The following is a 46,902-nucleotide window of genomic DNA, read 5'->3' as shown; positions in this document are numbered from 1 at the left end:
GCACTGCACGAAGGCGGACCCCGCCTACGGTGCGGGGGTGGCGAAGGCGCTGAAGGCGATCAGCCCGCTTGAAACGACGCCGGTCCGCTCGGAAGCCGCCGTTGCAAAGTAGATGACGCGTTCGATTCAGCGACGGGACTCTGCGGCTATCTCATCAACTGTACGAGCCCCGTCGTCTTCATCTTGATTGCACACGGGCTCCGCCAGTTGGCGGGGCCCGTTTTTTTTACCTGGCGGAAGACCACCATCGGGATAGTCCGACGCGGGAAAAAACTGAAATATCTGGACACTTTTCCTGCATGTCGACGCTCGTCGCGCCGACCCCGGCTGGGTAAAATCCGGTCATGAAGACCGACCTTCGCCTCCTTGCAGCACAAAAACTATTTGAACGCGGCAACGGGTTCGCCAATGCCGCTTCGAACCGGGAGGCACTTGCCTTCTATCGTGGGGCCGTCGCATTGAAGGCGGACGATGCAGACATTCACGTGGAGCTCGGCCGAGCGTTCGAAGCGATTTCACATCCAGAAGACGCGATCGGATGTTATCGAGAGGCACTCATACGAGATCCCGGCCGTCTGCAGGTCATCAACTACCTCGGCAACGCATTGCATGCGGTGGGCCGTTTCAGCGAAGCAAAGCTCGCCTACCAGAGCGCCATCGAGCTCGCTCCAACCACGGGGGCGTACTACCGCAATCTTGTCCAGTGCGGAGGGATGGCAGAAGGCGATCCGTATCTGCTCGCGATGAAATACCTCGTGCAGCAGACGGACGCACTCCGTCTCGACGATCTCGTTCATCTACATTTCGGACTGGGCATGGCGCTAACCGAACAGGGCGAGTACGAGCCGGGCTTCGATCATCTGCTCGAGGGCAACCGTCTGCAACGTGGTCGTGTCGACTACGACGAGGCGTGGACATTGAGCGGTTTCGAGCTGACCCGCCAAAACATCACGGCGGAGCTCCTTGAACACAAGCACGGCGCGGGCAACCCGTCCACCGCGCCGATCTTCATCGTCGGCATGCCACGCTCGGGTTCGACGTTGGTCGAGCAGATTCTGGCCAGCCATCCTGACGTCATCGCGGGAGGCGAGCTCAGGGACTTTCCCGGGGCGATGGCCCAGGTCCTGGGCAACGGGCAAACCATGGCGGAGTTCAAGCCGCAATCCATTGTCGCGGAAATCGCATCTGTGCCGGCATCGCAATGGCTCGCACTGGGTACCGAATATGTGCGCCGTGTCGACAGCGCGCTCTCCACCGGTGCGCCCTATCGACGGTCGATCGACAAGATGCTGATGAATTTCTCGTACATCGGCTTCATCCGACTTGCCCTGCCAAATGCGCGCATCATCCATACGCGCCGCGCACCTGTGGAAACCTGCCTGTCCTGCTTCAGCCGTTTTTTCATCAACGTACCCTTCAGCTACGATCTGCGCGAGCTCGGGCGTTACTATCGTGAATACGATACGCAGATGGCCCATTGGCGCAATGTGCTGCCCGAAGGCGCCCTGCTCGAGGTGCACTACGAGGACATCGTCGAGGATCTGGAGCAGCAGGCACGACGCATCGTCGCCTACAGCGGACTTGAATGGAATGACGCCTGTATGAACTTTCACAAGACCCGGCGAACGGTCCGCACGGCAAGCAGCATCCAGGTACGCCAGCCGGTCTACAAGACCTCGCTCGAGGCCTGGCGTCCGGCAGAGGAACATATGCAGCCCTTGCTCGATGGACTCGGGCCGGAACTGGCGGCCTATACGCATGCGCGCACCGCTCCGGGCACTTGAGGCATTCGCCCCATGTTCGGAAATGGAGACGACTAAGGGCTGAACCTCGAAAGAAACTGTCGTACCGGCTACCAGACAAACGGAATCAACCGATAGCGCACGCGCTGTGCATATTCGTCATAGCCTTCCAATCCACCCCGCAACGCCTTTTCCTCGATCGGGATGCGAATGCCGAGCACGACGGCCAGCACAAGCACCGTGACAAGACCCCACCACGAGCCGAGCAGCAGCGAGGTCCCGACGAAATAAAGCAGCGCACCCGCATACATCGGATGACGTACATGGCGATAAGGACCGGTGCTGATGACCGAATGCTGGCGCTCCTTCTGGATCCTGACGACCGGAGCCGCAAAGGTGTTTTCGGCAAAGATCCTGAAGGAAAGCCATATGGACAGGCATAGGATCAACTCGCCGATCCCCTGGATCCACGGATCAATGGAAGACCATCCGAACCGCGCCGCATCGAACGCCATGACGACGAGCGCACCGATGCTTGTCGCGATGATGGCCGCAACCACCCATTTGTCGGCAACAGGCTGATCCCTCTGGATGGGTGAGGCAAGCCGGTCCCGCATGAGCGCGGGATCGCGTCGCGCAAGCCAGTACCCGCCGACGAGGGAAATCACGATCATCTCGACAAGAAAAATCCAGGCCGCCGGCCAATCGAGCGTGCCCGCCGCGACGAAGAGAATGCCACCGATGAGGGCGTACCAGACGAGGGTTTGTGTGACTACCCGCACGATCACGATCTATCTCCTGAGCTTACGCCGGCACGGTATCGTTGATACCTTCGAGTAGCACGACCGCCCGGAGCTTGGGCTAGGGAACGAGCGTCCGCACCAGGCGGCAATCGGCCGCTGTCGTGCCAGCGCAGCGCGATATCTCTCGCAGAGCTTTACGCATGCGCTGCAAATCCCGAATCCGTCCTTCGATGTTCTCGAGATGCGCCAGCACCATTTGATCCGCATCTGCGCACGGTCGATCCGGATTATCGGCCAATTCGAGTAATCGTCGAATTTCGTCGACTGTGAAACCCAGCTCGCGACCGCGTCTCACGAATGTCAATCGCTCCGCGGCGGAGTGGTCGTAGCAACGATAACCGTTACTGCTCCGTGCAGGTGCAGCCAGCAGCTTGACACGTTCATAGTATCGAATGGTCTCGATATTGACGCCCGAGAGACTGCTCAGCGCACCAATCGAATAAGTCTTGCTCATGGCTTGACCCTGTAGCAGCTACAGGCTTCAGGATACTCTTTTCAAGCTTTCCCGACGGAGCAAGCATGGCCGGCAATTGCTGCGATCACTGTGACGATGAATCCAGCCCCCATGGCGGCCGCTATCGGACGATCCTTTGGATTGCGCTAGCAATCAACATTGGGATGTTTGCGGTCGAGATCATCTCCGGTTTACGAAGCGGCTCGGTATCGCTGTTGGCGGACTCACTCGATTTCCTTGGCGACGCCGCGAACTACGGCATCAGTCTCCTGGTCCTGGGAATGCGTTTGACCGTGCGAGCGAATGCCGCACGACTCAAGGCGTTTTCGATGGCTGCCTTTGGCCTCTGGGTGCTGGGCTTGGCGCTTTGGCATCTCGCGACCGGGGTGGTCCCCAGCGCCCCGACCATGGGAATCGTCGGTGCTTGTGCATTGGCCGCAAACTGCATTGTCGCCCTCCTGCTTTTCACCTACCGCGAAGGTGATAGCAATATGCGAAGCGTATGGCTATGCACGCGCAATGACGCACTAGGGAACCTTGCGGTTCTTTTGGCAGCGCTCGGCGTGTTCGGCACGGGTGCAGCTTGGCCCGACCTGGTTGTTGCGGTGACGATGGCGGTGCTGGCGTTGACGTCGGCTCGCCATGTGTGGCTGCGAGCAGGCGCGGAACTCGTCGGCATGCGACAGAATCCCGGGCAGCCCGCCAACTGGAACGCTGGCCGGGAAGACAGTTCAGCCGCGAGCTCAAGCTCGCGGCTGTGAAGCGGGCTGTGAAGCGGCTCACGAAGCATGGCCAGCTTCGTCGACTTCGGCATCGCGCGGCGGGACATCCAGGTGTGCAACGCGCTCAGGCTCGTCACGCAACCACGATCCGCGGCCTCCCCTCGCTCATCGTGCCAATGACCGCCGCGCGATCGAAGCCGCCGTCGCGCAGGCAATTCAGCACGGCGTCCACACTGCCTTCGGCACACGACACGAGCAGACCGCCCGACGTCTGCGGGTCGGTCAGCAACGCCTGCGCAATCGGCGGCAGGCCGGCGGCAAGCTCGACGTCCGCCCCGTACGACGCCCAGTTGCGCCCCGACGCACCCGTGACCATTCCGGCCTGGGCGAGTTCAAGCGCCGGCTGGAGCCATGGCAGCGCCGTGTAGTCCACGCGCGCCGTCAGCCCCGCGCCCCGGCACATCTCGAGCATATGTCCGAGCAGCCCGAAGCCCGTCACATCTGTCATCGCATGGACGCCGTCGAGCGTGGCGAGCGTCGTACCTGGCCGGTTCAGCCGCGTGGTCGCGGCGATCATCTCCGCATACCCGGCGTCATCGAGGCGCCCTTTTTTCAACGCCGCCGACAGGATCCCCACGCCGAGCGGCTTGCCGAGCACCAGTACGTCACCCGCTTTCGCCCCCGCATTGCGCGCAATACGCTGCGGATGCACGACACCAATCGCTGCAAGCCCATAGATCGGTTCGACCGAATCAATCGAATGACCGCCGGCAACGGGAACACCCGCCTGCGCACATACGTCTTCGCCGCCCTTGAGCACCTGCGCGATCGTCTCGTGTGGTAGCACGTTGATCGGCATTCCGACCAGCGCGAGCGCGAACAGCGGCTTGCCCCCCATCGCATAGATATCGGACAGAGCATTGGTCGCGGCGATGCGACCGAAGTCGTATGGATCATCGACGATCGGCATGAAGAAGTCCGTGGTCGCAACGATCGCCTGCTCGTCATTGAGTCGGTAGACCGCTGCATCGTCGGCGGTCTCCGAACCCACCAGCAGGTTTGGAAAAACCGGCGACTGCGCCGTGCGTTTGAGCAACTCCGCCAGCACGCCCGGCGCGATCTTGCAGCCGCAGCCGCCACCGTGGGCCAGCTCTGTCAGGCGCGGGACCGCGCCGGTTGCAGGTGAGGATACGTTCATCGAAAACCTCGTGAGAATTCAGAAATGAAGCGCGACGGCGGCGAGACCGGCGATCACGCCCACTGCAATCACCATCAGCACGAGCATCGCCTGGACGCGTAGGCCAAAGGCGCGCGCGGTCATGACGAGCGACGGCACGCTGATCGGCGGCAACGTCATCAGGAGCGCCGCAGCCGGGCCCGCGGCGACGCCGAAGGACAGCATGGCCTGCACGATCGGCACTTCGCCGGCGGTCGGGATCACAAACAGAGTACCGGCGACCGCAAACGCGAGGATCCATCCGATCGCGTTGTCGACTTCGGGTCCGACGTGCGGGAACAGGAATACGCGCGCCGCGCCGAGCAGCAACACGAGCACGATGTATTCCGGCACGAGCCGCAGCGTCATTTGCGCGAGCAGCTTCAGCCAGCGTGCGAATGAATTGCCTTGCTGCGACGATGCGATGAGCGCATCGAGCTGCTCGCGCGCGGCAGATTGCTCCGCAGGCGTCGCGCGCCGGTTGACCAGCCAGCCGCCGCCGAAGACGAGCAGGACGCCGAGGACGAGCCGCAGCGCCGTCCAGTGCCAGCCGAGCACGAAGCCCATAAAGACGAGCGTGGCCGGGTTGAGCACGGAGTTGCCGAGCCAGAACGCGACCGCCGCGCCCGGCGAGGCCTGCTGCCTGCGCAGACCGACCACGACCGGGGCCGCGCAGCATGTGCACATCATGCCGGGCAGTGCCATCAGGCCGCCGGCCGCGACGCTGCGCAGTCCGGCGCCGCCGAGCACGCGGGCGACCCAGTGTGCGGGCAACAGTGTCTGCACGGCCGAGCCGAGCAGCAGGCCGAGCACCATCGCCTGCCAGATCGCCTTGCCGTAGGCGCTCGCGTAGCCGAGCGCCGCATGCCACGAGGCGGCCGGTGGCATCTGCATCGTGCCGGTCAGGATCGAATGGCCGATTGAATGCGCGTCCGCGGCGACAAACGCGCGGTGATAGTACGGCGACCATTTGACGTAATAGAGGCCGGCGACGGCAATCAGCGCAAACAGCGCAATCGCGAACATGGAGTTGGGCCGGCGCTGTGCCTGGATTAGGGAGTCCATGAAGTCTTTGTTTTTAGAGAGTGGGATTGAAGGCTCCTTTGCGAGCTCTCTTGGGTGATCCGTTCAAGAGTAGCTTAGGATGCGTCGGTGGATTTGGTCAACGTTCGACCATGACTGCTTCTCAAGACAGTCATGCTGATGGCTCCGCGGCGCTACGGGTGTTGTTCGCGGGAGCCTCATCTGTTGTCGTCGCAGTGACAGTTGTCGGGGTTGCGGACGTGGGCATGGCTGTGGCGGCTACCGCCCCCGCGGCTACGCCCCCTGTCGTGCAGACTCGGACCATCAATTCGCGGGCTTGCTCAAGCGGAGTGGCCGCGCAGGGATCAAAGCTGAACTGCACCGCCTCACCGATCCGGCTGAACGAGCGCATGCTGCTACGCGCATAGGCCGGGTCGTAGTGTTGTTCGACGAGCTCGGCAAAGAGCTGCGCGCGCTCTCCGGCCTCGATGAGGCCATGCCAGTGTGCGACGGTTTGCCGGCTGTGGAGTCCAACCAGGCGCGTGAGCTGGTCCTTGAAGTACTGAGGCGTGTCGAACAGGTGAGCATAGTCCTGCAGCAAAAACCTCACGCGCGCATCCAGCGGGGCGACCACCTTCACGCAACGTCCCGCGTGAAACGCATCGAGCAGCGGCGCCGGCAGATTGATCTGGCCGATGCGGCGGCTTTCGGCCTCGATGAACACGGGCCGGTCAGCGTCGAGCTTTGACAATGCCGCAACGAGCGCGGTGTCGAAGGCTTTCTGGCTAGGCTGGGGCGCTTCGGGCAAGGCGCCGAGCAGCGAGCCACGATGCCGGGCCAGCGCTTCGAGATCCAGCACCTGGGCGCCGGTGCCAGCCAGCGCGTGAAGCAACCGCGTCTTGCCGGTACCGGTATGTCCGGTGAGCGCGATGTAAGTCAGGCGCGGTGGCAACGCTTCGAGTTGTTCGAGCACGCGATGCCGGTATCCCTTGTAGCCGCCGTCGAGCTGGCGTGCCTGCCAGCCGATCAGGTTGAACCAGGTCGTCGTCGCGCCCGAGCGTTTGCCGCCGCGCCAGCAATAAATCAACGGGCGCCAGTTGCGCGGACGGTCGGCGAAGAGCGTGTCCAGGTGGAATCCGATGTTGCGCGCGACCATGGCTGCGCCCACGCGGGTCGCTTCGAACGGCGAACTCTTGTAGAGCGTGCCGACGATCACGCGTTCCTCATTGCTCAGCACGGGCGCGTTGATGGCGCCGGGAATATGGTCTTCGGCGAATTCGAGGGGGGTGCGGACGTCGACTACTTCGTCGAAGGAGGCGAGTTCATCGAGGGAGGAAACTAGATTTTTCACAGGGCATGGACCGAATGACGCGCGGAACCGAATGGTGGATCCGCGTGCCGGCAGCGTGGGCGGAACAATTGGGGATTATCCCATGTTCGAACACTTGGGTTCGGGTGCCGGTCCGGCGCTGGAGATTCCTACCACGGGCAGGCGGGTGGCTGCCCAAAGGTCGAAGCATCGAACCTTCGCAGACCGCACAAAAAACAAAAGCCCTGAATAATCAGGGCTTCGTTTTGGGGTCTTTCCGGTCTTCTGCTACGTGAATCTGTTGGTGGAGGTAAGCGGGATCGAACCGCTGACCTCTTGCATGCCATGCAAGCGCTCTCCCAGCTGAGCTATACCCCCCGTGCAGAGAAACGAGATATTAAAGAACCCTCGCTTCCTTGTAAATACCCTTGGCAAAGAAAGTTGCTTAAATCTGTGCGAGCCGCGTCAGCACGACTTCGCGGCCAAACAATTGGAGCACCGCGTCGATCGACGGCGTATGGGTCGTGCCCGCCACCAGCAGCCGCACAGGCATCGCCAGTTGCGGCATCTTGAGCTTGTGCGTGCCCAAGGTCGCCTTGAACGCCGCACTGATCGCCTCGCGGGTCCAGTCGACCTCACGCAGGGCAGCCGCGAGATCGGCGACCACAGGCTTGATGGCGTCGGTCAGATGCTGCTCGCGCGAGGCCGCATCGGGTGCCGGCTCCACATAGAACATCGACGCACTCTCGGCAAGCTCCTTGAGGGTATGCGCGCGATCCTTGAACAGACCCACCACCTCCGCGAGCGCCGGGCCCTTCGTGAGGTCCGCTCCCAGCGCCGTGAGGAAAGGCTCGGCAAGCGAAGCGAGCCGGGCATTGTCCGCTTCCTTGATGTAATGGTTATTGAGCCATTTGAGCTTGTCAGGATCGTAGGCGGCAGGCGACGTGCCGAGATGCTCGAGATCAAACCACTCGACGAACTGCTCGCGCGAAAAGATCTCCGCATCGCCATGCGCCCAACCAAGCCGCGCCAGATAGTTGAGCACAGCCTCGGGCAAAAAGCCCTCATCCCGATACTGCATGACGCTCATCGCACCGTTGCGCTTCGACATCTTCTCGCCGGCCTCGTTGAGCACCGTCGGCAAGTGGGCATAGACCGGCTGCTCGAAACCCAGCGCACGCAGGATGTTGATCTGCCGCGGCGTGTTGTTGACGTGATCGTCGCCGCGAATCACATGCGTGATCTTCATGTCGAGGTCGTCGATGACCACGCAAAAATTGTAGGTCGGGGTGCCGTCGGGCCGCGCAATCACGAGGTCGTCGAGTTCCTCGTTCGAGATCTCGATGCGACCCTTGACGGCGTCGTCCCACGCGACGACACCGCTCAACGGATTGCGAAAGCGGATCACGGGCTGCACGCCCGCCGGCGGGGTCGGCAACACCTTGCCGGGCTCCGGCCGCCAGGTGCCGTCGTAACGGGGCTTCTCGCCGCGTGCACGCTGTGCTTCGCGCAAGGCATCGAGCTCCTCGGTCGACATGTAGCAGTGATAGGCGAGCCCCTTGTCCATCATGTCGCGCAATGCCTCGCGGTAGCGATCCATACGCTGCATTTGGTAGAACGGACCCTCGTCGATATCGAGGCCCAGCCATGCCATTCCCTCGAGGATCACATCGACGGCTTCCTGGCTCGAACGCTCGACGTCGGTGTCCTCGATGCGCAGGATGAAGGTGCCCCGACCGTGGCGCGCGAATGCCCACGGATAGAGGGCCGAGCGAATATTGCCAAGATGGATGAAGCCGGTCGGGCTGGGAGCAAAACGAGTGCGGACGGGTGTGGTCATGGGTTCGGCAGGCAGGCTGTGCGCCGGATGCGTTCGACGGACGAATGGCAAGGAAGAAACGCGAAATTATATCAGCGGCGCATGATCGAACCCGGCGACCGCGCCGCGGGCAGGCACGGCGCAGACAGCGTATTGATCGGTCGCGGGCCGTTGCCCGCACCGTGACCCGATTCCTCGCTCCGTGCACCGGACAACAACTGCCCCGGGGGGGGCGGCATGCGACAAAATGTCATAACGGTTACGTGGGCTCTCACCCTCTCCGTGCGGATTCGGCCTCTATAATTGCCCCGCACTGCAGCCGGAGAAGTTTTTTGATGCCGCTTTTCGACCTCGACGCCGTTTCCGCGTCTTCCCCTGATGCAAAACGCACGAACACGGCGCATGCCGTGGCACCAGGCCCTCATGCGGCGCATCAGTCAAGTGCTCGCATGAGCAAGTGGCTGCGCTCGAGCGTGCTCGCCCTGGGCCTCGCGCTCGGCGCCTGTGCGGGAAATCCCCCGCCGATCAAGGCCGTGGCCCCGGTTACGGACGGCACCGTTAACTCATTGAATTCACCAGGCTCGACCGGCGCGCCGAACGCGGCCGGCGGCGCCACCGCGGGCAACGCGCCTGTCCCCACGCCCACGCAGCCCGGAGCCCCCCTTAGCCAGATCCGCCCGCACAACGTGCGGATCGGACTCGCGCTCGGCGGCGGTGCGGCACGCGGCTTCGCGCATATCGGGGTGATCAAGGCACTCGAGGCACATGGGATCCATCCCGACCTCGTGGCGGGCACGAGTGCGGGCTCGGTCGTGGCTGCGCTCTACGCCTCGGGCATGAGCGGCCTGCAAATGAATCGCACGGCGCTCAAGCTCGATGAAGCCTCGATCAGCGACTGGGCGATGCCCTTCCGTTCGCGCGGTCTTATCAAAGGGGTTGCGCTCGAGAACTATCTGAACACGACGCTGCACGACCGCAAGATCGAACAGCTCAAGATTCCGCTCGGCATCGTCGCGACGGACTTGCGCACGGGCGAGCCGATCCTCTTCCAGCGAGGCAATACCGGGCAGGCGGTACGGGCTTCTTGCAGCATTCCGTCGTTGTTCGAGCCGGTGGTCATAGGCGACCATGAATATGTCGACGGGGGTCTGGTCAGTCCCGTGCCTGCGGCGTTCGCACACAAGATGGGAGCCGATTTCGTGATCGCGGTCGACATCTCGTCGCGCCCGGAAAGCGGTGTGACAGCGAGTTCGCTCGATATGCTGATGCAGACCTTCACGATCATGGGTCAGACGATCAAGGCCTACGAACTCGACAAGTACGCTGATGTCGTGATCCGGCCCAATCTGTCCAGGATGGGCGGTGCCGACTTCGCCGATCGCAACGCGGCGATTCTGGCAGGCGAGGAAGCCGTGCAGAACGCTTGGCCCGAGATTCAACGCAAGCTCGCCGCGGCCCGTCTTGCACCGCCAGCACTCACAAGCGCGCGCTGACGACTCCCTTGCCTGAAACGCAAAAAGCCCCTGCAGTTCACCGACCGGCAGGGGCTTTTTGTTGATGGCGGTAGCGGCGCTCGAAGCGTCTCGCCGTACGCCGAGTCCTGTCCTTATTCTGCGTCCGCGCTGCCCGCGAGACTGTTCACGCTGGCCTTCAAGTCCGCGGTGTTACCCTTGAACGAGGCTTCAACGCGGCGTGCACCGGTAAAGCGCTTTTCCCAGTAACCATCGTCCATCTCGTCGACGCGGATCTGGCTACCCGTCGACGGGGAATGCACAAACTTGTTGTCGCCGATATAGATCCCAACATGCGAGAACGTGCGGCGCATGGTGTTGAAAAATACGAGATCGCCCGGCTTGAGGTCCGCCAACTTGATCTTCTCACCCACCTGGCTCATTTCCTCGGCACGACGCGGCAAGGTCATGCCAAGTGTGTCCTGGAACACGTAGCGCACGAAACCGGAGCAGTCGAGGCCTGAATCAGGCGAGTTGCCACCCCACTGATAGCGTACGCCGATCATGTTCAATGCACCGACGACGACCGAACCAGCCTTCGAGGCTACGCCCGACAGGAATGACCTCGTGGTGTGCGAAGTGGCAGAAGTCGACGCGTCGGCACCCGGCGCGGCGGAATTCATGACGGCGCCGAAGGCATTGGCAGTGATCGCGCTGCCAGTCGAGCCTATCGTGCCGGCTTCGTCGGCGTTCGCCATGTTCGCACCAGCGATCATCGCTGTTGTGAAGGCAACGAACAGCGCGCGCTCACAAAACTTTATCGTTTTTCGGACATGCATCGGTCGGTAAGATTGACTCAGGCCAAAAGCCATGGGTCCCAGTTTGCGTAAAGTTGGGGGGATACTAGCTAGATAGTATTTCCGTGTCAAAACAAAAAGCAGTAAACACTCACCGCGGCGGTGCCTAAAGGCTCGGAAACCCTTTCCACATAAGGCTTTTCCGCCCCTCGAACGAGTGTTTGGAACGAAGGTTTCACGAAAGCTCGATAGCCGCTTTTCCTCGCCGCGCAAACGATCTCCCGACGACATTCGCGCCTCTTGCCGGATACTTTCTTTACCACAGAGCAAGCGGTGTGCCGTGAGCTTCGCGACTAAACGCGGGCCGTTCGGCAGACTCAGGCCCCACCAAAGGCTGCCGCCAGCAGCTTGCGCGTGTACGCATGCTGGGGTGCTGCGATCAAGGCTTCGGCATCGCCCTGCTCGACGATCACACCGTCCTGCATCACGGCGATCCGGTGAGCCATCGCGCGGATCACGTCAAGGTCGTGACTGATGAACACATAGCCCAGGTTGTACTTCTGCTGGAGCCTCACGAGCAGTTGCAGCACCTGCTGCTGAATCGACACGTCGAGCGCGCTGGTCGGCTCGTCGAGTACGAGAATCTGGGGTTCGAGCACCATCGCACGCGCGATCGCGATGCGCTGGCGCTGTCCTCCCGAAAACTCGTGTGGATAACGCTGTAACAGGGTCCGGTCGAGTCCCACGTCGCGCAGCGCGGAAATGACCCGCTCGCGCCGTGTCGGCGCCGACAGTCCGGGCTGGTGAAGGGCGAGCCCTTCGCCCACGATTTGCTCGATCGTCTGGCGCGGTGACAGGGAACCGTACGGATCCTGGAACACCACCTGCACGCGGCCCCTGAAGTCCTTCTGCCGGGCTCCACGAAGCAAGGTCAGCGACTCCCCGTGAAACACGACGGACCCGCCAGAGAGCGGCTGAAGCCCAAGCAGCGCCATCGCAAGGGTCGACTTGCCGCTGCCTGACTCGCCGACGATACCGACCGTCTCGCCCTGCCTCAGTTCGACGTTGACGCCTTTGACGGCGTCGAATCGATCGCGCCCAAACCACCCGGAAAGCCCCGGACGCGAAATCGAATACGCGACGGACAGATCCCGTGCCGCGAGCAACACCGGAGCGATCGGCAGCACCGGCAACAGCGCGCGCTCGGGTCGGCTCGCAATCAGACGCTGTGTATAAGGATGCCGCGGATTGCCGAACACCTCGTCGACAGGCCCAGCCTCGACGACCGCCCCGCGCTCCATCACGGCGACGCGATGTGCGAAACGTCGCACGAGATTCAGGTCGTGGGTGATCATCAGCACCGCCATGCCGCGCTGGCGCGCCTCCTCGCGCTGGAGCTCGAGCAGCAACTCGAGGATCTGGGCACGCACGGTCACATCGAGCGCGGTCGTCGGCTCGTCGGCGATCAGCAAGCGCGGCCGGCAGGCGAGCGCCATCGCGATCATGGCGCGCTGGCGCTGACCGCCCGAGAGCTGATGAGGGAAATGATCGATGCGCCGCTCCGGCTCGGCGATCCCGGTGCGATCGAGCAGCTTCAGCGCGCGCCGCCGCGCATCGGCGCGCGACACCTCGTCGTGCTGGATCACCGCCTCGGCGATCTGGTCGCCGATCGAGAAAAGCGGGTTCAGCGCGGTCATCGGCTCCTGAAAGATCATCGCGATATCGGCGCCGCGTACACCACGCATCGCACGCTCGCTTTTCTGGAGCAGGTCCTCACCCGCAAAGCGAATTGCCCCGCTCACCTGAGCGTCCGCGAGCAGGCGCAGGATCGCGAGCGCAGTCACGCTCTTGCCCGACCCCGACTCGCCCACGAGCGCGACGCGCTCGCCGGCCTTGACCTCGAGGTCGAGTCGATCGACCGCAACAGTCTCGCCGAAACGCACGGAAAGTTTTTCGATCGACAGCAAAGGGGCCCCTTCGCTGTGCGTGGTCGTCTGCCTCATTGTCCGCCTCCAGCCTTCGCCGTCTCGGCCACGCGCGTATCGAGCGCATCGCGCAAGGCATCGCCGATGAAGGTCAGCAGCAACAGGGTGATGACCAGCACCAGAAAGGTCGACAACGAGATCCACCAGGCATCGAGGTTCGCCTTGCCCTGCGCCAGCAGTTCACCGAGCGACGGCGTGGTCGACGGTACGCCGAGGCCCAGGAAGTCGAGGCTCGTCAGGGCCAGGATCGCGCCGCTCATCCGGAACGGCAGAAAGGTGATCACGGGCGTCATGCTGTTGGGCAGGATATGGCGCCACATGATCTGCGCATTCGAGAGACCGATCGCACGCGCGGCCTTCACGTAGTCCTGCGCGCGGTTCCGGTAGAACTCGGCGCGCACATAGTCGGCAAGCCCCATCCAGCCGAACAGCGACAGCAGCACGATGAGCAGCAGCAGGCTCGGCTCGAACACCGATGCAAAGATGATCAGCAGATAGAGTTCGGGCAACGCCCCCCAGATCTCGATCAGGCGCTGGGTCGTCAGGTCGAGCCGTCCCCCGAAATAGCCCTGGATCGCACCTGCGAGAATCCCCACGACCGTCCCAATGAACGTCAGGACCAGCGCAAACAGCACCGACAGCTGGAAGCCGTACAGCAGCCGCGCAAACACATCGCGCCCGCGATCGTCGGTGCCGAGCCAGTTCGCGCGCGATGGCGGGGCCGGATTCGGCACATCCGAGAAATAGCTGATCGTGTCGTACGAATAGGGATTCAGTGCGTACAAGGCATCGTTACCGTTACGCGTAATGCGGTCCTTGATAAAGGGATCGTCATAGTCGGCCGGGGTCGGAAAATCGCCGCCGAATGTCGTTTCCGCATAGGTATGGACGATCGGAAAATACCAGTGCCCTTCGTAGCGCACCACGAGCGGCTTGTCGTTCGACCAGAACACGGCCAGCAGGCTCAGGCCGAACAAGGCAACGAACACCCACAGGCTCCAGTAGCCGAGCCGATGCTGTCGAAACCGCCGCCAGACGCGCTGGCTCGGGGTAGGCGAGACGAGCGGCTGCGCTTCGTCGAGATCGATCGCGACGCTCATGTCAACGCTCCAGGCTGCCAAAACGGATCCGAGGATCGACCCATACGTAACAGAGGTCGGAGAGCAGTTTGGTCGCGAGCCCGATCAACGTAAACAGATAGAGCGTGCCGAGCACCACCGGATAGTCCCGTTTCATCACGGACTCATAGGACAGCAAGCCGAGCCCGTCGAGCGAGAACAGCGTCTCGATCAGCAGGCTGCCCGAAAAGAAGGCGCCGATGAACGCCGACGGAAACCCGACCACAAGCGGCAGCATCGCGTTGCGGAACACATGCTTGAACAGCACGCGGCGCTCGGGCAGCCCTTTCGCGCGCGCGGTCAGCACGTACTGGCGGCGGATCTGATCGAGGAAGGAATGCTTGGTCAGCATGGTGATCACCGCGAAGCTGCCCACGACCGAGGCCACGATCGGCAAGGTGATATGCCAGAGATAGTCGGCAATCTTGCCGCCCAGACTCAGTTGCGAAAAGTTGTCGGAGACCAGATGGCGCAGCGGGAACACATGCCAGAACGATCCCCCGCCGAACAGCACGAGCAGCGCGACCCCTAGCACGAAGCCCGGGATCGCGTAACCGATCAACACGACGATGCTCGTCGCGAGATCGAAGGTCGAGCCGTGCCAGAGCGCCTTGGCAATACCGAGCGGGATCGAGACCAAATACGTGATCAGGAAGGTCCATACGCCGATGCTGATCGACACGGGTAGCTTCGAGACGATCAACGACCAGACGCTCTGATGCCGGAAATAGCTCTGCCCCAGATCGAAGCGCGCAAAATCGCCGAGCATCATGAAATAGCGCGTCACAGGCGGCTTGTCGAAACCGTACTGGACGCGCAAGGCGGCGATCTGCTGGGGATCGATGCCCGCGTTGCCGCGGTAGGTCATGCCCGCGACGCTGCCCTGCTCGCTCGCCTTGCGCAGATCGTGGACCACCTGTTCGACCGGGCCGCCCGGCACGAACTGGATCACGACAAAGGTCACGGTCAACACACCGATCAAGGTCGGGACCATGAGCAACAGGCGCTTGAGGATATAGCTGAACATGCGAGACGGCGCTCCGTTTATTTGACCGACGCGGTCGATTGTCCGGCCGCGTCCCACCACGATGACACGATCCAGCTCTCGGCCTGGTAGTACAGCGGCGGCGAGGCGGGATGCCCGAGCGTGCGCCGGTAGGCAACGTTAAACTTCGACGAGTACCAGTGCGGCACGATATAGCAGCCACCGATCAGCACGCGGTCGAGCGCATGCGTGGCGGTTTCCAGGTCCTTGAGCGTATGCGCCGAGGCGACCGCGTCGGTGAGCACGTCGACGGCGTGCGACTTGAGGCCGAGCACGTTGTCCGAGCCCGGCGTATCGGCGGCTTTGCTACCCCACCGGCCGATCTCCTCGGTGCCCGGCACCTGGACCGCCGGCATCACGAGCGTCGTCATGTCGAAATTGAAGTTGTCGATGCGCTGCTGGTACAAGGCCGAGTCCGTCGAGCGGAACGTCAGCGTGATGCCGAGCTTCTGCAGATTGCGCTGGTAGACGGACGCGACCTGCTGCATCAGGGCCGAACCGGTATCGAGCAGCTCGAAGCGAAACGGCTCGCCGGCCGCGTTGCGCAGCGCGCCGTCACGATAGGTCCAGCCCGCCTGCGCAAGCAACTCGCGCGCCTGGCGCAGGTTGTCGCGCAGCGAATGCGGGGGCGTCGTGACCGACTGCAACTGGACGGGGCCGAAGATCGACGGATCGAGTTCCTTGCGTAGCGGCTTGAGCAGCTTGAGCTCCTCGGGCGACGGCGAGCCGGTGGCCTGGAAATCGGTGTTCATGAAATAACTTTGGAGCCGCTCGTAGTTCTTGTAGAACAGCATCCGGTTCGCCCATTCGAAGTCGAACGCCAGGTTCAGGGCGCGGCGCACGCGCAGGTCCAGGAACAGCGGCCGGCGCAGGTTCATATAAAACGCCTGGACGTTCGCGCCGTTGTGGTTGGGAAAAGCCTGTTTGATGATTTCGCCGTCGTCGAAACGCTCGCCCGTGTACGAACGGACCCAGTTGCGCGCACGGTTCTCGGACACCGCATCGAACTCGCCGGCCTTGAACGCCTCGAGCCGGGCAACGTCGTCGTTATAGAGCTTGAGCACGATCCGGTCGAAGTTGTACATGCCGCGCCGGGTCGGCAGGTCCTTGCCCCAGTAGTGGGGATCGCGCTTGTAGCTGATGTCGCGGCCCGGGCTGTACTGGTCGATCAGATAGGGGCCGGTCGTGATCGGCTGCTCGAACGCGAGCTGGTCGAACTCAACGCGCGAGCCGTCGGGCCGTTGCCCCCACTTCGGCGAGAAGATCGGCAGGCCGCCCGCGATATAGGGCAGGTCGCCGTTGCGGCGGCTGAACGTGAATCGCACGGTCGAGTCGTCGAGCACGTCGAGCTTGACGATGTCCTGGAAAGCAACCTTGAACGCGGGACTACCATGCTTGCCGGTCAGCGTGTCGTATGAATACTTGACATCGGTCGCCCTGAGCTTGTCGCCATTGGAGAAACGCGCGGCTGGATTGAGATGGAAGGTCACCGACAGCCCGTCGGGCGCGATTCGGATATCGTCGGCGAGCAGGCCGTAGGCGCTGTTGGGCTCGTCGCTGCTGTTGGTGATCAGCGTCTCGAACATGAGTTCGCCGATGCGCGGCGCGGCCACGCCGCGCAGACTCAAGGGGTTGAACTTGTCGAAGCTCGCGCCGTTGTTCGCAAGCATGAGCGTGCCGCCCTTGGGCGCGTCGGGGTTCACATAGTCGAAATGCGTGAAGCCGTCGGGATACTTGGGCGTGCCGTACTGCGCGATCGACGCGGCGGCACGGGCAATGGGCAGCCCGGCCATGGCGTAGAGCAGGCACGCGAGGGCCACGGAGGGAACGATGCGACGCAAGCCAGCAGCCATGGAGACCTGGGAGAGACCGGTTGGGACGGATTCGAACGGGTGATGTGCGAGAATTCTACCTTTACCGATACTCGCAAATACAAGCGAACTACCAAAACGGAGCACAAATGGGTTTTCTCGCTGGCAAAAGAATTCTGTTGACCGGTGTCCTGTCGAACCGCTCGATCGCATATGGGATTGCCCAGGTATGCAAGCGCGAAGGTGCCGAACTGGCCTTCACCTACGTCGGGGAGCGCTTCAAGGACCGCGTGACGGAATTTGCGACGGAGTTCGGCAGCGATATCGTCCTGCCGTGCGATGTGGCCGAGGATGCTCAGATCGAAGGGGTGATGACCTCCTTGCGCGAACGCTGGGATACGCTCGACGGGCTCGTCCATTCGATCGGTTTTGCACCGCGCGAGGCCATTGCCGGGGATTTTCTCGAGGGGCTGTCGCGTGAGTCCTTCCGGGTCGCGCACGATATCTCGGCCTACAGTTTCGCTGCGTTGGCCAAGGCTGCGTTGCCGATGCTCTCGGACAAAGCGGCGCTGCTGACGCTGACTTACCTGGGTGCCGAGCGTGCGCTGCCGAACTACAACACGATGGGTTTGGCCAAGGCATCACTCGAAGCGAGTGTGCGGTATCTGGCGACTTCGCTGGGACCGAAGGGCATCCGCGTGAACGCGGTATCGGCAGGTCCGATCAAGACGCTAGCTGCGAGCGGCATCAAGGGCTTCGGCAAGATCCTCGACTTCGTCGAGCACAATGCACCGCTGCGCCGGAACGTGACCATCGAGGATGTCGGCAATGTCAGCGCCTTTCTGTTGTCGGACCTTGCGGCGGGCGTGACAGGGGAAATTACCTATGTCGATGCGGGGTTCAATACGGTGGTGGGGGGGATGGACGAGTAAGCGGCAAGGTTTCGGCAGGGGCGCTCCGGCGCCTTGGTCGGCAATGGCAAGCTGCCCTCGGGCGGCTCGCCATTGCCGTAGTTACTCGGGTCTGTAACCCTGAGGATCGTTCCTGAAACCGTTCCAATACACCCACAGCCATCCACAGTCCGGACACTTGAGCACATGTGTCATCGCGCGATAAAGTTCGTCGACATCCACTTGCCCGTGATGTTTGTCAAAGGCTGTATCAGACATCATCAGCCACTCGTCTGAGCAGGGGATGTCTCCATAGCAGATCCTATGGCCGCATTCGCATTTGATGCTCGGCATCTTGTTTTCCTATGATTTTGATATCTTGAATGTTGGTCGCACCGGTGCCGCGTACTCGCTGAAGAAGGTTTCCGAGCTGCTCCCGGGTCACCGACGTTTCGCTCAGATCGAGCACAATTCCTTGTGCCTGCGAATTCTTGTCGGCAATCGCCCCAACGATCCGATGGACGCTGGCCGTTTGCGGCGTATAGACGTCGTAAGGCACACCATTGACGAGCAAATCAGAGGTCTTGCCCTCGATCCTCCTGCCCACCGGCGAGCGCAAAACCACTCGGTACCCCTGGGAAGCCAAATGTCGTGCCATCGATCTCTCGTGAGGGGAAAATTTCCCAGCGGTGATGGTAAGGTTGCCAGCGCTCGTGCTCGTGTCTGCATGCTGGATTGCCGGCGCGCCCACGGCTTGATTGACACGAGGCAGGCCAATGGCGGTTCGTCCGAGGGTCGATCCGAGATTCGCCGCCCCGTAAGCCATCGCGGCCCCGTTTGGACTCATCCCCAAGCCTCGCAGCATCTGTTCGCCGTACGTCGGCATCTGCTCGCCATGGATGAGCTGCTGGAACCCCGCCTTCGAATAGTCGAGGCTCGTGGTGGCCACCGTGGCGGCGAACCCGCAGACTACGATCGTGCTGCAACCCGCGCCGAGCGCGGCGGCGGCGCCAGCGGCTCCGGTCACCCCGTCCACGCCCCCACCGTCCGGTTCGATACCTGGTAACGGTCCATTGCGTCGCCAAACGAGTCGAGCCCGCTGTATCCTTCGAACGCGCCCGCTGCCCTGATCTCGTCCTGCTCGGAGGTGTATCGACTGCCCCGGCTCTCCGAATCGACCAGCGCCTGCCGGTTCGGATCGTGGTCGGGGACGCCGGCCGAGCAGTGAACGAGCGCACACGCGGCATCCATCAAGCGTTGCTGGTCCTCCGCACCCCGGCCTCGCTTGAGCACCGCCAGCTTCTCTGATTCACTGCTGTGTAACTGCCGGTTGTACAGATCGGCGTTTAGCGCACCATTCGCGCCGCTCACTGCACCGGAGGATTCCCCGAAAAATGCCCCGGTCGCAGCTCCAACTGCGCCGGCCGCTGCATTTTTCAGTAGCGCTGCACCGGGCAGGTCTTGAATGGCTTCGCTTGCAGCGTCGCTAACGAGGTCGCCGGCAAGGGTTCCACCCGCAGCGCCGAGAAGGCTGCCGTTGCCGGTCGCCGCATCCAGCGCGGCAGTCACTGCATGTGACGCGACTCGGGCGATGCCGCCCTCTTCCCAGAGTGCCAGTTGCCGATCAGCAGAGGCAACTTCGGCCCGCGCCTTTGCCATGGCGCCCGCATCGCCCACCGCATGAGCCCTTTCATAAGCGCGTTCGGCCCGCCCCTTTGCCTTCCCCGCACGGTTTGCCAACGCGGTTCCGGTGTCCCCCACCACCTGCATGCCGAGTTGACCCGAGCGTTGCTGGGCGGCAAGATCATCGGAAACTTCGCGCGCATCGAAAGTGTCTCGCACTGAACCGTTGGCCCGCGAAGCATTGCGACTCAGGCCCGCTGTGCTGTTCTGATCGGTACCGATATCCCCGCGAACGTCGATCGACCCCGGGCTCACTGCCGCGTCAGTCGTCCCGCTCGCGTCCGAGGTCGTGCCGGCTGCGCCGAAGCCGCCTGGACCGAACCCCGACAAATCGGGCGGCCCGAGCGCGGTGCCGACCTTGCGCGGCCGTGAAGCGAAACTCACGCCGTCGGACCTGCTCTTGCCGGCATGGCCGCTTGCACGGAAATCCAGTGTCGAGCCCGTGTGGCGAGCCACGTTCTGCAAGTTCGAATAGCCAAACGTTCCGGTCGACAACGAATTCCCGCCCGGCTCCGCCGTACTGGCCAAGACGCCACCGTCCAACTGGGTATGGCTGCCGACCTCGACCGTATAGCCGCCCTCACCCGCGCGAATGCCACTCTGTCGGCCCACCGAGCTGAAGTTGTTCCGGAGCATTTGCACAGTCGCCTGTGCTGAGCCCTCGACCGTTTGCCCATGGCAGAACGGCGGCATGCACAAACTCGCCTGAAAGCCGGCACTCGACTGTGCGCTCCTGAACGTGCTCGTATTCTGGGGACTCGCAATCGCCAGATCGCGGCGGACATCCACGTGGACCGTATCAGCTGATGCTTCCACACCGAGCATGCTCATGTCGCGGCCGCTGCTCATGAACAGCGAGTCGATTGCGCTGATTTGTGTATCACGGTGGATGACACGGCTGCCATCGCCACGACCGCTCGATCCGCCTGCCCCCAGTTCGAGCGTGAAGCCGTTCTGTGCGCCTCCGATCGCGGCGCCCACGCCGATGCTGGCGTGGCTGCTGCTGTTCGTGGCGACGTGTTGCGTGGTGTCTTGCGCACTCTGCAAAGCGATATCGCGGGCAGCACGCAGCGAAACCTCGCGTGCATTGATCCGCGTACCGCTTACACGAATATCTCCATCATCGTCTGCCGCACCCCTCGCGACAATCGACGCCCTGCCCCCTGCGCTCAGCGTGCTGCCATCGTTTGTCGTCACGGCACGCCGTGATTCCACGTGACTGCTGCCACCCCCCATGCTGACCGTCGCCTTGAGCGCCACCGGTGACTTCGCTTGCGACGCCACGTTGCCGCCCGCGCTTTCGATCGCTGAACCGGCGACTTGCGCGGCGCGGTAGCTGGACCTCACGGCGCGCATTTTGTCGAGCGCGGCCAGCCGCGAATCGTCGCTACGGTTCGTCTCAATCAGACTCTGGTTGACCGTCTCCAGTGCATTGCCCACGACACCGCCAAGCGCAGCCGCCACGCCATACTGACTCGTCTTCCGGCTGACGACACCGCGCACGGTATCGATGGCCGGGTCGATCGTGATGCTTCGCGCTTGAATATCGATATGGCCGCTTGCATCGGCAACGTCGTCCGCGGACCTGCCCGCGACGATGTCGCTGCCACCGATGTGAACATGGCCGTCGGACTTGATCGAGACGTTCCCCTGCACGCTGCCCACCGTGCTGCGAGACCGGCTTTCGAAAACCGCATGCTCGCTGCCGGCGTCCTGCTGCTTGCTCACGCCGATCGAGAAACCCAGTCCACCCGTTCCCCAGGCGCCCGAACGCTTGACCTCGTGCCGTTGTGCACTTTGCGCGGTGTCCTGTGCCGCGACAACCTCCACGTTGCCTTCGGCGGTCATCGCGACATCGTTCATGCCCGCCACGTTGCTGCCCTCGATCGCCAGATCGTCGCCCGCGCGAATACCGACAGCATCGCCGCTGACTGTGCTGCCGATGGCGAGATCGATGGTCCCATCGATGTGATCCGTCCGGCTTGTGCCGCTGACGAAACTGCCTCGCCTGTTCGACACGTCCATGTCGAAACGGTGCACCTCGCTTGCACTATCGAGCGTGACATCGCCGTGCGCAATGATGGCCGCCCCGCCCGGCGTTCCGCGATTCGTGCCGGCGGTGACCGACGAACCCGTCAGCGTGACATTGCCGCTGCCCAGTCCGCTCGTGCTACCCATATTTCCGGCATCGCCGATGCTCCTTCTACTGCCGGCGCTGCCCGCTGCAAGCGTCGCATTGCGCCCCGCGGAGAGCTGGGTGCCGATGGCCTGTTGGTCGTACGTGTGGCCGGTCTCCTGACGCGTCTCATCGTCGGCAGCGACATTGTCGAACCTCGTGTCGTTGAGCACGGCCGTCGCCACGAGATTGCCTCCCGCACCGATGTCCAGATCTTTGCCAGCGCTTATCCGAGCACCTTTGAATGTCGAGTCGTTGCCGCTGTGGATCGCCAGAGCGCCACCCGAGGCAATCAGACTCGACTGGTGGGTCGCCTTCCGTGCTTCCCAGTGGTGCCGGTCATTCCTCATAACGGACTGCGAGGTCGTGGACTCCACGGTATCCACGGTGAAGTCGCGGCCGGCCGTGAGTTGCATGTCACCGTCGCTGCGGCCGAGCCCCGCTGTGATCTCTCCACTGTGAACAGTCAGATCCCGACCCGCCGTCACGACCATATTGCCGGTCGACGCGATGGTCCCTCGTGCGCCGAGCACGGTTGCGCTTGCCCTGCTGCCATAGCCAGCGTCGCGACTGCCACCTTCACGGGCATCCGGGAAGGCTTCGTCAAAAGCACCCGGCGACGTACCTGCCACAAGTGCTTTCGTCGAACTGGACCCCAGGACCACCCTCCCCGAAGCATCAACCAGCGTCGTATTGACGATATCGCGTCCGGCAAGCACCGCGACCCGGTTGCCGGTGATTCGCCCCGACTCGTTGACCACATCGCGCGCGGCCGCGACGACTGTCGTGCTTCCCGTCCTGCCCTCGCGGTTTCCTCGGCTCCCCTTGCGGGCACGTTTCGCCGCACTCGAGCGGCCCCGGTCGCCCGAGACACCATGACCGGTGGCGTCACCATCGCCGATCGTGCCTGCCCGGTTCACGACATCCGTTGCCGTCACCACGGTGCGGGCACCGCCCTTGATCACACCACTATTGGCCACATTGCCGAGCGCATGCAACTCGACATCGTCGCCCGCGACCACGGCACCCTCCGGTCGTAGATCACCGGCATGCGCGCGCGTGAGATAGACGATCGGCGCGAGAACCTGAGTCATCCCCCCGTCGTGCAGTTTCACGCGCTGGATCACGAGCCACACGATATCGCTGCTCAGGGCATCCATTTGTGCGCTCGTCAACGCAATGCCCGGCTGAAGATCGAACTGCCGCGCCGCACGAACGCCGCTCGCCATCAGTGCTCGGTATTCGTCCTGTGCGTCCGCGTAGCCCGGCAAGTGCGCACGGCCCGTCAGCGCCGTGATCTGAAGGCGAATTTCCTGTTGCTCGACCAGCCCGTCGCCGAGACGCTTCTGAGCCGTCTGCGGGTTCAGCCCAAGCTGCTCCAGCATGTAGTCGCTGGAAATGAACTGCATATAGCTCGTCAGGCCGGGATCGGTGACGATCAGGTAGGGATGCTCGGGTGCAACGTGAATGTCATACAAACCGCTCGTCGGCAGCTTCAGATCGAGGATGCCGTTGGCGGCGATCGCCGACTGCCACAGACTCGCCCCGTCACGGACACCGTATCCCGTATCGCCCCTGCTTCCATCGTTCCCGTCACGCCCGCCAAGTTGTGCACCGGCCGTCCTGCCGGTCATGCCCGTAAGCGAGTCGACCGCCGCGACCTGGGTATTGCGGATGTCACGCGCATGGATATCGAGCGCCTCGTTCGCAACGATCGTGCCGCCGGTCCTGCCGATTGCCATGGGCGGCAACACAACAGGCGCCTGGGCCACGGGACCCGCGTCGCGGGTGATCTCCTTGTTCCATGCGTACCGCGACACGATGTCCTGTGTCTCATGGCGATACAGCGTCCGTCCCGTGTTGTTGACCGTCGTCGTGCCATGGGAACCGGTCGCGACCATGCTGCCCACCTGCCCGTCATACTTGCCGTCGCCTATCCAGATTGACTTGCCCGCCGCGATCGCGCCGTGGAGGTTGTCGACCGTGCCGACATTCGCGAGCGTGATATGCCCGCCCGCAACCACTTCCGCCGGCGGTTCGATGCCCACCGCGCGATCCTCTCGCGTTGTCGTGGTCGTATCGCGTGACATCTCGATGCGCTGGTAGCCGTTGTGCGCGTCGCTGCGAGTCGGGTACTCCGTGGCGGGATCGTAGTGGATGTTCGGATCGTAGCCATCCCAATAGCTGACGGTGATCGAGCCGTCGCCTTGTTCAGTCATCGCGTCGTAGTAGATCGACTCGGGGGTCTGCTGCCTGCCGTTCGCCCTGACCACGAGCAAGCGATCCACAGGATCTGAACCTTTCGATGCGGAGACGATCCGTGCCGCCTCGAAAGTGGCATTGCGTGGAACCTTGTAGCCGAAGTCCCACACTGCCTGCGAGCACGTCGAGTTTGAGACCGCATTTCCCGTCGCGCAGGCCATGTACTTGTCGCGTTTTCGCTGGTGCTTCGTAGCGACACCGGTCGTCACCGTTTCGACCACCGGGGCAGGCCGGGCATTGATCAGTGTATTGGCCGCGATTTCGAGATTGCCCCGCGCCTCGAGCGTCGATCGATCGTTGATGACTGTATTCGTACGGTTCGCAAGGTGCCCCTTCGCGACGGCATGATTCGACACAACCCCACTCACACCACGCTGACCGTCGGCGGCGATGTTGATATCACCCAAACTGAACACATTCGCCTGACCGGTGTTGGAGAACCGTTCGCTCGCGTACAGGTTCACCTTGTCCGCCCCGGCAATCACAGCCGACGCCCCTGTGTTGTCGATCACATCGGCGTTCAGCGTGACAGTGCGGCCAATGACGGTGGCGACATTGTTCAATGCCGCGCTGCGCGTGGCGACGGCTTCGCCCTCGAGCCTGCCTGCGTTCCTGATCATGCCTGTGGCATTGACGGCCGTCGACGCGGATTTCAGACTCGCACCGAACGGGTTGTCGACGTTCTTGGCATTGACAGTCAATGCGTTGACCGCGCCAAGCTGACCGCGATTCGCAAAATTGCCCAGCGTCGTGAGTGTCAGATCGTGATTCGCATGCAGTGTGTTGCGCGCGTCGTGGGTATAGTCGCTCGCGATTCGGAAGGTCGCGTCGCGCGCGGCTACGATCAAGCCCTCACCGGCCATCGACGTGACGCTCACATCGACGTCCCGATCGCTCTCGATGACGCCGTAGCCATTCGCGAACTGGCCTGTCGTGAGGATGATGTTTCCGCCTCCACCTGCATCGCTGGCCAGTCTGCCGCCTGTGTTGTCGAAGACGCTCGATACGATGCTCAAGTCCCCGTTGCCGCCGATCCGACCGCCTTGCGTGTTCGTTACCGCTCCAGCGGCGACGATCGACAGGGTGCCCTCTTCGGAATTCCGGATCGAGCCCGTGTCGTTAGCCACGTCGTATGCCGCTATCGCCAGGCCTTCGCTCGCCTCGAGTGCTCCGCCGCGATTGTCGAGCACGTGCTGCGCGTTCAAGGCCACACGCTCCGCGCCGACATAGCCTCCCTGGCTGTTGTCGAGCGAACGCGCTTCGACGTCCACCTGCCTTTGCGCACTCAGCATGCCTGCCTGGTTCGACAGGTCCGCCGCGCGAATGCCGAGCTCGCCGCTGCTGGCGATCGTGCCACCACGATTCGACAGGCTGTCGCTCGATATGCGCAGTGCGCCGGTGCCGGCGTGCACGATCCTTCCATCGTCGTTGACCAGCGTTCCGGACCTGAGGTGCGTATCGGTGCCGCCGGTTTGCAGCGTACCGTTCGAGTTGTCGAACAGCCCCGCGACAGCGATCGTCATTGGACCCGCTCCCGCCTGCGACAATGTGCCCGTCGATACCAGACTGCGGGCACCGACCTTCAAGGCGCCTTGCGCATCGAGCACTCCGCTGTTGTAGACGTCTCCGACAGCATCGACCGACAGGCCTCCTGCACTGGCGGTCGTACCGCTGTTGTAGACGCCGTCACCGCTCGCCAGCGCGAGATCGCCATTTGCATAGGTCTTGCCCGACAGGATCAATCGACCGTCGGCGGTCAGCTTCAAGTCCCCTTCCTGCGCAGCGAGCACGCCCCGGTTCGACACGCCGACGCCCGCTTCCGTGGCAACAAGCGCAATGCGACTCGCATAGATACCGCCCAGCCCGCTGACGTCGATTCGCACTTCGGAGGTCCGCTGCGAGTCCGTGGCGGGCGTCGCCGCCAACGTCTCATGATCGACCCGATTGAGCCCGGCAACCACGTTCAACGTCTTCCCATGGATCATTGCATCGGCCGAAACGCGGCGCGCGATCAGATCGAGCTGATCGACGTTCGACGTATTGAGCCCCGCGCCCTGCACCGCAAGCTCGCCGTGCCGCACATCGAAGCCGTCGAGACCGCCGCCGGGGCCGAATATTGGCGCCCCGGTCGTGAGGATCCCGCGCGTGGCATTGATAAAGCCCGCACCGTCCGCGACAATGCCGTTGCTATTGGCAACGACGACCTCGGCGGGATGGCCCGCCACTTCAAGATAGCCGCGCAACTGGCTCGGCAGTTCTCCACCGACCTCGTTGACGATGATCTTCGCCGACTGTCCGGGCTCGAGATTCGGGTTGCCGGTGATCATGCCAGCCTGCAAGGTCTGCACGATCGCAGATGAATTGTTCAGGACGACGCCGGGCTGCGGCACATCAATTTGAACATAGGCGTTGCGGGAAACGCCTGCGCCCGAGGGGGCCGTAATGTCGACCTGGGGAATACCGTTGCGGGTCTGCCCGACTGTCGGACCCTGAGCACCCGCGCCGGGATCGGCAACGATCTGTGCAGCGGCAACGATGGGACTCGTCACCAGAGTCATGCCGAACAACAAGCGCTGAGCAGCACCGTATGTCTTCATTCTCGCACCTCGCGACGCATCAATGACGCTAGGCAAGATATCGAACATGAGTCGATGACACTGCTACGCAATGCGCATTCGGTGTACTACACAACGATTTTTGCAAAATCGGATTCATCCGATTGCGGCCTGCTGGAAAATTGCTCAGGGGCAATTCGCACGCCATTCGGCTAGCGGAAATCGGCTAGCCGAAATGGAACAGGCCGCCCATGTCTCATGACATGGACGGCCTGCGTTTCACACTCCTTCATTCCACACTACATGCCGCTTCCTTTCACACCATCAGGAAGCGCACGTGGCGCACCGCAGTCAAGTCGACGTCGTCAGCGCCTGCGACAGATTGCTGCCCGGGGGCACGCTATGCGTGAGCCAGACGTTGCCGCCGATCGTCGAACCCTTGCCGATCGTGATCCGCCCGAGTATGGTCGCGCCGGCATAGATCACGACATCGTCCTCGACGATTGGATGGCGTGCAACGCCCTTGGTCAGGGTACCGTCCGCCTCCGATGGGAAACGCTTTGCGCCAAGCGTGACGGCCTGGTAGAGCCGCACGCCGTGACCGATGATCGCCGTCTCGCCGATCACCACGCCCGTGCCATGATCGATGAAGAAGCTACCGCCGATCGTCGCGGCCGGATGGATATCGATGCCCGTCGCCGAATGCGCGATGTCCGCTATCAGCCGAGGCAGCAAGGGCACGCCGAGCCGATAGAGCGCATGGGCGAGCCGATGATGGATCACCGCGAGGCAACCCGGGTAGCACAGCAGCACCTCGGAAATACTCGTCGCTGCCGGATCCCCCTGATAGGCGGCCTGGAGATCGCTGACAAGGACCGCGCGGATATCCGGCAGCACCTCGGCAAAGCGTTCGGTCAGCGCATGGGCCTTCGCGGGGAGCTCGGGGTCCTGCACCAGGTCCTCGTTCGCGCTGAACATCAGCGCGCGGCGCAGTTGCTCGCTCAACGCAGCGAGCGCGCCGGACAAGGTGTCGCCGACGTAAAAATCGATGTCGGTGTCGTGCAGGTCGGCTCGCCCGTAGTGGGTGGGAAACAGCACGGCCGCGAGCGCCTCGACGACCTGCTTGACGACCACCCGCGACGGCAGCTCGCGAACATGGCCGCGGTGCCGGATCTTGTGCATGCTCTCGCGCGACTCGCGCAACCGCGCGACGACGGATGCCAGGTTCTGGAAGGGGGCGGACGAGTCCGCGATTCGGTTCGTGTTCATGAGTTCGGGCCTGGTTCACAACTTGCAAGCCAGAGTATCGCCCAACATCGGCAAGAACGTTAAGTACCGAAGTCGGGCCCGGTTGTCAGGCGCGGTTGTCAGACCCGGTTGTCAGACCCGGTTGTCAGACCCGGTCGGCGGACCCGGTCGGCGGACCCGGCTGGCGGACCCGGCTGGCGAGCCCGGAGATCTCAGGCCCGGACGCCGGCGACCAGCGTCGCCCGGTAGAGCTCGAGTACGGCTGCGTAGTCGGCCGCGATGCACACTGACTGCGCCGGCCGGTTGTCCCACGCCTGCGCGGGCACTGGCATCGACAACGGCTTCTGGATGGTCTGTCCGATCGCGATCCCTTCGGTCAGCACACGCACGGGGCCACTGCGAAGCGTATAAAGGTCCGGCCGCACGAGGCAGGCGACGGCCGACGAGTCGTGCACATAGATCCCATCGAGACCTTCGCTCGACAAATGAAAACGGTGATAGACACGCGAGACATCCCAGACGAACTGCCCGTCGTCTCCCACCTCGTCGCGCAGGCTTGCCAGATAGGCGGCGCTCATGATGGTCCGCTGCGTGACATCGAGACCGACGAGCGTCAGCGGCCAAGGCGCGGCGAGCACCTGGTCCGCTGCATGCGGATCGTTGAAGATATTCGCTTCAGCCGCGGGCGACACATTGCCGAGGATGCCGTGGATGCCGAACGCGCCACCCATGATGATGACCCGCTTCACGAGTCGCGCGATGCCCGGATCTTCAGCGAGCGCGAGCGCAAGATTGGTCATCGGCCCGACCGCCAGCAGCGTGACCTCGCCCGGATGCGCGCGCACGGTATCGATGATGAAGCGATGCGCGGGTCGCGGGTCGAGCGTGGCGCCGAAGGTGCCCGCGTCGTCGGGAAGTTCGATATCGCCGACCCCGTTCCCGCCGTGAATCATGGGAAGCGGACCCGGTGCCGTGCGTTGCAGCGGCGCGGCGGCGCCACGCGCCACTGGCACATGAGGCGCGAAACGCCCGGCGAGATAGAGCGCATTGCGCGTCGTATCCTCGATCGTCGCATTACCGAACACGCTCGTGATGCCGAGCAGTTCGATCTCCGGGTGGCGCACTTGGAACAGCAGCGCCATGGCGTCGTCGACGCCGGGGTCCGTATCGTAGATAACCTTGTGCATATTCAAGCCATTCAGAACGTAAGGAACAAGCCGGCGATTGTCGCGCTCATGAGGTTCGACAAGGTGGCCGCGATCACGACCCGCACACCATAGCGCGCGACTTCGGCTCGACGTTCGGGCGCGACCGCGCTGAACGCACCGGTCAGCACCGCAATCGACGCGAAGTTCGCAAATCCGCACAGCGCGAACGACACGATCGCGATGGTCTTGGGGTCAAGCACCTGAAGGCCCGCTGCGGCCACGGCCGCCGAATCCTTGAGATACGGGGCGAGTCCGACATAGGCGACGAACTCGTTGAGAATCATCTTCTGGCCGATGAAGTTGCCCGCGATCGCCGCGTCCTGCCAGGGCACGCCGAGCATATACGCGAGCGGCGAGAACACGAGGCCGAGAATCGACTGCAACGAAACGTCGGGATGACCGAACCACCCGCCGACACCACCGACAATCCCGTTGATCAGCGCGATCAGGCCGATGAAAGCAATCAACATCGCGCCAACCATCACGGCGATCTTGAGCCCGAGCGTCGCACCCGAACCCGCGGCTTCGATCACATTGGCCGGTCGCTTTTCATCGAAGCTCAGTGTGCCGTCAATCTCGACATGACTCGCAGCGGCCGTCGGGCAGACGATCTTGGCGAACAGCAGCCCCCCGGGCACGGCCATGAATGACGCGGCCAGCAGGTATTCCATCTTGACGCCGAGGCCCGCATAGCCCGCGAGCACCGAGCCCGCGATCGCCGCCATCCCGCTCGTCATCACGGCGAACAGCTCGGGCCCGCTCATCTTGTTGACGAAGGGCTTGACCAGCGCGGGCAACTCGTTCTGGCCGAGGAAAATCGTGGTGACCGCCGAGAACGACTCGAGCTTGCTCACACCGATGATCCTCTGGAAGATCGTGCCGAAGATCGCCACAAACCAGCGCATCACACCGAGGTAGTACAGCACCGAGATCAGCGCGGTCACGAACACGATCATCGGCAGCACGCGCACGGCGAACACGAAGCCGCCGCCACCGAAAAGTTCGAACATCTTCGCGCTGTCGAGGCCGCCGAACAGGAACGACACCCCTTCGTTGCCGTATTCGAGCACATGGTTGACCCCGTTCGCCGAGGCGGCCAGCACCGCCTTGCCCGCGGGCACGAAAAGGATGAGCGCGCCGATCGCGATCTGCGTGAGCAGCGCCGAGGCGACTGTCCGCAGACGGATATTGCGACGATCGGTCGAGATGAGAAAGGCGATAAACAGCAACAGCAGCATGCCCAGCAGGCTACGGACAATGATCAGCATTTCAACGGCACCCGGATTCTTATTGGTTATGTTAGTGGGCCGACTACCCGTCACCGCGATCGGCGACGGGCGGCAGACGGCCCATGCGCCGAATCCTGACCGAGCGAAAAGAATCCTGCAATGGGGGTGGAGCCTAGGTGCGACGCGATGCGGAATGTGACATCGAGGCGGAGCGCGATGCATTCATTACACAATGCTTACGCAACAAGACACTTGCACCGTATCGCAGTGCGTCCAGTCGAGCCGCTCATTCAGGGCATCCGTGGTGGCCTCGCGTGGACAAACTGCTCGAGCGGGCCGTTCAATCTCCCCCAGCGAGGCTTACAGTGTCGAACACTCGAAGCTCGCGGCAACGTTCACATCGCCCTTCCCACGGTACCTCGGGAACGCGGGATAGACGCATAACGGTCTCGAGCGGCCGTTCGTCGCGGGCGCGATGTCGATCGCCACCAGCGCTCCCGGGGCGGCACCCTGCGAGACCCATGCGTCGAGCGCATTGAGCGCGTCCCAGGAAGGAATGAAGACACCATTGCCGTGCTGATAACCTGGAACCATATAGAGCCGCATGAAGGAATCGACCGTGGCCTGCCCGTAGCGGCTCACGAGCGTCCGGTAGAACGCGATCGTCTGGTTTGGGCTGACAACCTCGTCCGCCAGGCCTTGGAGCGTGATCAGCTTGCCCCCGCGAGCAATGAATGTCGAGACATCCGGGTTCATCGCCCCAACCGTCGACGACAAGTCAATCAGGCGCTGACGATAGCGGCCCGGCTCAGACGGATCGAAATCGATACCCGAGGCCATCTTGTCGCGCGCGACAAAATACTTGAAATACGCATCCCCCTGCGTGAACAGGTAGCCGTTCGCGGCGAACGTCGGCGGCGAACTCGGCAGCGGCGACGCACCGAGCCCGAGCATGCCCGACAGGTCCGCGCCCTCGAACACGTTATAGCCCGGATATTGCATGACCCCGTAGGCAAGCGGATAAGGCAGCGACAGACCGTCGCGCAGCGATTTCATCGTCGCAATCTGCGCGTCGCTGAGACAGCGCGCCTGAGGTGCCGTGCCGGGCGATTTCGCCGAGGCAGCGGCCCAACGCGTACCGCTGGATAGAGGGATGTCGGGCACGGAGGCGTCGTTGCCTTGATGGGTGTCGCTAGCTGATACGTCCGGGCCACACCTCAGCGAGGCAATCGTCTGTGCCTCGCGCGCCCGGCAGGCTTCGACATTGCTGACGATGCCGTCTTTCGCACCATCGAGCGCATCGCACTCGGCGAGCACGCGAGCATGCACAAGCTTCTGTTTGTCCGGAGGCAGGAAGCCGTCCGACTTCCGATAGATCCTGCGGCCGATTTCGAGGCCGTTCAGACGCACCCCCGAAAAATTGATCGCCGGCGCATTCGCTATCACCCCGTCGTAGTCGCCGGGAAATCGTTCGATCGCCGTATATCCCTCGCGCCCGCCCGTCGAGCCCCCCACGAAATACGTCTTGAGCGGCCCCCGGCCATAGCCGAGCCGGATCAGCGCGAGTGCGACATCATGCGTCTTCTTGATATGCTCGAAGCCGAAATTGGCGACCGCCTCGTCACTGAGCGCAAAATCCGCGCGCGCTGCATTGCCCACATGCCCCGAGTCCGAGCCGAACGTCGCATAGCCCTCCGCGAGGGGCGCCCTGCCCGCTGCATAATTCACGCCCCCCGTACCCCGCTGAACCTCGCCGTTATACCCGCCACCGCCCATCTGCAGCGCACGGCCATTCCAGTGGCTGGGAAGATTGACCTCAAAGCGGATATCGGGCGTATCGGTACGCACCGCGCGGATCGCCCCCGTGATCCGGCAATACTCCCCATCGTTGTTGCCACGCGCGGTCGTCGAGATCATCGTCGCATCCTCGATCAGCGCACCCCGAGTCGGCAAACCGATATCGCCCGGTGGCAGCGAGCGGCCCTCGAACGCTTCGCATTGGGCGAGTACGGGTCCGCTCGGAACAGAGCGGCAACCCGGCAGCAGAGCGGCACACGGGACAAAGGCCCACGACAAGTACGTGAGGACAGAAAGCAGTGGCCGTTGGAATCGTCTGGAGTGGATCATGCGTGCGGACAACTATACGCAATTGACGCGAACCAGCTTCGCGCCCCACTCTAGTGAGCAAAACCCGGGCCTAGTTCCGCGTCATCCGCACAAACTGCATACGCACGAACTCCCGCGCCTGAACTGTCATGCGCTCAGTCTTCGCCCGCGCATCGAGCCGCTGCCAAAGCGTCGCGATCCCGATCAGCGCCACGATGGTCGCCCCGTCGCCCGCGAGCGACACCATCAGCCCGCGCGCACCGTGGATTTGCCCGTGGAAAGTCAGCGTATCGACGGCGAGCGACACCACCGTTCCCGCGACAAAACACACGAGACCCGTGCGGCCGACCGTCACGATGCTCGGCAGACGCTGTGCCAGCCAGCGGACCGCCCCGACTCGCACCGCCTGCGCGCCCAGCCACGCAATCGCGATGAAACTCACGACCCGGACTATCGAAAGATTCTCCTTCATCTCACCCGGCAAGGGATTGACAAAGAAGAACAACTTCGCAAGCGCCATCGCGAGTGCGACCGCCACCGCGAGATGCGTAAGCTTGCGCCCGAGCGTGGAAACCTGAAACGCCTCCGTCACCGGATGCAAGCGGCAGAGTGCGCCGAGCACGAACATCAGCTGCCATGCAAACGGATTGAAAGCCCAGTCCCCCGCATGCGCGACCGGCACCAGCGGCGCGAGCCAGGGCGCAAGCACCCACACCAGCGCACTGCCCGCCAGCGCAATCGCCGGCATACGCGTCGAAAATGGAATGAGAGAAGGCACACAGAGCGCAAACACCACATACATCGGCAACACACTCGACAGATACGGCTGATGTCGGAACAGCGCGATACCGACCAGCTCGTGGAACGGACTCTGTACGAACTGATGCCAGTCCACCATATCCAGCATCGCCTTGTTCGTGTTGAGCAAGGCCAGCATGCCCCCGGCCAGCAGCATCAGCAGGGCCGTAAAGAGATAGGCCCGGTAGATCTCCAGACTCCGGCGCAGAAAACGGCGCGTCGCCCCCGAAGGTCCCCCACGCGCAAGCACCGCCGTATAGGCCGCGGCCGACGCATAGCCGCCGAGAAAGACGAACACCTCCGCCGAATCGCAGAACGCGTACGAATGGAGCATGAGCCGCGAGAGAACGCTACCCGTAGTGTGATCGAGTGCAATAACTATCAGCACCAGACCGCGGAGAAAGTCGACATCGATCGAACGCCCGGCGGGTAAGTTCATACGGAAGGCCTGAAAAACGAGTGACGAAAAATAGGGATACTGAATGAATGGAGCCTCGCCGATCCCGAAGATTCCCGTGCCGCGTCGAACTTGCACGCTTCGAGTGTTTCCCGCGATTACAACCGAGTCCTGAAGAAAAAGGCGAAATAAGCACGCCACTACCGCTGTGCCGACGACCCGTTCAGCCAGGGTCAAAGCTTAAACCGGACAATATAAAAAAGTGAAACATCCCTTGCTGATTTTGTTTCCGGCGCGTGCCCCCACAGTCGCGACGCGACTGCAATCCAGAAAAGCAAGGAGATTTCATGGCAAGCACGACCCCCAACCTCGCATCCGCCGGCAAGACCACGGCGGGTACCGATTCCCAGGAACGGGAAGAAAAGGGCCACGAGCACTGAATGGGGCTTGGAGAGTGGCCCGAGTGGGGCCGATTGTCCGCAGCGTGTTCCGCAGAGGGTGACATGCGCCGCCTCGCGGCGGCGTCATGTTACCGACTTTGGAATCGGGCTGGCGGCTTTGATCAATGATGAGCGTACACCGTCTTTTTGAGGTAGGCGAGTTCCCCGTCGTTTTGTGCCTTGACGAGTTCCTGACGCACTTCCGCGCGGGTTTTCGGGGCCATCGTTCCATCGTAGGACGGGGTGTCGGCCTGTGCGAGCGCTGTGACACCCGCGTCACCAGAGACGTCCGATGAAGGAGCGTTCTGCGCGAACGCTGCGCTGGTCGAGAGCAAACCCACGGCTAATACAATTGCGGAGATCTTCATGATGTACACCTCAATAAATGGCAGAAAGAATTCATTACTGTTTAGTGGAACGAATAGACCGGGCGGCAGCAGAAAATGGATCAATGCGTGTCCGGGTCGATTTGAGAATACCGAGCCGGCCCTATCAAAACGGGAGCAGGAGAGTGAAAAATTCTTTACAGACAGGCGCAAATCACGGCGCGCCCTTTACCCGTGGGCGATGCGGCATTGGCTTAAATCAATCTTCATGATCTTGAAACCTTTTTCATCGACGTCGCCCGATATCCTGCGCAGACATTTGGATCGAATTGCCGTGCGATGCATGGACGCAAAGCCGCAATCGGCATGGGTGGTCTTACACAAAGTCCTGCCAATAGCGCTCTATCGCACCAACGGAATCCGATCTCGAACCTAGTCCACGAAGTCACGGCGATCCATGCGCCGGCGGTGCTTCGCACAATGCAGCGAAGCAGAGGAATCGATGATTGCAACAGACCTGAAGATTTCCGTCCCCTCCTCGAGGTTGGGGCGTCGCTGGCATACCTCAACATTTCGTTGGCTATCCATCTACGCGGTGGTCTTCGTCCTATCCAGCATGTCCCTCCTGAGCTTCGTGGAATTGTCCGTGACTCACGCAATGGAACGGGAAGCGGATAGTGGAATTCGATGGCAACTACGCTACTTCGACTCGCTCGACGATAGCGACGTCTCCTCGGACGTGGGGCGAAGGATCAGGCGCGAGCGGCTGCACTCCGACTACTACGGCTTCTTCGACTCCGATGGACGGCATCTCGCGGGCAACATCACTTCGATTCCTCCCGGCCTCACGCTCGACAACATCATGGAGGCTCATAGCCTGTTCGAAGGCCGCACGGTGGCACTCAGACAGGGGGCGACGACACCGATCGTGCGTGTCATCGGTGAACGCCGTGCCGATGGAACGCAGCTGGTCGTGGCTCGCAATCTTGCCGAGGTCGAGCACATACGCGCCGAGCTGATCAAGGCCTTGATCCTGGGCGGCATGTTGTGCCTCGCAGCGAGCCTGATAACAGCCTTCGTGCTGAGCCTGCGTCAGATGCGCCGCATTGCCGACATGCAACGTGCCACCTTGCAGATTGCACGAGGCGACCTGAAGCAACGCTTACCCGCGGGAGGGGGGGACGAACTCGACATGCTGTCCCACCTGGTGAACTACATGCTCGATGAGGTCGAGCGACTCATGAATGAGGTCAAAGGCGCCTGCGACGGAATCGCGCACGACCTGCGCACACCGCTCGCGCATGTGCGCACCTTGCTTGCCGGTATCACCGATCGCGCCCGAGTCTTTGGCGACGAACGTTTGGAAGGCATGCTTGCTCATGCTCGTCTCGAGACTGAATCGTTGCTGGAGCGATTCCGTGCGATGTTGCGGATTTCAGAAATAGGCGCGTTGCAGCGTCGAGGTGGGTTCGAAATGTTGAGCTTGCAGCGCCTCGTCGATGACTTATGCAATTTGTATCGGCCACTCGCCGAGGAAAGATCCATAAGGCTGCAAAACGGTATGACTGCCGTGCCACCCATCCATGGGGATCGTGCGTTGTTGTTCGAAGCATTCAGCAATCTCCTCGACAACGCAATAAAGTTCGCCCCCAATGGAGGGGTAGTCTGCGTCGAGCTTCAGGCCAGCACTGCCGGGCCGTCTCTTGTCGTATCGGACAACGGGCCAGGTATCCCCGAACATGAGCGCCATGCGGTCCTTCAACGCTTCAATCGGGGTGAAGCGGCTCGGCATGTGGCCGGTTTCGGACTGGGGCTGGGCATTGTGTCGGCGATCATGCGGATGCACGATTTCGGGCTCACGATCGGCAGCGCCAACCCCGGTGCGGTGATGACCGTCGAATGCTGGCCCCATACCCTTGAATAACCGCGGTGACCGATCAAATTAAAAAGTCTTCATGCCTACGTTTCGCGAATGACACCGACACTCGCTTACTCTCCCTCCTCTCAGTGGCGCATCAGGGCACATTTCGCAGCCTGATCGACTCTGTACAGACTCAAGGAAACTGTCATGAAAACATTGCCCAGCACCGCCCTGGTGACGGTCTGATGATTCGGGCGATGCTCACGCACGATCAAGCGAGACGACGTTGCCGCCCATGAGCCTTTTTCGCATGCGAGGACACTCGATGTAGTAGCCGGAAATGGCGATGTGTCTCCTTCTCTAATTGATCGCAGTGTATTTGTTTGCAGATCTCTGTCTGGATTTCCTAACGGCACCCTATGAACGCCATTGTCCTAGTCGCCCTGCGACGACCCTTGACCTTCGTAGTCATGAGCATCCTGATCTTGCTGTTCGGTGGCATGGCGGTGCTCAAGACTCCGACTGACATTTTTCCGAATATCCGCATACCGGTGGTCGCCGTTGTCTGGACCTATAACGGCCTCTCTCCGCAGGATATGTCCGGCCGCGTTATCTATTACTACGAAAGAGCACTGACCGCGACGGTCGATAACATCGAACATATCGAGAGCCAATCGCTCTATGGGCGTGGGATCGTGAAGATATTCTTCCAGCCCGGCACCGACGTCTCCTCCGCGGAGGCAGAGATCACGGCGGCCTCGCAGACCGTGCTCAAGCAGATGCCGGCGGGTATGACTCCGCCGCAGATTCTTTCTTACAACGCCTCATCGGTTCCCGTGCTGGATCTGCAAGTGTCCGCGACAGGTATGTCTGCTTCGCAGGTCTATGACATGGCATCGAATCTGATCCGTCCGCAACTGGTGGCGGTTCCTGGCGCTGCGATCCCCTCACCTTATGGAGGCGCCTCGCTCAATGTCGAGGTTGATCTCGACCAGAAAAAGCTGTTGGCGCATGGCCTGTCGGCCGCGGATGTCGCGCGTGCATTGAATGTGCAGAACGTTGTGCTTCCGGCGGGCGACCAGAAGATCGGCGGTCTCGACTTTATGGTCCAGACCAATTCCACTCCGATTCAAGTGTCGACCTTCAATAACCTCCCGATCAAGACCGTTAACGGCGCCACGGTCTATCTCCGCGATGTCGCATTCGTTCACAGTGGCGCGCCGCCTCAGACCAATGCCGTTCTGGTGAAGGGCAGGCAGGCCGTGCTGATCCAGGTCCTCAAGAGCGGCAATGCGTCTACGCTTGCCGTGGTGGACGGTATCAAGAAAGCGCTTCCCGGCATCATTCGCACGCTGCCGCCGGGAGTCAAGATCACGACGCTGAACGACGCGTCCGGCTTTGTCCGTGATTCGGTGGACGAGGTGATGCAGGAGATGATCACCGCGGCCATTCTCACCGGTCTGACCGTCCTGCTTTTCCTCGGCAGCTGGCGCTCGACGCTGATCGTCGCGACCTCCATCCCTTTGGCTATCCTGTCGTCGGTCCTCGCGCTATCGTGGCTAGGCCAAACGATCAACGTCATGACCTTGGGGGGGCTCGCTCTCGCCGTCGGTATTCTTGTCGACGACGCGACGGTCATGATCGAGAATATCGACTCTCACCTCGAAGCGGGGGCAGAACTCGAACCCGGCATCATCGCGGCGGCCAACCAGATCGTCGTCCCCACTTTCGTGGCGACCCTGTGCATCTGCATCGTCTGGCTGCCGCTATTCCAGCTTGGCGGGATTGCGGGTTTTCTGTTCCTTCCGATGGCGGAAGCGATCGTCTTCGCGATGATCGCCTCGTTTATCCTCTCGCGCACCTTGGTGCCGACGATGGCCGCGTTTTTGTTGCGCGGCCAGGTGGACCAACACAAGCACGGCCATACGACCGATCCAGGCTTCTTTACCCGTTTCCAGCGCGGTTTCGAGCGGCGATTCACTCAGTTTCGTGAGCACTACCAGACTGTGTTGACCCAGCTCGTAGCCAGACGCCGACTCTTCATCGTGGTGTTCGCTGCGGCCTCGTTCAGCTCACTGGGTCTCATCGGCTTCCTTGGACGTGATTTCTTTCCGAGCATCAAGTCCGGCGAGATCGACCTGCATATGCGTGCACCGGTTGGCACGCGGTTGGAGGAAGCATCGAAGATTGCCGTTCTCGTGAATGGCTCGATCCGGCAGATCCTCCCGAATCAGGTGAGCAATGTCTTGGACAATTGCGGCCTGCCGTCGAGCGGCATCAACGAAGCCTACAACTCCACGGGAACGATCGGCCCACAGGATTGCGACATCACGATCAACCTGAAGAATGATCGATCGCCGGTCGACAAGTATCGCTTCATGCTGCGACAGCAACTTCCCAAGCTGTATCCCGGTACCGCATTTACGTTTCTACCGGGCGATATAACGGCAAAGATCCTCAATTTCGGCCTGCCGGCACCGATTGACGTACAGATCTCCGGTCGTGGGCAAGTTGCCAACTTCGCGTACGCGCAAGCGATGGCCGCCCGTATACGGCGCATCCCCGGTAGCGCCGACGTCAATATCCAGCAAGCCTTCGATGAGCCGACCCTGAATGTCGCGGCATCTCGATCCTTTGCCTTGGGCACAGGCGTGACGGAATCCAATATCGCCAACAATGCGCTGGCGACCTTGTCCGGGAGCGGGCAAACGGCGCCTACCTACTGGCTCGATACGAGCTCAGGGGTATCGCATCTGGTCAATATGCAGACACCGCAAGACCAGCTCTCGTCGATGAATGACCTGGAAACCATTCCGATCGACAAGGGCAATGGCGATCCCAGTGGCAACGACACGCAATTGTTGGGGGCACTTAGCCGAATTACCCAGACAGGTACGCCACTGCTGGCCTCGCACTACAGCATCTTGCCGGCGATCGACATTTTCGTGAGCAATCAAGAGCGCGATCTCGGTGCGGTGAACGATGAGGTCGAGCACGTCGTCGCGGACATGAGCCACGACGTTCCGCGCGGTTCCAGCGTGCATCTGCGAGGCCAGGCGCAAACGATGAGTAGCGCGTATGCCCAATTGCTTGCGGGGCTCGCCCTTTCGATCTTGCTCGTCTACCTGGTTATCGTGGTCAATTTCCAGTCCTGGCTCGACCCCTTCATCATCATTACCGCCCTGCCCGCAGCACTGGCCGGAATCGTCTGGAGCCTGTTTCTCACCCACACGACCCTATCCGTGCCTGCGCTCACCGGCGCGATCATGTGCATGGGCACGGCGACCGCCAACTCGATCCTCGTGGTCTCGTTTGCTCGCGAGCGCCTGGCCGAGCATGGCAACGCTGTGGTCGCCGCCATCGAGGCTGGCTACGGCCGTATTCGTCCGGTGCTGATGACAGCGCTCGCCATGATGATCGGCATGCTGCCGATGTCATTCAGCAATACCCAAAACGCCCCGCTGGGTCGCGCTGTGATCGGTGGACTCATGATCGCAACAATTGCAACTCTGCTGTTCGTGCCCTGCGTATTCGCGCTTTTGCACAGCAACAGAAATAAAGACATGGAATCGCACGTATGAGCACTCGTCGACAAACACCCCTCCCGAGTTCCTCCCGAATCCGATTGCTGACGGCGATTGCGGCGCTGATCGTCGTGGGGCTCGTCGCGCTCGGCATTTTCCAGCGGCGCGCCAATGTCGCCAATCTGCGTGACGTCGCTGACGAGGAGTCGGTACCCGAAGTGCAGGTCATCTCCCCTGCCCCGGGACCGGCGACACGCACCGTGACGTTGCCGGGAACGATCAAGGCCTGGTATTCGGCCCCGATCTATGCCCAGGTATCGGGCTACGTGCTCAAGTGGTACAAGGACTATGGTGCGCCAGTGAAAGCGGGCGATTTGCTCGCCACCATCGATGCGCCCGCCGTGGACGAGCAGTATGAGAGCTCGCAGGCGAATCTCGACGTGGCCCAGACCAACTACAACCTCGCCGTAGTGACCGCCAATCGCTGGACGGCGCTGGCAGGTACGCAGGCGGTGTCGCAGCAGGAAGTGGACGTACAGGTTGCCAGTGCCGCTGCGAAGAAAGCCCAGGCCCGGGTGGCGCAGCATGAGGTTGCGCGCTATAAGGTTCTCGAAGGGTTCAAGAGAATCGTTGCCCCGTTCGATGGAATCGTCACTTCGCGCGATACCGACGTGGGCAACTATGTCAACGCCGCGGGCGGCGATGTCAGCGCGCGAGGCGCCGCGGACGAGTTGTTCAGTGTCTCCGACATTCACGAGATGCGTGTTTTCGTGTCGGTACCGCAGGACTATGCCGCGATGCTCAAGCCCGATCTGACCGCCACGCTCTCGCTGCCGCAATATCCAAACCGGACATTCAACGCGACTTATCAAACGACGGCAAACGCCTTCAACCCGCAAACGCGTACCGTGGTGACCGAGCTCCTGGTGCCCAACCCCGATCATCTGATCTGGCCCGGAACGTACGCCGACGTCAAGTTTGTCGTGCCGACGAACCCCGACGTGCTGGTGGTGCCGGAGCAGGCACTGGTGTTCCGCGCGCAAGGCACCCAGGTCGCGCTCGTTGACGCGGACAACAAGGTGCATCTTCAAGACGTTCAGCTCGGCCAGAATTTTGGCCAGACTGTGCAGATCACATCCGGGTTGAAGCGCAGCGACCGGCTGATCACCAACCCCTCGGCCGGCATTCTCGAAGGCGAGACGGTGCGCATTGTCCAGGGTGTGCCAGGCATTGCCCCCGATGCACAATTCCACGCGAACATGGACGCATCAAAGAATTTGACCCCGGCGCAGCGCGCGAAAGTTGAAGCTGCGCGCAACGACGATGCGAGCCAGTAATGCGCAGCTTCCGACCTATCCGCTACCTTGTGTGCCTCACCGTCGTCAGTGCGCTGTCCGGCTGCGATCTGGCGCCCCTCTATACGCCGCCAAGCATGATCCTGCCGGCGCAATACAAGGGTTCCGGGCCGTTTGTCGTCGCGCAGCCGCAAGATCAACTCTCGCACGGCCCATGGTGGCAAGTGTTTGGCAACGCCGAACTGGATCGTCTCGAGACGCAGCTTGATGCGGCGAATCCGAATCTGAAGGCAGCCGAAGAAACGTATACCCAAGCCCGGGACGTCGTCGGCGAAGCGCGATCAGGACTGTTTCCGCAACTTGGCTTGCAAGCGTTTACCAGCGAGAACAAAGAGTCTGTGCATACTCTTTTCAAGAACGCAACCAGCGCCTCCCTCCAGTCGCCGTCGAACGGCTATGGTGCCGTCGCTTCGTGGGAGCCCGATTTCTGGAGCCAGATCCGTAACAGCACCAAAGAGGCCCAGCAGGACGCGCAAGGCGTAGCGGCGCAGGTCGCTTCGGCACGACTGAGCCTGGAGATGGAACTCGCCACCGACTACATGGCGATCCATGGTCTCGATGATGAGCATGCCGTCTATGTGCAGACCATTGCCTCCTATCAGCAGGCGGTCTCGATCACGCAATTGCGCTTTGCCGGGAAAATTGCCGCGGGCATCGATGTCGCTCGCGCTGAGAATCAGCTTTCCTCCGCGCAGGCGTTCGACACCGAGGTGCAAGCACAGCGGGCATTGCTCGAGCACGCAGTCGCGGTACTGGCCGGTGTCAACCCCAGCACCTTCAGCTTGCCGGCGAGCGCGGATGCCCAAATCAGTGTTCCGACAACTCCTGTGGACGCTCCCTCCGCGCTGCTGCAACGGCGCCCTGATATCGCGCAGGCCGAGCGCATGATGGCGGCGGAAAACTCCTCCATCGGGGTATCGCGGGCAGCGTTCTATCCGAACATCCGCCTTAGCGCGATCGCGGGTTTCGAAGATACCGGCTTTGGCCTTGCCTCGCTGCCGAACGCCCTCTGGGCAGTTGGAGCGTCCGCCATGTTGCCGCTGTTCGAGGGGGGTCTACGGAAAGCTGAGTTGCAACAAAGCTGGTCGCAATTCAACCAGGCGACGGATAGCTATCGGGCAACTGTACTGCAAGCCTTTCAGCAGGTTGAAGATAATCTGACACTCACCAGCAAGCTCGCCACTGAGGCCACTCAGCAGGAAGCGGCCCTGCAGGCAGCACTCAAAGTGCAGGACATGTCCCTCAGTCTCTACACGGGTGGCCTGGACAACTATCTGAGTGTCACCGTTGCCCAGATCGCCGCGCTCACCGCACAAATCTCCGAGGTAGAGGTGCAGACACGCCGCTTGCAGACGGCGGTGGGCCTCATCGGCGCGTTCGGCGGCGGCTGGAGTACCGCCGACCTGCCTACGGCAGAGCAGACACTCCCCTTCAATCCGCTGAGCCCGCACGACGCCCCCGGCGATGTGCACGAACCGCACTAGGGGTCTCTCCTCACACGACTTGACTCCTTTGCACATGTACGAAGTTTCATCATCGCGCCGTGCTTTCTTAAGGAAGCACGGCGAGCAGAGCACCATAATTTTTTTTCATTCTAATGCGGAGGTCGGCAATGCGACGCCCAATGAGAACTGAGCTAGTCAGTGAAAATGGTACGAAAGTTGTCCATCTCGAGATCGACACGCATCGGATGCAGCTGGGCGCGGAGGATCTCGATGTGCTGATTGAACAACTTGGTGCGCTTAGAGCCTCAATGCGACCGCCTGTTCCATCGAGCGTATCTCGCACCCACCGATATTCAGTCGAACTCGACCCTAGCTGGTATGCGGAACCCCATCCCGGCTCTGATGCCGTCGTTCTGTTCCTGAGGAATTCCGGTGTGGGATGGGCCGGGTTCGCCATACCCCGGGACAAGGCTCTAAGGTTTTGCGAGGACCTCGCCATCCATGCGAATGCGCCTGCCAGGCCTCTCGGACTGGCTAGTTAAAGAGGAGGAAGTTGCAAGTGCTGAAGCTCGAGATCGTCAACCCCTATGGTGCAAATTCATTGCTTCTTTCGATTGAAGGAAACAGTGTCGTGCTCGACCCCTCCGAGGTCGACGCTTTGATCGAAAATCTAAGCGGCTACCGTTCAGAGATGCAGCCCGCCGTGGATGCGTCGCTTTCTAAATCTCGCCAGTACGTGATTGAGAACAATCCAACCTGGCACATTGAAAGCAACCCACTGCTCGATGGTGCCGTCGTGTTTATGCGCCACACGGGATTTGGATGGAAAGGCTTTGCCATCCCCAGGGAGAGCCTTAAGAAGCTGATTGACGTTGTCTCTACTTATGCGGGTGGCGGGCATGAATCCAGCATCACGCACTATGGGCTGCAGCCGGTTTCAAAGATGCCTAACTGAGGTGGGCATTGAAACCGGTGGCGGGGAAGTCCCAGGCGTCGCGAAGCGTGCGATCATCCGGTTCAGTGGACTAGCCGGTAACCGAAGTGGTTGATGGTTTCGACTTGCGTGGTAAAACCTTGCTGCCGCATCTTCCTGCGTAAGCGGGAAATCACCACGTTCACGCTGGCCGGATCGACGTCATCGGCCTCAGCCCATGCATAGCGAATCAGGTTATCGCGCGCGACCGGCCCGTTGACATGACGCAAGAGGCACTCGATCACCAGGTATTCGCGCTTGGTGACGGAAAGCCGCTGGCTACCTTCAACGAACTCATGCGTCCGCGGGTCCAACCGTGCCAACTCGTCTTGCGGCGACGCCCGCATGTGATGTTGGCTCAGCCGACGCAAGGCGGCGAGCCGCTCCTGCATTTCGATGATCGAGTAAGGCAGGACAAAGCAGGCATCCGCCCCCGCGCGGAGCATCCGGGCACGTTCGCCGGGCGCTGCGTGACCCAGCATCAGAATGGTGGATGGGCGATTCGCCAGCCTTGCGAAAGATGGCAAGGTACTGTGCAACTCGTCCCTTCGCACCTCCTGGCCCACGACGATAACGATGGCGTCGAACGCGTCCTGTGACGCCAGATACATGGCGTCGCGGACGTCGTTTGTGACCTGCAGACTATGAGCGCTCTCGCGCAACGCTTTATGCAGGTATGAAGATTCCGGGCGAGACGTGGAGACAAGCAGAATTCGCATTCGTTAGATCCAGATGTCCCCCTGCGCGCGAGCGGATCGACACATCATGGATGACATCCGCAAAGTCGTGTCCTGTGCCCGCTCGAATGCGAGGAGCAGGTGCATCCGCAACGTTACAACGCAGCGGATAGCCTCTCGGCAACATTTCCATGAAACTTTTTTCATCCCTGCCCGCACGGGCCAAAGCGTCAGGTCGAACGCAAAGCCTTAAACAACTCTTCACTCTCCCGTAAGCGAATTCTGCAAGAGCGATCGCTATTCTTCCTACATGCACTGGCGATCTCGGTCCCGATTCTGTCCGCGGCGCAGAGAAAGGCCAATGCTTCCATCCACTACTTTTGGAGAACTTGGCATGAAGAGGATCACGACACCCTTGATCGCCTGTCTGTTGCTGTGCGGTTCGAGCGTGGCGCTCGCCGCCCCTCACCTCACGCCCCAGCAGTGCAACGACTATCCGTTCAAGCAACCGACGGGCGAGATCACCCACGCCCAATTGAAGCAGGAACTCGAGGAGCTGGAAGCGGTCGGCTATGACCCTTCAGGCGACAACATCAACTATCCGAGCGAATTGATGACCGCCGAAGCGAAAGTGCAAGCTGAGTATCGGCAGGACTGCCTGCCTCTGACGCAGGCTGCGACCCCACAGCCGTCGCAAAACGACTAGCCACCTTCCGCAGCACGTCTGGCCCCCTCGCACAGACGTGCTGCGGCAGTATTGTGCCGCGGGTACCTCTGCGGACGCGCCTCTTGCTCGCGTTGGCGTTGGCGTTGGCGTTGGCGTTGGCGTTGGCGTTGGCGTTGGCGTTGGCGTTGGCGTTGGTCTGCAGCATCCACCGCTTGGATCCGCACACACCAACAGGATCCTCGCAGATGGAGTGGAAACGGCTGTTGATCGACCATTTTCCTTTCACCCGATCTCACCTTCGTGCAGGACGCAGGCTCCCCCTGAGCCCGCCAACGTCGAGTAAGCACGCATATCCATGGAGGAAAAATGCAACCGATTGCATTTTGTTGACGCAGCCTCCATACCGTGTCCAGGCGAAGACGTAGGGGATCAAAATCCCCCGTAAGGTGCTCGTATTGGCGCTTCCAACGAGAAGGTGTTTTGCGTCTAGCGTAAAAAAAATCCGCTGTGTGTGGTAAACCCCTAGTTTTTTAGTTGGTGCTCCGCGCTATATTTGTGCAATCGATTGCGTCGCACTGCGGAATGACTTCCCCCCATGGTTGGCCCCCTCCACGACGCTCGTTGAGTCGACTATGGAAAGGACAACACTCCGAAGATTTGCAGCATGTACTCTGGTAGGCACGTTCATTTGGGGTTGAGCGGAAGGAGTTTCGTGTCGCAACCCCTTATTAATGAAATCCAGACGCCGCAGACATCCTGTCGGCGCAGTTCCTGACCTTGCACGGCCCGGCCTTATTCGTTCACTGACGTTCCCTCTCATGACGCGTTCCCTCGATTCTGGTGTGATCCTCTTAGCACGCATTGCCCTGGCGGTTTTGTTCCTGTGGGGCGGTCTGATGAAACTGGCAGGATATGAAGACTTCGTCGCATACCTGCATTCAGTGGGCCTGCCGTTCGTGTCGATCGCAGCGCCGCTTTCGACCGCTCTCGATCTGATAGGCGGCTTGTTCCTGATCGTCGGCTTCAAGGTACAGCCGCTTGCGCTGGTCATGGCGGTCTATACGGTAGCCACGGCGATCCTCGGACACGATTTCTGGAACATAGCCGATCCCGTCATGCACCACGACATGACCGTCCACTTCTGGAAAAACATCGGCATTGCGGGGGGGTTCTTGCTGCTAAACGTGACGGGAGCGGGCCGTATCAGTGTCGACAATGCACGCGCCGCAGAGGGGGTTGGGTCACTGACGAGTCACCGCGGCAGCACCCGCGCCGGGTGACGGCGAGACAGGCGTGAATGGGCGAAAATTCCCCATCGAAGAAAAGGCCCTTCACTCCTCTGAGCCGTCCGCTTAGGCTGGCTCTATCGTGGTCATAGCAAAAGCCCCGCGCTCCTATCGCGGGGAGAACCCGTGGATCATTTGCCCACCCAGCTCAATGACGAGCACAGCCTATGCGAGTTGCCAGCATCGGGCGTGAGATTTTCTCCTCAATCGATTCGGGCTCGCAGTTCAGATAGCCGCCGATCACCAGCGCACTGCGTCGAGAATCATCCGGGTTGAGTTGTGCCCCTGAAACGGGCGATATAGAACCCTCTTTCTGATGATGCAGCCTGGCCGTCAGTCCCTTTTCTTTCTGTGCGCAATAGAACGCACAATAAAAGAGTCGTTCGCCATCCGTAGATTTCGACATCTCTGTTCTTGCTCCTGCACATGAGCTCGCGCACAAGTGCGCAGCTGGCCGGCCGGACTCGCCTTCCCTACCGTTAGCATGCCTGCACGTATGGC

At 61.7% G+C, this 46,902-nt stretch carries 32 protein-coding genes and 1 tRNA gene; 11 read left to right on the top strand and 22 right to left on the bottom strand.

All coding sequences use genetic code 11. The features are described from left to right. The first annotated feature begins 344 nt into the window (after nt 1-344). Entirely contained in the window at nt 345-1,784 is a 1,440-nt protein-coding gene (locus HV670_RS08495) for a tetratricopeptide repeat-containing sulfotransferase family protein (protein WP_175104308.1), read from the top strand. Nucleotides 1,785-1,852: 68 nt separating this feature from the next. Here the strand turns inward: HV670_RS08495 and HV670_RS08490 are convergent, their stop codons facing one another. Continuing rightward, nucleotides 1,853-2,530 carry a methyltransferase family protein gene (locus HV670_RS08490; protein ID WP_175104307.1) on the bottom strand — a complete coding sequence of 226 codons (678 nt, stop codon included), beginning with the start codon at nt 2,528-2,530 and terminating at the stop codon, nt 1,853-1,855. A gap of 73 nt (nt 2,531-2,603) precedes the next feature. Beyond that, nucleotides 2,604-2,999 (bottom strand): MerR family transcriptional regulator, encoded by a 396-nt coding sequence (locus HV670_RS08485; protein ID WP_175104306.1) that lies wholly within the window; start codon nt 2,997-2,999, stop codon nt 2,604-2,606. Between the two features lie 65 nt (nt 3,000-3,064). On the opposite strand from HV670_RS08485, the gene HV670_RS08480 reads away from it, so the two are divergent. Continuing rightward, nucleotides 3,065-3,760 (top strand): cation efflux transmembrane domain-containing protein, encoded by a 696-nt coding sequence (locus HV670_RS08480; protein WP_175104305.1) that lies wholly within the window; start codon nt 3,065-3,067, stop codon nt 3,758-3,760. 94 nt (nt 3,761-3,854) lie between these two features. Here HV670_RS08480 and selD read toward each other — a convergent pair whose 3' ends face one another. The 5 genes from selD to gltX form a co-directional block, all read right to left on the bottom strand. Then, nucleotides 3,855-4,919 (bottom strand): selenide, water dikinase SelD, encoded by a 1,065-nt coding sequence (gene selD, locus HV670_RS08475; protein ID WP_175104304.1) that lies wholly within the window; start codon nt 4,917-4,919, stop codon nt 3,855-3,857. 18 nt (nt 4,920-4,937) lie between these two features. Then, nucleotides 4,938-6,002 carry a permease gene (locus HV670_RS08470; protein WP_175104303.1) on the bottom strand — a complete coding sequence of 355 codons (1,065 nt, stop codon included), beginning with the start codon at nt 6,000-6,002 and terminating at the stop codon, nt 4,938-4,940. 130 nt (nt 6,003-6,132) lie between these two features. Beyond that, the gene (gene mnmH, locus HV670_RS08465; protein WP_175104302.1) at nt 6,133-7,311 is read right to left on the bottom strand and encodes a tRNA 2-selenouridine(34) synthase MnmH; all 1,179 of its coding nucleotides are present in this window, start codon (nt 7,309-7,311) and stop codon (nt 6,133-6,135) included. 260 nt (nt 7,312-7,571) lie between these two features. Beyond that, nucleotides 7,572-7,647: transfer RNA gene (locus HV670_RS08460), tRNA-Ala, on the bottom strand. Between the two features lie 67 nt (nt 7,648-7,714). Then, nucleotides 7,715-9,109 carry a glutamate--tRNA ligase gene (gene gltX, locus HV670_RS08455; protein WP_175104301.1) on the bottom strand — a complete coding sequence of 465 codons (1,395 nt, stop codon included), beginning with the start codon at nt 9,107-9,109 and terminating at the stop codon, nt 7,715-7,717. Between the two features lie 428 nt (nt 9,110-9,537). Here gltX and HV670_RS08450 point away from each other — a divergent pair, with 428 nt between their 5' ends. Then, the gene (locus tag HV670_RS08450) at nt 9,538-10,581 is read left to right on the top strand and encodes a patatin-like phospholipase family protein (RefSeq protein ID WP_175104300.1); all 1,044 of its coding nucleotides are present in this window, start codon (nt 9,538-9,540) and stop codon (nt 10,579-10,581) included. Nucleotides 10,582-10,694: 113 nt separating this feature from the next. Here HV670_RS08450 and HV670_RS08445 read toward each other — a convergent pair whose 3' ends face one another. The 5 genes from HV670_RS08445 to HV670_RS08425 form a co-directional block, all read right to left on the bottom strand. Continuing rightward, entirely contained in the window at nt 10,695-11,378 is a 684-nt protein-coding gene (locus tag HV670_RS08445) for a C40 family peptidase (protein ID WP_425511401.1), read from the bottom strand. A gap of 335 nt (nt 11,379-11,713) precedes the next feature. Next, entirely contained in the window at nt 11,714-13,339 is a 1,626-nt protein-coding gene (locus tag HV670_RS08440; RefSeq protein WP_175104298.1) for an ABC transporter ATP-binding protein, read from the bottom strand. Continuing rightward, the gene (locus HV670_RS08435; protein ID WP_175104297.1) at nt 13,336-14,421 is read right to left on the bottom strand and encodes an ABC transporter permease; all 1,086 of its coding nucleotides are present in this window, start codon (nt 14,419-14,421) and stop codon (nt 13,336-13,338) included. Before HV670_RS08435 ends, HV670_RS08440 begins: the two co-directional genes overlap by 4 nt. Before the next feature lies 1 nt (nt 14,422). Beyond that, the gene (locus HV670_RS08430; RefSeq protein WP_175104296.1) at nt 14,423-15,466 is read right to left on the bottom strand and encodes a microcin C ABC transporter permease YejB; all 1,044 of its coding nucleotides are present in this window, start codon (nt 15,464-15,466) and stop codon (nt 14,423-14,425) included. Nucleotides 15,467-15,483: 17 nt separating this feature from the next. After that, nucleotides 15,484-17,337: an extracellular solute-binding protein gene (locus tag HV670_RS08425; protein WP_175104295.1), complete on the bottom strand. Its 1,854-nt coding sequence runs from the start codon at nt 17,335-17,337 to the stop codon at nt 15,484-15,486. 107 nt (nt 17,338-17,444) lie between these two features. Between HV670_RS08425 and fabI the strand changes: the two genes are divergently transcribed. Continuing rightward, nucleotides 17,445-18,227: an enoyl-ACP reductase FabI gene (gene fabI, locus HV670_RS08420; protein ID WP_175104294.1), complete on the top strand. Its 783-nt coding sequence runs from the start codon at nt 17,445-17,447 to the stop codon at nt 18,225-18,227. Between the two features lie 280 nt (nt 18,228-18,507). Here fabI and HV670_RS08415 read toward each other — a convergent pair whose 3' ends face one another. The 8 genes from HV670_RS08415 to HV670_RS08380 form a co-directional block, all read right to left on the bottom strand. Next, a complete protein-coding gene (locus HV670_RS08415) occupies nt 18,508-19,221 on the bottom strand; it encodes a CdiA C-terminal domain-containing protein (RefSeq protein WP_175104293.1) in 714 nt (237 codons plus the stop codon). Beyond that, the gene (locus HV670_RS08410) at nt 19,209-26,903 is read right to left on the bottom strand and encodes a hemagglutinin repeat-containing protein (protein WP_175104292.1); all 7,695 of its coding nucleotides are present in this window, start codon (nt 26,901-26,903) and stop codon (nt 19,209-19,211) included. The genes HV670_RS08415 and HV670_RS08410 overlap by 13 nt, the downstream gene beginning before the upstream one ends. A gap of 309 nt (nt 26,904-27,212) precedes the next feature. Further along, nucleotides 27,213-28,130: a serine O-acetyltransferase EpsC gene (gene epsC / locus HV670_RS08405; RefSeq protein WP_175104291.1), complete on the bottom strand. Its 918-nt coding sequence runs from the start codon at nt 28,128-28,130 to the stop codon at nt 27,213-27,215. A gap of 191 nt (nt 28,131-28,321) precedes the next feature. Continuing rightward, nucleotides 28,322-29,302, bottom strand: a complete 981-nt coding sequence (locus tag HV670_RS08400) for a nucleoside hydrolase (RefSeq protein ID WP_175104290.1) — start codon at nt 29,300-29,302, stop codon at nt 28,322-28,324. A gap of 5 nt (nt 29,303-29,307) precedes the next feature. Further along, nucleotides 29,308-30,582, bottom strand: coding sequence for a NupC/NupG family nucleoside CNT transporter (locus HV670_RS08395; protein WP_246257167.1), 1,275 nt, complete (start codon nt 30,580-30,582; stop codon nt 29,308-29,310). Nucleotides 30,583-30,906: 324 nt separating this feature from the next. Further along, nucleotides 30,907-32,463: a tannase/feruloyl esterase family alpha/beta hydrolase gene (locus HV670_RS08390; RefSeq protein ID WP_175104332.1), complete on the bottom strand. Its 1,557-nt coding sequence runs from the start codon at nt 32,461-32,463 to the stop codon at nt 30,907-30,909. A 280-nt stretch (nt 32,464-32,743) separates the two neighbouring features. Beyond that, the gene (locus HV670_RS08385; RefSeq protein ID WP_175104288.1) at nt 32,744-33,889 is read right to left on the bottom strand and encodes an OpgC domain-containing protein; all 1,146 of its coding nucleotides are present in this window, start codon (nt 33,887-33,889) and stop codon (nt 32,744-32,746) included. Between the two features lie 520 nt (nt 33,890-34,409). Beyond that, a complete protein-coding gene (locus tag HV670_RS08380; RefSeq protein WP_246257148.1) occupies nt 34,410-34,739 on the bottom strand; it encodes a DUF4148 domain-containing protein in 330 nt (109 codons plus the stop codon). Nucleotides 34,740-35,115: 376 nt separating this feature from the next. Between HV670_RS08380 and HV670_RS08375 the strand changes: the two genes are divergently transcribed. The 5 genes from HV670_RS08375 (at nt 35,116) to HV670_RS08355 (ending at nt 43,753) form a co-directional block, all read left to right on the top strand. Continuing rightward, a complete protein-coding gene (locus HV670_RS08375; RefSeq protein ID WP_175104287.1) occupies nt 35,116-36,537 on the top strand; it encodes a sensor histidine kinase in 1,422 nt (473 codons plus the stop codon). Nucleotides 36,538-36,893: 356 nt separating this feature from the next. Next, a complete protein-coding gene (locus tag HV670_RS08370; RefSeq protein WP_175104286.1) occupies nt 36,894-40,055 on the top strand; it encodes an efflux RND transporter permease subunit in 3,162 nt (1,053 codons plus the stop codon). A gap of 44 nt (nt 40,056-40,099) precedes the next feature. Beyond that, a complete protein-coding gene (locus HV670_RS08365; RefSeq protein WP_217478388.1) occupies nt 40,100-41,335 on the top strand; it encodes an efflux RND transporter periplasmic adaptor subunit in 1,236 nt (411 codons plus the stop codon). Further along, entirely contained in the window at nt 41,335-42,837 is a 1,503-nt protein-coding gene (locus HV670_RS08360; protein WP_175104284.1) for an efflux transporter outer membrane subunit, read from the top strand. The genes HV670_RS08365 and HV670_RS08360 overlap by 1 nt, the downstream gene beginning before the upstream one ends. A 520-nt stretch (nt 42,838-43,357) precedes the next feature. After that, nucleotides 43,358-43,753, top strand: coding sequence for a hypothetical protein (locus HV670_RS08355; RefSeq protein WP_175104283.1), 396 nt, complete (start codon nt 43,358-43,360; stop codon nt 43,751-43,753). A gap of 62 nt (nt 43,754-43,815) precedes the next feature. On the opposite strand, the gene HV670_RS08350 is transcribed toward HV670_RS08355, so the two are convergent. Further along, nucleotides 43,816-44,490, bottom strand: a complete 675-nt coding sequence (locus HV670_RS08350) for a response regulator transcription factor (RefSeq protein ID WP_175104282.1) — start codon at nt 44,488-44,490, stop codon at nt 43,816-43,818. Between the two features lie 352 nt (nt 44,491-44,842). On the opposite strand from HV670_RS08350, the gene HV670_RS08345 reads away from it, so the two are divergent. Both HV670_RS08345 and HV670_RS08340 read left to right on the top strand, forming a co-directional pair. Next, nucleotides 44,843-45,154, top strand: coding sequence for a DUF4148 domain-containing protein (locus tag HV670_RS08345; protein ID WP_175104281.1), 312 nt, complete (start codon nt 44,843-44,845; stop codon nt 45,152-45,154). Between the two features lie 779 nt (nt 45,155-45,933). Then, a complete protein-coding gene (locus HV670_RS08340) occupies nt 45,934-46,395 on the top strand; it encodes a DoxX family protein (protein WP_175104280.1) in 462 nt (153 codons plus the stop codon). Between the two features lie 154 nt (nt 46,396-46,549). On the opposite strand, the gene HV670_RS08335 is transcribed toward HV670_RS08340, so the two are convergent. Beyond that, nucleotides 46,550-46,807, bottom strand: coding sequence for a hypothetical protein (locus HV670_RS08335; protein WP_175104279.1), 258 nt, complete (start codon nt 46,805-46,807; stop codon nt 46,550-46,552). Nucleotides 46,808-46,902: the final 95 nt, after the last annotated feature.

This window comes from Pararobbsia alpina (assembly GCF_902859895.1).
GTDB classification, from domain to species: domain Bacteria; phylum Pseudomonadota; class Gammaproteobacteria; order Burkholderiales; family Burkholderiaceae; genus Pararobbsia; species Pararobbsia alpina.
Note: the sequence above shows the minus strand (reverse complement) of the source record. Positions and strands in the feature narration are given on the sequence as shown.

Bases quoted from the DNA above. Each gene is read 5' to 3' on its own strand.
- HV670_RS08495 (WP_175104308.1), top strand. From the start codon at position 345: ATGAAGACCGACCTTCGCCTCCTTGCAGCACAAAAACTATTTGAACGC.
- HV670_RS08485 (WP_175104306.1), bottom strand. From the start codon at position 2,999: ATGAGCAAGACTTATTCGATTGGTGCGCTGAGCAGTCTCTCGGGCGTC.
- HV670_RS08480 (WP_175104305.1), top strand. From the start codon at position 3,065: ATGGCCGGCAATTGCTGCGATCACTGTGACGATGAATCCAGCCCCCAT.
- selD (WP_175104304.1), bottom strand. From the start codon at position 4,919: ATGAACGTATCCTCACCTGCAACCGGCGCGGTCCCGCGCCTGACAGAG.
- HV670_RS08470 (WP_175104303.1), bottom strand. From the start codon at position 6,002: ATGGACTCCCTAATCCAGGCACAGCGCCGGCCCAACTCCATGTTCGCG.
- gltX (WP_175104301.1), bottom strand. From the start codon at position 9,109: ATGACCACACCCGTCCGCACTCGTTTTGCTCCCAGCCCGACCGGCTTC.
- HV670_RS08450 (WP_175104300.1), top strand. From the start codon at position 9,538: ATGAGCAAGTGGCTGCGCTCGAGCGTGCTCGCCCTGGGCCTCGCGCTC.
- HV670_RS08445 (WP_425511401.1), bottom strand. From the start codon at position 11,378: ATGCATGTCCGAAAAACGATAAAGTTTTGTGAGCGCGCGCTGTTCGTT.
- HV670_RS08440 (WP_175104298.1), bottom strand. From the start codon at position 13,339: ATGAGGCAGACGACCACGCACAGCGAAGGGGCCCCTTTGCTGTCGATC.
- HV670_RS08435 (WP_175104297.1), bottom strand. From the start codon at position 14,421: ATGAGCGTCGCGATCGATCTCGACGAAGCGCAGCCGCTCGTCTCGCCT.
- HV670_RS08430 (WP_175104296.1), bottom strand. From the start codon at position 15,466: ATGTTCAGCTATATCCTCAAGCGCCTGTTGCTCATGGTCCCGACCTTG.
- HV670_RS08425 (WP_175104295.1), bottom strand. From the start codon at position 17,337: ATGGCTGCTGGCTTGCGTCGCATCGTTCCCTCCGTGGCCCTCGCGTGC.
- fabI (WP_175104294.1), top strand. From the start codon at position 17,445: ATGGGTTTTCTCGCTGGCAAAAGAATTCTGTTGACCGGTGTCCTGTCG.
- HV670_RS08410 (WP_175104292.1), bottom strand. From the start codon at position 26,903: ATGAAGACATACGGTGCTGCTCAGCGCTTGTTGTTCGGCATGACTCTG.
- epsC (WP_175104291.1), bottom strand. From the start codon at position 28,130: ATGAACACGAACCGAATCGCGGACTCGTCCGCCCCCTTCCAGAACCTG.
- HV670_RS08390 (WP_175104332.1), bottom strand. From the start codon at position 32,463: ATGATCTCGACGACCGCGCGTGGCAACAACGATGGGGAGTATTGCCGG.
- HV670_RS08385 (WP_175104288.1), bottom strand. From the start codon at position 33,889: ATGAACTTACCCGCCGGGCGTTCGATCGATGTCGACTTTCTCCGCGGT.
- HV670_RS08375 (WP_175104287.1), top strand. From the start codon at position 35,116: ATGATTGCAACAGACCTGAAGATTTCCGTCCCCTCCTCGAGGTTGGGG.
- HV670_RS08370 (WP_175104286.1), top strand. From the start codon at position 36,894: ATGAACGCCATTGTCCTAGTCGCCCTGCGACGACCCTTGACCTTCGTA.
- HV670_RS08360 (WP_175104284.1), top strand. From the start codon at position 41,335: ATGCGCAGCTTCCGACCTATCCGCTACCTTGTGTGCCTCACCGTCGTC.
- HV670_RS08350 (WP_175104282.1), bottom strand. From the start codon at position 44,490: ATGCGAATTCTGCTTGTCTCCACGTCTCGCCCGGAATCTTCATACCTG.
- HV670_RS08345 (WP_175104281.1), top strand. From the start codon at position 44,843: ATGAAGAGGATCACGACACCCTTGATCGCCTGTCTGTTGCTGTGCGGT.
- HV670_RS08340 (WP_175104280.1), top strand. From the start codon at position 45,934: ATGACGCGTTCCCTCGATTCTGGTGTGATCCTCTTAGCACGCATTGCC.
- HV670_RS08335 (WP_175104279.1), bottom strand. From the start codon at position 46,807: ATGTCGAAATCTACGGATGGCGAACGACTCTTTTATTGTGCGTTCTAT.